The sequence below is a fragment of the Thauera terpenica 58Eu genome, from assembly GCF_000443165.1.
GTDB lineage: Bacteria > Pseudomonadota > Gammaproteobacteria > Burkholderiales > Rhodocyclaceae > Thauera > Thauera terpenica.
Window position 1 is genome coordinate 1 of sequence record NZ_ATJV01000042.1, and the last position, 55906, is coordinate 55906.

55 protein-coding genes and 2 pseudogenes (1 of these 57 cut by a window edge) are annotated in these 55906 nt (G+C 66.4%); 38 read left to right on the forward strand and 19 right to left on the reverse strand.

Translation table 11 applies throughout. From position 1 onward, the window contains the following. Window positions 1-230: 230 nt before the first annotated feature. From dnaB to rpsF, 5 genes are all read right to left on the reverse strand, one after another. A complete protein-coding gene (dnaB, locus tag M622_RS24515) occupies window positions 231-1628 on the reverse strand; it encodes a replicative DNA helicase (RefSeq protein WP_021248210.1) in 1398 nt (465 codons plus the stop codon). Window positions 1629-1763: 135 nt separating this feature from the next. Continuing rightward, window positions 1764-2213 carry a 50S ribosomal protein L9 gene (rplI, locus tag M622_RS24520; protein WP_021248211.1) on the reverse strand — a complete coding sequence of 150 codons (450 nt, stop codon included), beginning with the start codon at window positions 2211-2213 and terminating at the stop codon, window positions 1764-1766. Between the two features lie 15 nt (window positions 2214-2228). Next, window positions 2229-2504, reverse strand: a complete 276-nt coding sequence (rpsR, locus tag M622_RS24525; RefSeq protein WP_021248212.1) for a 30S ribosomal protein S18 — start codon at window positions 2502-2504, stop codon at window positions 2229-2231. A 1-nt stretch (window position 2505) separates the two neighbouring features. Continuing rightward, the gene (gene priB, locus M622_RS24530) at window positions 2506-2820 is read right to left on the reverse strand and encodes a primosomal replication protein N (protein WP_021248213.1); all 315 of its coding nucleotides are present in this window, start codon (window positions 2818-2820) and stop codon (window positions 2506-2508) included. Window position 2821: 1 nt separating this feature from the next. Next, entirely contained in the window at window positions 2822-3217 is a 396-nt protein-coding gene (gene rpsF / locus M622_RS24535) for a 30S ribosomal protein S6 (RefSeq protein ID WP_021248214.1), read from the reverse strand. A gap of 241 nt (window positions 3218-3458) precedes the next feature. Between rpsF and M622_RS24540 the strand changes: the two genes are divergently transcribed. Then, a complete protein-coding gene (locus M622_RS24540; protein ID WP_021248215.1) occupies window positions 3459-3794 on the forward strand; it encodes a hypothetical protein in 336 nt (111 codons plus the stop codon). Between the two features lie 22 nt (window positions 3795-3816). Here the strand turns inward: M622_RS24540 and hrpA are convergent, their stop codons facing one another. Continuing rightward, window positions 3817-8085, reverse strand: coding sequence for an ATP-dependent RNA helicase HrpA (gene hrpA / locus M622_RS24545; RefSeq protein ID WP_031346333.1), 4269 nt, complete (start codon window positions 8083-8085; stop codon window positions 3817-3819). 148 nt (window positions 8086-8233) lie between these two features. On the opposite strand from hrpA, the gene M622_RS24550 reads away from it, so the two are divergent. From M622_RS24550 to mgtE, 8 genes are all read left to right on the forward strand, one after another. Then, a complete protein-coding gene (locus tag M622_RS24550) occupies window positions 8234-9058 on the forward strand; it encodes an undecaprenyl-diphosphate phosphatase (RefSeq protein WP_021248217.1) in 825 nt (274 codons plus the stop codon). A 14-nt stretch (window positions 9059-9072) separates the two neighbouring features. After that, a complete protein-coding gene (locus M622_RS24555) occupies window positions 9073-9663 on the forward strand; it encodes a YqiA/YcfP family alpha/beta fold hydrolase (RefSeq protein WP_021248218.1) in 591 nt (196 codons plus the stop codon). Beyond that, window positions 9660-10565, forward strand: coding sequence for a class I SAM-dependent methyltransferase (locus tag M622_RS24560; protein WP_021248219.1), 906 nt, complete (start codon window positions 9660-9662; stop codon window positions 10563-10565). Before M622_RS24555 ends, M622_RS24560 begins: the two co-directional genes overlap by 4 nt. 133 nt (window positions 10566-10698) lie before the next feature. Further along, window positions 10699-12615, forward strand: coding sequence for a ribonuclease catalytic domain-containing protein (locus M622_RS24565; RefSeq protein ID WP_031346334.1), 1917 nt, complete (start codon window positions 10699-10701; stop codon window positions 12613-12615). A 9-nt stretch (window positions 12616-12624) separates the two neighbouring features. Continuing rightward, window positions 12625-13560, forward strand: a complete 936-nt coding sequence (locus M622_RS24570) for an energy transducer TonB (RefSeq protein ID WP_031346335.1) — start codon at window positions 12625-12627, stop codon at window positions 13558-13560. Window positions 13561-13569: 9 nt separating this feature from the next. After that, window positions 13570-14403 carry a shikimate dehydrogenase gene (aroE, locus tag M622_RS24575; RefSeq protein WP_021248222.1) on the forward strand — a complete coding sequence of 278 codons (834 nt, stop codon included), beginning with the start codon at window positions 13570-13572 and terminating at the stop codon, window positions 14401-14403. A gap of 6 nt (window positions 14404-14409) precedes the next feature. After that, complete coding sequence (gene mtgA / locus M622_RS24580) at window positions 14410-15111, forward strand: monofunctional biosynthetic peptidoglycan transglycosylase (RefSeq protein WP_021248223.1); 702 nt, start codon at window positions 14410-14412, stop codon at window positions 15109-15111. Between the two features lie 158 nt (window positions 15112-15269). After that, window positions 15270-16712 carry a magnesium transporter gene (gene mgtE / locus M622_RS24585; RefSeq protein ID WP_021248224.1) on the forward strand — a complete coding sequence of 481 codons (1443 nt, stop codon included), beginning with the start codon at window positions 15270-15272 and terminating at the stop codon, window positions 16710-16712. 360 nt (window positions 16713-17072) lie between these two features. Here mgtE and hemL read toward each other — a convergent pair whose 3' ends face one another. The 3 genes from hemL to thiD all read right to left on the reverse strand — a co-directional run bounded on the left by hemL (window position 17073) and on the right by thiD (window position 19937). Then, the gene (gene hemL, locus M622_RS24590; RefSeq protein WP_021248225.1) at window positions 17073-18356 is read right to left on the reverse strand and encodes a glutamate-1-semialdehyde 2,1-aminomutase; all 1284 of its coding nucleotides are present in this window, start codon (window positions 18354-18356) and stop codon (window positions 17073-17075) included. Between the two features lie 104 nt (window positions 18357-18460). Then, a complete protein-coding gene (gene thiE / locus M622_RS24595) occupies window positions 18461-19093 on the reverse strand; it encodes a thiamine phosphate synthase (RefSeq protein WP_021248226.1) in 633 nt (210 codons plus the stop codon). Then, on the reverse strand, window positions 19086-19937 hold the full coding sequence (gene thiD, locus M622_RS24600) for a bifunctional hydroxymethylpyrimidine kinase/phosphomethylpyrimidine kinase (RefSeq protein ID WP_031346336.1): 852 nt from the start codon (window positions 19935-19937) through the stop codon (window positions 19086-19088). Before thiD ends, thiE begins: the two co-directional genes overlap by 8 nt. Window positions 19938-20049: 112 nt before the next feature. Between thiD and M622_RS24605 the strand changes: the two genes are divergently transcribed. The 6 genes from M622_RS24605 to M622_RS24630 are packed head-to-tail and all read left to right on the forward strand — an operon-like array spanning window position 20050 to window position 29534. Then, entirely contained in the window at window positions 20050-20202 is a 153-nt protein-coding gene (locus M622_RS24605) for a rubredoxin (protein ID WP_306415631.1), read from the forward strand. A 46-nt stretch (window positions 20203-20248) separates the two neighbouring features. Further along, complete coding sequence (locus M622_RS24610) at window positions 20249-20638, forward strand: response regulator (RefSeq protein ID WP_021248229.1); 390 nt, start codon at window positions 20249-20251, stop codon at window positions 20636-20638. 25 nt (window positions 20639-20663) lie between these two features. Beyond that, complete coding sequence (locus M622_RS24615; RefSeq protein ID WP_021248230.1) at window positions 20664-21029, forward strand: response regulator; 366 nt, start codon at window positions 20664-20666, stop codon at window positions 21027-21029. Window positions 21030-21036: 7 nt separating this feature from the next. Beyond that, window positions 21037-21546 (forward strand): chemotaxis protein CheW, encoded by a 510-nt coding sequence (locus M622_RS24620; RefSeq protein WP_021248231.1) that lies wholly within the window; start codon window positions 21037-21039, stop codon window positions 21544-21546. A 52-nt stretch (window positions 21547-21598) separates the two neighbouring features. Further along, the gene (locus M622_RS24625) at window positions 21599-23731 is read left to right on the forward strand and encodes a methyl-accepting chemotaxis protein (RefSeq protein ID WP_021248232.1); all 2133 of its coding nucleotides are present in this window, start codon (window positions 21599-21601) and stop codon (window positions 23729-23731) included. 25 nt (window positions 23732-23756) lie between these two features. After that, window positions 23757-29534 carry a hybrid sensor histidine kinase/response regulator gene (locus M622_RS24630; RefSeq protein WP_021248233.1) on the forward strand — a complete coding sequence of 1926 codons (5778 nt, stop codon included), beginning with the start codon at window positions 23757-23759 and terminating at the stop codon, window positions 29532-29534. Window positions 29535-29568: 34 nt separating this feature from the next. Here M622_RS24630 and M622_RS24635 read toward each other — a convergent pair whose 3' ends face one another. Together M622_RS24635 and M622_RS24640 are read right to left on the reverse strand one after the other, a co-directional pair. Continuing rightward, window positions 29569-30732, reverse strand: a complete 1164-nt coding sequence (locus tag M622_RS24635; protein ID WP_031346342.1) for a MalY/PatB family protein — start codon at window positions 30730-30732, stop codon at window positions 29569-29571. Between the two features lie 66 nt (window positions 30733-30798). Continuing rightward, window positions 30799-32238: a cryptochrome/photolyase family protein gene (locus M622_RS24640; protein WP_021248235.1), complete on the reverse strand. Its 1440-nt coding sequence runs from the start codon at window positions 32236-32238 to the stop codon at window positions 30799-30801. Window positions 32239-32395: 157 nt separating this feature from the next. On the opposite strand from M622_RS24640, the gene M622_RS24645 reads away from it, so the two are divergent. The 6 genes from M622_RS24645 to M622_RS24670 all read left to right on the forward strand — a co-directional run bounded on the left by M622_RS24645 (window position 32396) and on the right by M622_RS24670 (window position 36913). Next, on the forward strand, window positions 32396-32962 hold the full coding sequence (locus M622_RS24645) for a YqgE/AlgH family protein (protein WP_021248236.1): 567 nt from the start codon (window positions 32396-32398) through the stop codon (window positions 32960-32962). Further along, window positions 32955-33455 (forward strand): Holliday junction resolvase RuvX, encoded by a 501-nt coding sequence (ruvX, locus tag M622_RS24650; RefSeq protein WP_031346347.1) that lies wholly within the window; start codon window positions 32955-32957, stop codon window positions 33453-33455. The genes M622_RS24645 and ruvX overlap by 8 nt, the downstream gene beginning before the upstream one ends. Beyond that, window positions 33442-33957: a bifunctional pyr operon transcriptional regulator/uracil phosphoribosyltransferase PyrR gene (pyrR, locus tag M622_RS24655; protein WP_021248238.1), complete on the forward strand. Its 516-nt coding sequence runs from the start codon at window positions 33442-33444 to the stop codon at window positions 33955-33957. The genes ruvX and pyrR overlap by 14 nt, the downstream gene beginning before the upstream one ends. 16 nt (window positions 33958-33973) lie before the next feature. Continuing rightward, window positions 33974-34933 (forward strand): aspartate carbamoyltransferase catalytic subunit, encoded by a 960-nt coding sequence (locus tag M622_RS24660; protein WP_021248239.1) that lies wholly within the window; start codon window positions 33974-33976, stop codon window positions 34931-34933. A 32-nt stretch (window positions 34934-34965) separates the two neighbouring features. Further along, window positions 34966-36243: a dihydroorotase gene (locus M622_RS24665; RefSeq protein ID WP_021248240.1), complete on the forward strand. Its 1278-nt coding sequence runs from the start codon at window positions 34966-34968 to the stop codon at window positions 36241-36243. A gap of 73 nt (window positions 36244-36316) precedes the next feature. Further along, on the forward strand, window positions 36317-36913 hold the full coding sequence (locus tag M622_RS24670) for a Uma2 family endonuclease (RefSeq protein WP_021248241.1): 597 nt from the start codon (window positions 36317-36319) through the stop codon (window positions 36911-36913). 13 nt (window positions 36914-36926) lie between these two features. Here the strand turns inward: M622_RS24670 and M622_RS24675 are convergent, their stop codons facing one another. The 3 genes from M622_RS24675 to M622_RS24685 all read right to left on the reverse strand — a co-directional run bounded on the left by M622_RS24675 (window position 36927) and on the right by M622_RS24685 (window position 39167). Beyond that, a complete protein-coding gene (locus M622_RS24675) occupies window positions 36927-37508 on the reverse strand; it encodes a YggT family protein (RefSeq protein WP_021248242.1) in 582 nt (193 codons plus the stop codon). A gap of 5 nt (window positions 37509-37513) precedes the next feature. Continuing rightward, on the reverse strand, window positions 37514-38338 hold the full coding sequence (proC, locus tag M622_RS24680) for a pyrroline-5-carboxylate reductase (RefSeq protein ID WP_031346348.1): 825 nt from the start codon (window positions 38336-38338) through the stop codon (window positions 37514-37516). Between the two features lie 79 nt (window positions 38339-38417). Beyond that, on the reverse strand, window positions 38418-39167 hold the full coding sequence (locus M622_RS24685; protein ID WP_021248244.1) for a YggS family pyridoxal phosphate-dependent enzyme: 750 nt from the start codon (window positions 39165-39167) through the stop codon (window positions 38418-38420). 91 nt (window positions 39168-39258) lie between these two features. Between M622_RS24685 and M622_RS24690 the strand changes: the two genes are divergently transcribed. After that, window positions 39259-40302 carry a type IV pilus twitching motility protein PilT gene (locus M622_RS24690; protein WP_021248245.1) on the forward strand — a complete coding sequence of 348 codons (1044 nt, stop codon included), beginning with the start codon at window positions 39259-39261 and terminating at the stop codon, window positions 40300-40302. A gap of 119 nt (window positions 40303-40421) precedes the next feature. After that, a complete protein-coding gene (locus tag M622_RS24695) occupies window positions 40422-41555 on the forward strand; it encodes a PilT/PilU family type 4a pilus ATPase (RefSeq protein WP_021248246.1) in 1134 nt (377 codons plus the stop codon). Window positions 41556-41568: 13 nt separating this feature from the next. On the opposite strand, the gene M622_RS24700 is transcribed toward M622_RS24695, so the two are convergent. Continuing rightward, window positions 41569-42744 carry a THUMP domain-containing class I SAM-dependent RNA methyltransferase gene (locus M622_RS24700; RefSeq protein ID WP_021248247.1) on the reverse strand — a complete coding sequence of 392 codons (1176 nt, stop codon included), beginning with the start codon at window positions 42742-42744 and terminating at the stop codon, window positions 41569-41571. 127 nt (window positions 42745-42871) lie between these two features. Here M622_RS24700 and mobA point away from each other — a divergent pair, with 127 nt between their 5' ends. The 3 genes from mobA (at window position 42872) to M622_RS24715 (ending at window position 45287) form a co-directional block, all read left to right on the forward strand. Next, window positions 42872-43570, forward strand: coding sequence for a molybdenum cofactor guanylyltransferase MobA (gene mobA, locus M622_RS24705; protein ID WP_021248248.1), 699 nt, complete (start codon window positions 42872-42874; stop codon window positions 43568-43570). 73 nt (window positions 43571-43643) lie between these two features. After that, window positions 43644-44984 (forward strand): glutathione-disulfide reductase, encoded by a 1341-nt coding sequence (gene gorA, locus M622_RS24710; protein ID WP_021248249.1) that lies wholly within the window; start codon window positions 43644-43646, stop codon window positions 44982-44984. Between the two features lie 54 nt (window positions 44985-45038). Continuing rightward, window positions 45039-45287 carry a hypothetical protein gene (locus tag M622_RS24715; RefSeq protein WP_021248250.1) on the forward strand — a complete coding sequence of 83 codons (249 nt, stop codon included), beginning with the start codon at window positions 45039-45041 and terminating at the stop codon, window positions 45285-45287. 3 nt (window positions 45288-45290) lie between these two features. On the opposite strand, the gene M622_RS0119900 is transcribed toward M622_RS24715, so the two are convergent. Beyond that, window positions 45291-45584, reverse strand: a complete 294-nt coding sequence (locus M622_RS0119900; RefSeq protein WP_084520666.1) for a recombinase family protein — start codon at window positions 45582-45584, stop codon at window positions 45291-45293. Window positions 45585-45730: 146 nt separating this feature from the next. On the opposite strand from M622_RS0119900, the gene M622_RS24720 reads away from it, so the two are divergent. The 9 genes and pseudogenes from M622_RS24720 to M622_RS24760 all read left to right on the forward strand — a co-directional run bounded on the left by M622_RS24720 (window position 45731) and on the right by M622_RS24760 (window position 50953). Continuing rightward, the gene (locus M622_RS24720) at window positions 45731-45985 is read left to right on the forward strand and encodes a type II toxin-antitoxin system Phd/YefM family antitoxin (RefSeq protein ID WP_021248252.1); all 255 of its coding nucleotides are present in this window, start codon (window positions 45731-45733) and stop codon (window positions 45983-45985) included. After that, window positions 45982-46410, forward strand: coding sequence for a type II toxin-antitoxin system VapC family toxin (locus M622_RS24725; protein WP_021248253.1), 429 nt, complete (start codon window positions 45982-45984; stop codon window positions 46408-46410). Before M622_RS24720 ends, M622_RS24725 begins: the two co-directional genes overlap by 4 nt. A 344-nt stretch (window positions 46411-46754) precedes the next feature. Beyond that, window positions 46755-46851, forward strand: a pseudogene (locus M622_RS40475) (prepilin-type N-terminal cleavage/methylation domain-containing protein); the annotation flags it as partial. Between the two features lie 104 nt (window positions 46852-46955). Continuing rightward, entirely contained in the window at window positions 46956-47375 is a 420-nt protein-coding gene (locus M622_RS24735) for a hypothetical protein (RefSeq protein ID WP_021248255.1), read from the forward strand. Between the two features lie 200 nt (window positions 47376-47575). Continuing rightward, window positions 47576-48385, forward strand: coding sequence for a hypothetical protein (locus M622_RS24740; RefSeq protein WP_021248256.1), 810 nt, complete (start codon window positions 47576-47578; stop codon window positions 48383-48385). 34 nt (window positions 48386-48419) lie between these two features. Continuing rightward, on the forward strand, window positions 48420-49253 hold the full coding sequence (locus M622_RS24745) for a hypothetical protein (protein ID WP_021248257.1): 834 nt from the start codon (window positions 48420-48422) through the stop codon (window positions 49251-49253). Between the two features lie 80 nt (window positions 49254-49333). Further along, the gene (locus M622_RS24750; protein WP_021248258.1) at window positions 49334-49627 is read left to right on the forward strand and encodes a type II toxin-antitoxin system Phd/YefM family antitoxin; all 294 of its coding nucleotides are present in this window, start codon (window positions 49334-49336) and stop codon (window positions 49625-49627) included. After that, entirely contained in the window at window positions 49624-50010 is a 387-nt protein-coding gene (locus M622_RS24755; RefSeq protein ID WP_021248259.1) for a type II toxin-antitoxin system RelE/ParE family toxin, read from the forward strand. Before M622_RS24750 ends, M622_RS24755 begins: the two co-directional genes overlap by 4 nt. Before the next feature lie 22 nt (window positions 50011-50032). Next, entirely contained in the window at window positions 50033-50953 is a 921-nt protein-coding gene (locus M622_RS24760; protein WP_021248260.1) for an ABC transporter ATP-binding protein, read from the forward strand. Between the two features lie 43 nt (window positions 50954-50996). Here the strand turns inward: M622_RS24760 and M622_RS24765 are convergent. The 3 genes and pseudogenes from M622_RS24765 to M622_RS24775 form a co-directional block, all read right to left on the reverse strand. Then, window positions 50997-51965, reverse strand: a pseudogene (locus M622_RS24765) (sigma-54 interaction domain-containing protein); the annotation flags it as partial. A 96-nt stretch (window positions 51966-52061) separates the two neighbouring features. Then, entirely contained in the window at window positions 52062-52472 is a 411-nt protein-coding gene (locus M622_RS24770) for a CopD family protein (RefSeq protein WP_021248262.1), read from the reverse strand. Between the two features lie 82 nt (window positions 52473-52554). Continuing rightward, entirely contained in the window at window positions 52555-53433 is an 879-nt protein-coding gene (locus M622_RS24775; protein WP_031346356.1) for an NAD-dependent epimerase/dehydratase family protein, read from the reverse strand. Between the two features lie 21 nt (window positions 53434-53454). On the opposite strand from M622_RS24775, the gene M622_RS24780 reads away from it, so the two are divergent. The 3 genes from M622_RS24780 to M622_RS24790 all read left to right on the forward strand — a co-directional run. Next, window positions 53455-54477, forward strand: coding sequence for a CDP-6-deoxy-delta-3,4-glucoseen reductase (locus tag M622_RS24780; RefSeq protein ID WP_021248264.1), 1023 nt, complete (start codon window positions 53455-53457; stop codon window positions 54475-54477). Between the two features lie 107 nt (window positions 54478-54584). Beyond that, window positions 54585-55721: an EAL and HDOD domain-containing protein gene (locus tag M622_RS24785; RefSeq protein WP_021248265.1), complete on the forward strand. Its 1137-nt coding sequence runs from the start codon at window positions 54585-54587 to the stop codon at window positions 55719-55721. A 95-nt stretch (window positions 55722-55816) separates the two neighbouring features. After that, on the forward strand, window positions 55817-55906 hold the 5' portion of the coding sequence (locus M622_RS24790; RefSeq protein WP_021248266.1) for an ATP-binding protein. It continues 1947 nt past the right edge of the window; 90 of the gene's 2037 nt are visible here — the first part of the coding sequence; the start codon lies at window positions 55817-55819; its stop codon lies beyond the right edge, outside the window.

Below are 55906 nucleotides of genomic sequence, written 5' to 3' on the forward strand. Positions count from 1 at the left end.
CCTGTCAAGCACCCCGGGAACTCTTTTTAACGAACCGTGCCTCCAACCGCACGACCCGAAACCCCCGAAACACCCAACCCGCCTCATCCCCAGCACCACCGCAAAGACCGGAATCAAACCGCGTCAGCGCCAGGAGAGGCCGAATTATAGACACCAAAAAGCAAAGGTCAAGGTCCGCGCACGCTTAAAGATTTCTATGCGCGCATGCGTACCGAGCTCGAGCGCCGGACTCAGAATCCCGGCGATCCGGCGTAATTCTCGAATCGCGTATTTTCACCGATGAAAGTGAGGCGAACCGTACCGGTGGGTCCGTTACGGTGCTTGCCGATGATCAGCTCCGCCGTGCCCTTGTCAGGCGAGTCCGGGTTGTAGACCTCGTCCCGGTAGATGAACATGATGATGTCGGCGTCCTGTTCGAGCGCGCCTGATTCGCGCAGGTCGGACATCACCGGGCGCTTGTTCGGGCGCTGCTCCAGGCTGCGGTTGAGCTGAGACAGCGCCAGTATGGGCACATGCAGCTCCTTCGCCAGCGACTTCACCGAGCGCGAGATCTCGGACAGCTCGGCCGCCCGGTTCTCGCCTTCGCGCGTGCCGCTCATGAGTTGCAGGTAGTCGATGACAACCAGGCCGAGCCGACCGCATTGACGTGCGAGCCTGCGCACGCGCGCGCGCAGATCGATGGGGTTGAGCCCCGGCGTGTCGTCGATATAGATCGGTGCGTCATAGAGCTTGCCCATCGCCATCGTCAGCCGCTGCCAGTCGTCATCGGTGAGCCGTCCACTGCGTATCTTCTGCATGTCGATCCGCCCCACCGAGGAGATGAAGCGCGTCGCCAGCTGCGTGCCCGGCATTTCCATGGAAAAAATGGCCACCGGCAGGCGCTGCTCGATGGCGATGTGCTCAGCCAGGTTCAGCGCGAAGGTGGTCTTGCCCATTGCCGGGCGTCCGGCAATGATGATCATGTCGGAGGGCTGCAGGCCGGAGGTCTTCTCATCGAGGTCCACCAGTCCGGTTGGCACGCCGGTCACTTCGGACGGATTGTCGCGGTCGTAGAGCTCCTGCACACGATCGACCACCTGCTTCAGGATGGGCTGGATGGACACAAAGCCGCTGCTGTTACGCGCCCCCGCCTCCGCAATCTCGAATACCTTGGCCTCTGCCTCGTCGAGCAATGCCTTCGCATCCTTGCCCGATGGGCTCAACGCACTCGCCGCAATCTCATCACCGACCGCGACCAGCTTGCGCAGGATTGCACGCTCACGAACGATCTCGGCATAGCGACGGATATTGGCCGCCGAGGGCGTATTGTTCGCAATCTCGGCCAGGTAGGCGAGCCCCCCGGCCTGCTCGGCCTCGCCGTTCTTTTCCAGCGACTCGAACACGGTGACCACGTCCGCCGGTCGCCCCTGGTCGATGAGCCTGGTGATCTGGCGATAGATGCGACGGTGATCGTCGCGATAGAAGTCGCCCTCGCTGACGATGTCGGCGATACGCTCCCAGGCCTGATTGTCGAGCAGCACCCCGCCGATCAGCGACTGCTCGGCCTCGAGCGAGTGCGGCGGCAGCTTGATCTGCGCGATCTGCGGATCGGACGGATAGGAGGAAAAACGGGAAGACGGAGAACTCATCGCAAACACCTCTCGAAACCACCACCTCGAATTTCAGCGACGCGCGTCACAGCAGATGCCCGGATGACCCACGCATCAAGCAAAAAGGGCTGCCCACGGCAGCCCTTTTCATCAGCCCGCAAAACGCCGCCGATATTACTGTTCGCCAACCACCGCAACGGTGATGGTAGCGAGAACGTCAGAGTGCAGCGCAACTTCGAGTTGCACCTCACCCACCTGCTTGAGCGGACCGTCAGGCATGCGGACCGCAGCGCGGTCGATGTCGAAGCCCTGGGCGACCAGGCCTTCGGCCACATCGGCATTGCCAACCGACCCGAACAGACGGCCATCCATGCCGGCCTTGCGTGCGACCTTGACGGTGACGCCTTCGAGCTTGGTGGCGAGTTCCTGCGCGGCAGCCAGCTTCTCGGCATGAGCGCGCTCGAGCTCGGCACGACGCGATTCGAACTCGGCCAGATTGGACTGCGTGGCGCGCTTGGCCTTGCCTTGCGGGATCAGGAAGTTACGCGCGTAACCGTCCTTGACCTTGACCACGTCACCCAGACCACCGAGGTTCTGGACCTTTTCGAGGAGAATGATTTGCATGATGTCTATTCCCTCTTACAGGTGCAGGTCGGTATAGGGCATCAGAGCCAGGAAGCGGGCGCGCTTGACCGCGACCGACAGCTGACGCTGGTAACCAGCCTTGGTGCCGGTGATGCGTGCCGGCATGATCTTGGAGTTTTCGGTGATGAAGTCCTTCAGGATGTCCACATCCTTGTAGTCGACTTCTTCGATCTTCTCCGCGGTGAAGCGGCAGAACTTGCGCCGCTTGAACAGACCACGACCGCCACGATCGTCTTTCTTCTTGAACTTGGACTTGGGCTTGAAAGCCATTTCAGTTTCCTTCGAGAAATTCTATTGTATTCAGGTGCAGCACCGGGCTTCGACTGCGCAGGCTTCGCGCCGCGAGGAAGCCACTGAGCCGCAGGACCGCCCCGGGCTTCACGCCTGCCAGCACGCCAGCGAGATCACCGACAGCCACCGCCTGCACCTCCACCGAAACATCGCGGCTCAAACCCGCCTCCATCTGTTTCGATTCGTGCGCCAGCACGCAGCTTGCCACCGGCACTCCGGCAGGCGTTCGACGCAGCGGCAGCAACTCGGCCACGCGCGCATCGAAGCGCAGTTCATTCAGCCCCGGACCAGGCAACTCAGGCAGCAGTCGCTTCGCCCTCGTTGGCCGCGGCCGGCTTGGCCTCTTCAGTCGAGGTGCTCAGCGAGCGCGACTTCTCTTCCTTCATCATCGGCGAGGCCGTGGCGACCGCCTTCTTCATCTTGATGATGAGGTGGCGCAGCACGGCATCGTTGAACTTGAAGGCATGCTCGAGCTCGGTCAGCGTCTCGCCATCGCACTCGATGTTCATCAGCACATAGTGAGCCTTGTGCACCTTCTGGATCGGGTAAGCCATCTGGCGACGACCCCAGTCTTCCAGACGGTGAATCTGGCCGCTGCGCGCGGTCACGAGCGCCTTGTAACGCTCGACCATCGCCGGCACCTGCTCGGATTGATCAGGGTGGACGATGAAGACAATTTCATAATGTCGCATGCAAACTCCTTGCGGTTGGTTGTTACAGCCCCCCGGCATGCGGTCCGGTGGAGCAAGGGAAGCCGAGCAGTCTAGCAAGAATGGCGACAAAATCAAAACAAACCGGAACACGGACGACAGGCGTCGACGGACCTTGTTACACAAGCCCGCTTACACTCTGCTGCCGCGCACCAAAGGCCAACTCGCCTAGCATCCACAGCATCAGGGCCACGCCCTGCATCAACTTCCGATGAGGCCGGCCATGAATTCGCCCCTGACACGCAAACTCCTTACCGCGCTGATCTGCGGCGGCATCCTCATTGCCGCAGCCCCCGCCGCCCACGCTGATCGCGATGACCGCGACCATCGTCGCTGGCAGCATGAGAAGCGTCACTACAAGAAACACCGTGACTGGGACGAACGCACCGTATACCGGGAGCGGGTGATCATCCGCGAGCGGCCGCGCCACTACCGCGAACGCGAAGTGCACCATCACTATTACCAGCAGCCCATGCCGTCATACGGCTACGGCTACAGCCGCTCGCCAGCGCTGGTGATCGGCGTCAACATCCCACCCCTCATCATCCCGCTCAACTGAGGCGGAGAGGAGTCGGTCACATTCAACGCGCCCGGCTATCCCAGATTTTCTGCAAACGCTTGACCGACACCGGCATCGGCGTCTTCAGCTCCTGCGCGTACAGCCCGACACGCAACTCCTCCAGCATCCAGCGGAAATCCTCCAGCGCCGCATCGGCCACACCGGCCCGGCGCTTGGCGGCGAGTTCGCGCTCCCAGGCCTGCGCCAGCGCTTTCCACTCCGCCATCGACTGCGCATCACGCGCCGGGTTGTTACGCAGTTTGTCGACGCGAATCGAAACCGCCTTCAGGTAGCGCGGGAAATGTGCCAGCCGCTCCCACGCAAAGGCGACGAGGAAATCCTTTGGCAACAGCGCCGCGATCTGCGCCTGCATGTCGGCAACCGCATCCGGGAAGGTTTTCAGCCCCACCAGACGCTTCGCCAGCGCCGCATGCTCGATCAACAGCTGTCCGGCAAGGCGCACGAACTCCTGCGCCACCAAAGTGACGCGCGCCTTCGCCTCGCTGCAGCGCTGCGCAAACACCGCCGCATCCAGCGGCAAGGGTTCAAGCAGGCAGCATCGCGTCAGCGTGGCCTCCACCAGGCGCGCCTTGAGCTCGGCCTCGGTGCCAAAGCTCATGTACTGCAGCGCCAGCTCGCGCAAGCCCGGCAAGCGCTCGATGGCACGCACCTGATCCTTCAGGTTGAGCGCGAACAGACGCGCGAGCCCACGCCGATGCACGCGCGCCGCCTCCTCGGGCGTGTCGTAGGGCCGTAGCGAGACACTGTCGCCATCGTCGTGCAGCGCCGGAAAGCCGATCACCTCACGCCCGCCAACGCGGATCTCGAGCAACTCGGGCAAGGCGCCGAAGCTCCACTGCGTCAGGCCAGCCAGCGCCGCAGCGCCGCTCCCGGCACTGTCCGCCTCGCGCGCGCTGCCGGCGGCTGCAGGTACGACCTTCCCCTTGCCAGCCTCCGCTTTAGGTACGCCCTTGCCCTCAGTGGCAGAGCGCGTAGGCCTATGGCGGCTTGCACCTTCATCCCCGGCTGTCACATCCCGACGCAGCCCGTCCCCGTCAACCACCCCGACCGCGGACAAGGCGCCGGCCAGCGCACCACCGACGCTTGCCGCCGAGAAGCGCGCCGCCACCTGGTCACGGAAGCGCGCGCGCAACTCCATCAGATCCCGCGACTGCCCCATCACCCGCCCATGCTCGTCGATGACGCGAAAGTTCATGAAGGCGTGGGCCTTGAGGTTCTCCGCACGAAAGCTCTCAAGCGGCAGCTTCAGCTGCACACGCTCCTCAACGAAGCGCTGCAGCATCTTCAACAAGGATTCATCGGTGTCGAATTCGCCGGCTTCAAAGCTGGTCATGAACGCCGCCGCGCTCTCGCCCACCGGCTGCAGGCGGTGGCGATGCTTCTGCGGCACGGTCTTCAACAAGGCCGCAACCTTTTCCTCCAGCAGCCCGGGCACCAGCCACTCGCAGCGCCTGGCGGGGATCTGGTTGAGCATCGCCAGCGGCACGATCAGGGTCACGCCATCGTCGGCCTCCCCCGGCTGGTGCAGGTACACGAGCTTCAACTTCTGCCCCAGCACCGCCATCGTCGGCGGGAAGCGGTCGGTGGTCACGCCCTCGGCCTCGTGCCGCATGAGCTGCTCACGCAGCAGATAAAGCCGCTTTGGCTCGCTCTTCTCAGCCGTCTTGCGCCACGCTTCCAGGCCGGCGAGGTCGCACACCTCCGCGGGGATCTTGCTGTCGTAAAAGGCCTCGATCAGCGCCTCATCGACCAGCACGTCGGGGCGGCGCGACTTGTGCTCCAGGCGCTCGATCTCGGCCACCAGGCGCTGGTTGTGCGCAAGAAAGCCCATCGCCCGCGCCGGCCCCTCGGCGATCTCGCCCTGCACCAGACCTTCGCGCAGGAAGAGCTCACGGCACAGCGCCGGGTCGATGTCGCGATAAGCCACGCCGCGCCGCGGATAGATCACCAGACCGTAGAGCGTGCCGCGCTCCCAGGCGCGCACCGCGCCCGCAGACTTCGACCAGTGCGGCTCGAACACCTGGCGCTTGATCAGATGCGCACCCACCTCTTCCACCCATTCCGGCTCGATGCGTGCGATGCAGCGCCCGAACAGACGCGAAGTCTCCACCTGCTCGGCGGCCATGATCCACTTGCCGGCCTTTTTCGCCAGCGTCGAGCCCGGATGCGGCCAGAACTTGATGCCGCGCGCGCCCAGATAGGCGCCGGCCTGCGCCCCCACCGCGTCCTCGAGCTTGAAGCCGATATTGCCGAGCAGCCCCGCGAGCAGCGCCTTGTGGATGGACTCGTAGTTGGCGGGCTGGGTGTTCTCCTTCCAGCCGTGCTCGGCGCACAGCGCGTGCAGCTGGGCAAACACATCCCGCCATTCGCGCATGCGCATGTAATTGAGGAAATGGCGCTTGCACCAGGCCTTCTGCTTGGAGGACGACTCGTGGCGCTGCACCTCGTCCCAGGCCTTCCACAGGTGCCAGTACCACAGGAACTCGGAGCGCTCATCCTGCTCGCCACCACGAAACTTCGCATGTGCCTGATCCGCCGCACCGGGGCTGTCCGGCGGGCGCTCGCGCGGATCCTGCACCGACAGCGCGGCGGCAATCACCAGCAACTCGGCGAGCGCACCGCGTTCGCGCGCGGCCAGGATCATGCGCCCGATGCGCGGGTCGAGCGGCAGGCGGGCGAGCTCGACCCCGCTCGGTGTCAGCCTGCGCTCATCGTCGTCGGTGATCGCGCCCAGTTCGGCGAGCAAGGCGTAGCCATCGCCGATCAGGCGCGAGCCCGGCGCATCGATGAAGGGAAAATCCTCCACCCCGCCGAGCTTGAGCGACTTCATGCGCAGGATCACGCCGGCGAGCGAAGAGCGCAGGATCTCGGGGTCGGTGTGCAGCGGGCGACGCGTGAAGTCGTCTTCGTCGTAGAGGCGAAAGCAGATGCCGTCCATGACCCGACCGCAGCGCCCGGCGCGCTGCTGCGCGGCCGACTGCGCGATCTTCTCGACCTGCAGCTGCTCGACCTTGGTGCGCGGCGAATAGCGTTTGATGCGCGCCAACCCGGTGTCCACCACATAGCGCACGCCAGGCACGGTGAGCGAGGTTTCGGCCACATTGGTCGCCAGCACCACGCGCCGCCCGCTCGAGGACGAGAACACGCGCGCCTGCTCCTGCGCCGACTGGCGCGCAAACAAGGACAGGATCTCGGTGCCGGGCAGGTGCTGCGCCTTGCGCAGCGCTTCGGCGGCCTCGCGGATCTCGCGCTCGCCGGGCAAAAAGACCAGCACATCGCCCGGGCCGCAGCGCTGGGCCTCGTCGACCGCATCGACGAGCGCGTCCATCAGATCACGGCTGCGCTCCTTCGCCCGCCCATCCCTTCCCCACTCAGCCTTGGCCGGCACCGCAGCGACCGGCGCGGACTCCTCACCTTCCACCGGCCGGTAGCGCATCTCGATCGGATACAGGCGACCCGAGACCTCGATCACCGGCGCCGGCTTGCCGGCGGCGTCGGCAAAGTGCCTGGCGAAGCGCTCGGCATCGAGCGTGGCCGAAGTCACGATCACCTTCAGGTCAGGCCGGCGCGGCAGCAGGGTGCGCAGGTAGCCGAGCAGGAAGTCGATGTTCAGGCTGCGCTCGTGCGCCTCGTCGATGATGATCGTGTCGTAGGCCGCGAGCAGCGGATCGGTCTGGGTCTCGGCCAGCAAGATGCCATCGGTCATGAGCTTGACGTGGCTGTTGGCGCTGAGCTTGTCGGTGAAGCGGATCTTGTAGCCCACCACCTGGCCAAGTGGGCTGTTGAGCTCCTGCGCGATCCGGCTCGCGGTGGCGCGCGCCGCCAGCCGGCGCGGCTGGGTGTGGCCGATCAGGCCGGCCGCGCCGCGCCCCAGCGCCATGCAGATCTTGGGCAACTGGGTGGTCTTGCCCGAGCCGGTCTCGCCACAGACGACGATCACCTGATGCGCGGCCAGCGCCGCGGCGATCTCCTCACGGCGCGCGGACACCGGCAGCTCGGGCGGGAACTCCGGCACCGGCAGGGCCGCAAGACGGGCGCCAAGCGCGGTGCGCGAACGCTGCAGCAAGGCATCGAAATCGGCCTGCAGGCGAGCGCGCTGCGCCAGCGCACGCTCGGCAGCCTCCGCGCCCGCCGCTGGCTCACGCCGCGGCGCGGCCGGCCGCGCCAGATCGCGCGCCATGCGGCGCAAGCGTGGACGGTCGACACTCAGGCAGTCGTCAAAGGTCGGCAGCGCTAAGGGGCGACGTTCGCCCCGGGGTTCAGCCCTCATGGCTCAGCTTCGGTTTGGTCAGGCCGCGCATTATCCTCCGCATCGTCGTCTACAGGCGCAGCACGGGCCACGACATTCGCCCGCCACCGCGACGCAAGGTCCGAGCCGCTATAATCGCCGGCTCCTCCGCACCAGAAAGACTCGCCGCATGGACTTCCCCCTCCTCCTCGTCGCACTCGTCCTCGGCATCATCGAAGGCCTGACCGAATTCCTGCCGGTATCCTCCACCGGCCACCTCATCATTTTCGGCGACCTGCTCGGCTACAACGACGACACCAGCAAGGTGTTCAAGATCGTCATCCAGCTCGCCGCCATCCTCGCCGTGTGCTGGGACTACCGCGAGCGCCTGATCAAGGTCGCCAGCGGACTGCGCACCGAACCCAGTGCACAGCGTTTCGTCGGCATGCTCTTCGTCGCCTTCCTGCCCGCCGCCGTGCTCGGTCTCATGTTCCACTCGAAGATCAAGGCCTTGCTGTTCAACCCGATCACCGTCGCCACCGCGCTCGTCGTCGGCGGCCTGATCATCCTCTACGTGGAAAAACGCGCCTACAAGCCCCGCATCATGGAGGTCGAGCAGATGCGCTGGAGCGACGCCGTCAAGGTCGGCTTCGCCCAGGCGCTGGCGATGATCCCCGGCACCTCGCGTTCGGGCTCGACCATCATGGGCGGTCTGATCTTCGGCCTGTCACGCAAGGCGGCGACGGAGTTCTCCTTCTTCCTCGCCATCCCCACCATGTTCGCCGCCACCGCCTACGACCTCTACAAGAACTGGGCCTTGCTGCGCGCGGAAGACCTGCCGGTGTTTGCGGTCGGCTTCGTCGCCAGCTTCGTGGCCGCGATATGGGCGGTGAAGAGCTTCATCAGGTTCATCTCCAACCACACCTTCATCATCTTCGCCTGGTACCGCATCGCCTTCGGCCTGTTCGTGCTCGCAACCTGGTACTTCGGCTGGGTCGAGTGGTCGGAAGCCTGAAGGAGGCGCGCCCGATGATCGTCTATCTGCACGGCTTTCGCTCCGCACCGGCCTCGATCAAGGCGCGCGCACTCAAGGGCCGCATGGTCGAGCGCGGGCTCGGCGAGCGCTTCTGGTGCGAGCAGCTCCCGGTCTCACCACGTGCCGCCATCGCCCTGGCCGAGGCCGAAATTGCCCGCGCCCGGCGCGCCGGACTGCAGCCGACCGTGGTCGGCAGCTCGCTCGGCGGCTACTACGCCACCTGGCTGGCCGAGCGCCATGGCTTGCGCGCGGTGCTGATCAATCCGGCGGTGGTCGCACCGCTGGCGCTGGAGAGCTTCGTCGGCATGCAGGACAACCTCTACACCGGCGAGCGCTTTGAATTCACCCATCAGCACCTCGACGAATTACGCACCCTCGAGGTCGCGGCCATCACCCGCCCCGAGCGCTACTGGCTGCTCGCCGAAACCGGCGACGAAGTGCTCGACTACAGTCACGCGGTGATCAAGTACGCCGGCGCGCGCCAGACCATCCTCGAAGGCGGCAACCACGGCTTTTCACGCTGGAAAGACTATCTCGACGCGGTGATCGATTTCGCCGTGCCGGCAGGGGATGACACCCGATGAACCCGCCCACGAACAAGCCCAGCGCAGCCGACCCGGCACCCGCAGCCACCTCCTCACCCGCCGCCTTCGACGCGCGCCGCTTCAAGGCGATGGAACGCGCCGGCTTCAACCGCATCGCGGCACGCTACGCCGAAGGTGCGCACTTGCGCGCCGAGCTCGCCACCGCCCTGCTCGATGCCGCCGCCCTCGCCCCCGGCCAGCGCGTCCTCGACCTTGCCAGCGGACCTGGTCTGCTGGCGCGCGACGCCGCGCTGCGCATCGCCCCCGGCGGCACCGTGCTCGCCACCGATATTGCCGAGGGCATGCTGGCCGAAGGCGCCCGGCGCTGCGGCGAACACGCCAGCACCCCGTGCTTTGCCGCCGCTGACGCCGAACAGCTGTGCCTGGCCGACGCCAGCGTGGACCGCGTGCTAGCAGGGCTGGCGCTGTTCGTCTTTCCCCACCCCGAACGCGCGCTCGCCGAAATGCACCGCGTGCTCGTCCCCGGCGGCCTCGTTGCACTGTCGGTATGGGGCACACGCGAGACCGTGCCCCTCATCCACCGCGCCCAGGACTGCATCGCCCGCCTGCTGCCGGCGCCCAAGGTCGCACGCCCCTCGGTGTTCCGCTTCGGCGAGGCCGAGGTGTTGCAAGCCAGCCTCGCCGCCGCCGGTTTCGTGGACATCGACATCCGTCCGTGCGCGTTCAGCTGCCACTTTGCCGACGCCGACGACTACTGGCAGGCCTTCCTCGACCTCGCCGGCGGCGCTGCGGAGGCCCTCGGCCGCCTGCCCGAGGCCAGCCAGCAGGCCCTGCGCAGCGCGGTCGTCGATGAGCTTGCCGGCCATGTCTGTGGCGATGCACGCGGCGGCTTCATCCTGCCTGCACACACGCTGGTCGCCACCGCTCGACGCCCGGGCTGAAGCACAGCGCGCAGGCGCGCCCGAAAACCTCAACCCATCGGCAACGAATGTCCGCGTCGTGCGCGCGATGGCTTTGGGGCAAGCCGGCCGAATCCAGTAAACTAGGCAGCTTGATTTTTCCAGGCCAATGCCGATGTTCGTGCTGTATGAAGAGGACGGAGCTTTCAAAGCTGGCACGATCCTCGCCGATAACGAAGCCACCCTGCAGGTCGAGAACACCCACGGCAAGCGCGTGAAGCTCAAGCGCGCCAACGTGCTGCTCGAGTTCCTCGAGCCCGCGCCCGCGGAACTCCTGCGCCGGGCCGAAGCGGAAGCTGAAGAGCTGGACATCGAGTTCCTCTGGGAAGTGTGCGGTGACGAGGAGTTCGCCTTTGCCGACTTCGCCGCCGAATACCAGGGCCACAAACCCACCGCGGTCGAATCAGCCGCCGTCCTGCTGCGCCTGCATTCGGCGCCGATCTGGTTCCACCGCAAGGGCAAGGGACGTTTTCGCAAGGCCCCTGCGGAAATCCTGCAGGCCGCGCTCGCCGGACTGGAAAAGAAGCGCCAGCAGGCCGCGCTCATCGAGCACATGCGTGCCGAACTGGTCGAAGGCCGTCTGCCGACCGAACTCGGCGCACTGCTGCCGCAGGCCTTGTACCGCCCCGACCGCAACCGCAACGAGATCAAGGCGCTGGAAGCCGCCTGTGTCGATACCGGCCTGTCAGCCCCGCGCCTGCTGCTCAAGTGCGGCGCGCTCAGTTCGAGCTACGACTTCCACTACAACCGCTTCCTGTTCGAAAACTTCCCCGAAGGCGCCGGCTTTCCCGCCTTTGCGCCGGCAAGCTGGCCGAGCCAGCTGCCGCGCGCCGAGGTCGTCGCGTTCTCGATCGACGATGCCTCCACCACCGAGATCGACGACGCCTTCTCGGTCACCCCGCGCGCGGGCGGTGGCTGGCGCATCGGCATCCACATTGCCGCTCCGGCGCTGGGCTTCGTGCGCGGCACCGAGCTCGACGCCATCGCACGCCGTCGCCTGTCCACGATCTACATGCCGGGCGACAAGCTCACCATGCTGCCCGACGAAGTGGTGCAGACCTTCACCCTCATTGCCGGACGCGAGTGCCCGGCGGTATCGCTCTACCTGGACATCACCCCGGGGCTGGCGATCGTCGGCCAGGAAAGCCGGGTCGAGCTCGTACCCATTGTCGCCAACCTGCGCCATCACGACATCGAACCGCTGTTCAACGACGCCTCTGTGCACGGCGAGGGCGGCCCGGACTTCACCTGGAAGCGCGAACTCACCTTGCTGTGGGACCTCGCCACCGTGCTCGAGGCCGGACGTGGCAAGGCCGGTGGCAACGAAGACCGTGTGGACTTCGGCTTCAGCGTGGACTGGACTCAAGGCAGCGCAGACGGCCCCGGCCTGGTCAGCATCAGCCGCCGTCTGCGCGGCTCACCGCTGGACAAGCTGGTCGCCGAGCTCATGATCCACGCCAATGTCACCTGGGGCCGCCTGCTCGACGAGGCCGGCGTGCCCGGCCTGTACCGCGCCCAGGGCGGAGGCAAGGTGCGCATGACGACCGTCGCCGCACCCCATGAGGGCCTGGGCGTGGAGTGCTACGCCTGGTCGAGCTCCCCGCTGCGACGCTACGTGGATCTGGTCAACCAGTGGCAGATCGTGGCGGTACTGCAAGGCGGCACCCCCGCCTTCGCGCCGCGCTCGGCCGACCTCATGGCGGCCCTGCGTGACTTCGAGCTGACCTATGCCGACTACGCCGAATTCCAGCGCCGCATGGAACGCTACTGGTGTCTGCGCTGGCTACGTCAACATCAGCGCGGAGAGGTCGACGCAACCGTGGTACGCGAGAACATCGTGCGCCTGGGCGAAATTCCGCTCATGTTCAGGGTGCCGTCAATGCCGCTGCAGCTGCCTGGCAGCCAGGTGAGACTGGTGGTCGAACATACCGACCTGCTTGACGTCGAGGTCGACGCGCGCTTCCAACGCGTGCTGGCAGAGCCGGAAACCCAGGATGACAGCCTGGCCGCGGACGCCTTCGGCCCGCTCTGAGCCGTGACCATGGCCGCCCCGCCTTCCGCCACCGCCTCCGCTGCAGCGCCGGTGGGCGGCCCCAGCGCCACGCCGCGGGCGCCTGCATCACAGCGCAGCCGGCACGGGACACGCTTGATGCTGCTGGCCTTTGCGGTCTCGCTTGCTGTGCACGCGCTGCTGCTCAGCCTGCAGTTCCGCATGCCCGAGGCCAAGCCGGCCAAGGACAGGGGCCTGGAAGTCGTGCTGGTCAACACTCGCCACGCCAAGGCGCCACCGCAGGCGGAGCTGCGCGCCCAGGCCAACGTCGATGGCGGCGGCAGCAGTGAACAGCCGGCACGCCCCAAATCCCCGCTGCCACCGCAAGCCACGCAGCGCGACGGCGACGCGCTGGTCGAAGCCAGGCGTCGCACGCAAGAACCGGTGCGCGAGCAAAAACAGGTGATCACGCGCGAGAAGAAGTCGCCGGCCAGGATTGCATCGGCACCAAAAAAGATCGAACAAGCCCAGCCCGAACAACAGATCAGCGGTCTCGACCTGCTCGACAGCGCGGCAGCGGTCGCCCGCATCGAAGCCGAGATCGACCGCAATCTGGACGAAATCGCCAAGCGCCCGCGCAAGAAATTCATCGGCGCAAGAACCAAGGAATACCGTTTTGCCCAGTACGTCGAGGACTGGCGTCTGAAGGTGGAGCGGGTGGGCACCCTGAACTACCCCGAGGCTGCGCGCGGCCGGGTGTACGGCAGCCTGCTGCTGTCGGTGACCATCCGCGCCGACGGTACGGTGGAAAAAGTCAGCGTGCACCGCAGTTCGGGGCACGCCCTGCTTGATGAAGCCGCGGTGCGCATCGTCAAGCTGGCCGCGCCTTATGCGCCCTTCCCGCCCGCCATCCGCAAGGACACCGACATCATCGAGATCACCCGCACCTGGGCTTTCACCAACGCCGACCAGGTGCGCACCAACTGAGAGCTCTCCATGGACCGTTACGCCGTCATCGGCCACCCGATCGCGCATAGCAAGTCGCCCCGCATCCACGCCGCCTTCGCGCGCCAGACCGGGCAAGCCCTGTGTTACGAAGCCATCCTCGCGCCGCTCGACGGCTTCAGCGCCAGCGTGCACGCCTTCCGCGCCGCCGGCGGGCGCGGCATGAATGTCACCGTACCGTTCAAGCTCGAAGCCTTCGCCCTTGCAGACCAGCACACGCCGCGTGCGCGCGCCGCGGGCGCGGTCAATACCCTGAGCTTCAATAGCGAAGGCATCCTTGGCGACAATACCGACGGCGCCGGTCTGGTCCGTGACCTCAGCGTCCATCTCGGCTGCACCCTCAAAGGGCGGCGGATTCTGCTGCTGGGTGCAGGCGGCGCTGCCCGCGGCGCGCTGCTGCCCCTGCTGGACGAACAGCCCGCCGTGTTGACGATTGCAAATCGTACGCCGCGCAAGGCGCAGGAGCTGGCCTCCCGCTTTGCCGGCTCTGCCGCCAGCACACAGCTGCACGCCTGCGGTTTCGAAGCGCTCGCCGGCCAACAGTTCGACCTCGTCATCAACGCCACCGCCGCCAGCCTGGCCGACGCCGCGCCCGCGCTGCCAGGCGGGCTCTACGCCCCCGGCGCACTCGCCTACGACATGATGTACGGCCGCGACGACACTCCGTTCATCGCCGCGGCCCGCGCCGAGGGCGCGGCGCGCACCGCCGACGGCCTGGGCATGCTGGTCGAGCAGGCCGCGGAGAGCTTTGCGCTCTGGCGCGGCCTGCGCCCCGACAGCAGCGCCGTGCTCGCCGAGCTCCGGCGCGAGCTCGGCGGCCCCTGAGCCGCCATGCCGACGCCCCGCAACTGGCTGATCTGGCTGGGCCACAGCCTGCTTGCACTGTTCCTGCTGGTGCTGTTCTGGCAAGCGGTGCTGTTCACCCAGGTGATCTGGTGGAGCCGCTTCGACCCGGACAGCACGAGCTTCATGCGCATGCGGCTTGCTGAGCTGCGCGCGTCCGACCCCAAGGCCGAGCTGCGTCACCACTGGGTGCCCTACGAGCGCATCTCCATCCACCTCAAGCGCGCGGTGGTCGCCGCCGAGGACGACCGCTTCCTCGATCACGAAGGCTTCGACTGGGAGGGCATACAGCGCGCGCTGGAGAAGAATGAGCGCCGCGGTCGCCTCAGCGCCGGGGGCTCGACCATCTCCCAGCAACTCGCCAAGAACCTCTTCCTCTCGCCCTCGCGGAGCTGGCTGCGCAAGGGCCAGGAAGCGGTGCTGACGGTGATGATCGAACAGACCTGGGACAAGCGCCGCATTCTCGAGGTGTACCTGAACGTGGTCGAATGGGGCAAGGGCGTGTTCGGCGCCGAAGCCGCCGCGCAGCGCTACTACCGCAGCTCCGCCGCGCAGCTGGGGCCGTCACAGGCCGCCCGGCTGGCGGTGATGCTGCCCAACCCCAGGCACTACGAGCGCAATTACGGCCCGCGCCTGGCCGCCCACGCCGACCGTATCCAGCGCCGGATGCAGGCCTCGCAGGTGCCCTGAACTCAAGCTGCCGCGCTTTTGCGCGCTTTGTCGAGACCTTCTGTGTTGCAGCGCAACAAACTCCGCGTAGATCTGAGCGCGGAAGGCCTGCAACAGTCGCAAGGCGCGCACCAAGCCCGTAGAATCCCGCTTTTGCTCCGCCACGCTGCTGGAATCCCATGACGCAGGAAGAGGAACTCCATCCCGACGATGTCCAGCAACACCTGCGCGAAGTGCAGGACTTGCTCGCACGCCAGAAAGCCGTCGAAAACCTGGTCAGCCAGCAGGACGTGCCTCGCCACGAGATGGTCGAGAGCCTGGTGCACAAGCAACAGCAAGCGGAACTGGCGGCCAAGCTCGAAGAGCTGCACTCGGCCGACATCGGCTACATCCTCGAAGCGCTGCCACTCGAAGAGCGCCTCTACGTCTGGAACCTGATCAAGGCCGAACGCGACGGCGAGGTCCTGCTCGAGGTCTCGGATGCCGTGCGTGAATCGCTCATCGAGAGCATGGCGCCCGCGGAGCTCAAGGCTGCGGCCGAATCGCTCGACGCCGACGAGCTCGCCGATCTCGCACCCGACCTGCCGCCCGAGGTCATCCAGGACGTCTTCCAGTCCCTCGACCCCGAAGGCCGCGAACAACTGCGCGCGGCCATGTCCTACCCGGAAGACTCGGTGGGCGCGCTCATGGTCTTCGACATGGTGACGGTGCGCGAAGACGTCAGCCTTGAAGTCGTGCTGCGCTATCTGCGCCGTTTCGAGGAACTGCCCGACCACACCGACAAGCTCTTCGTCGTCGACCGCGAAGATCACCTCAAGGGCATCCTGACCCTGGAGTGCCTGCTCATCAACGACCCCGAGAAGGAAGTGGCCGAGGTCATGCGCTCGGAAACGGTGATCAGCTTCACCCCCGAGGACGAAGCCGATGAAGCCGCACAGGCCTTCGAGCGCTACGACCTCGTCTCAGCGCCTGTCATCGACAGCGAGAAGCGCGTCATCGGCCGCCTCACCGTGGCCGACGTGGTCGACTACATCCGCGAGGAATCCGAAGCCGAGATCCTGAGCAACGCCGGCCTGCGCGAAGGCGAAGACATCTTCGCCTCGGTGTGGGACTCGGTGAAGAACCGCTGGGCCTGGCTGGCGGTGAATCTGGTCACCGCCTTCGTCGCCTCACGCGTGATCGGCCTGTTCGAGGGCTCGATCGAAAAACTGGTCGCGCTGGCAGCGCTGATGCCCATCGTGGCCGGCATCGGCGGCAATTCGGGCAACCAGACCACCACGATGATCGTGCGTGCGATCGCCATGGGCCAGGTGGAGCCCTCAGCCATGAAGCGCTTGCTGAAGAAGGAACTCGGCGTCGCCCTGTTCAACGGCATCGCCTGGGGCGGGCTGCTGGGCGTGCTGGCATGGTGGCTGTACGGCAGCGTCTCGCTGGGCCTGGTGATGACCGGGGCGATGGCCCTCAACCTGCTGCTGGCCGCCTGCGCCGGCGTCATCATCCCCATGCTGCGCGAGCGCCTGGGTGCCGATCCCGCCATCGGCGGCTCGGTGATGATCACCGCCCTCACCGACTCCGGCGGCTTCTTCATCTTCCTCGGCCTGGCAACGCTGTTCCTGTTGTAATCGGGCAGCGCCCCACCCGGAACACGAACACCGTCAGCCGGGGCTGGACCGGGTATTCCTGAAGAAGGCGAGGACTGTCCGAGCGCAGCGCTGAGCCCGAAGGGCGTTCATTTGCGTACCCTCCGCCAGCATCGCGTAGTGGTGCAGCCCTCGAACGAGCACCTCACTCACCCACCCAGCCCCAGATCACGGACACTGCGAGCCGGGGATGGGCTGGGTATTCCTGAAGAAGGCGAGGACTGTCTGAGCGCAGCGCTGAGCCCGAAGGGCGCTCATTTACGTACCCTCCGCCAGCATCGCGTAGCGATGCAGCCTTCGGAAGGAATACCCGGCCCAGCCCCGGCGGATTACAAGCCGCGATCAGCCCAGTGCCGCGAACACCTCACGCGCCACCGCGATCGTCGCATCGATATCGGCGTCACTGTGCGCCGCCGACACGAAACCCGCCTCGAACGCCGAGGGCGCGAAATAGTGACCGGCGTCGAGCATGGCGTGGAAGAAGCGGTTGAAACGCTCCTTGTCCGCGCCCATCACCTCGGCAAAGCTCGTCGGCACGGTGGCGGTGAAATACGCGCCGAACATGCCGCCCACCGAATCCGCGCTGAAACACACGCCCGACTCGGCCGCCGCCGCCGCCAGCCCGCTGACCAGGCGCTGCGTACTAGCCGTCAAGCCTTCATAAAAACCCGGTGCGCGCGTCAGCTGCAGCGACACGATCCCCGCGGCCACCGCCACCGGACTGCCCGACAGCGTGCCCGCCTGATACACCGCACCCAGCGGCGCGATGTGCTGCATGATGTCGCGCCGCCCGCCAAAAGCGCCCACCGGCATGCCACCACCGATCACCTTGCCCAGCGTGGTCAGATCCGGCGTGACGCCATACAGCCCCTGCACGCCCTGCGGGCCGACGCGAAAGCCCGTCATCACCTCATCAAAGATCAGCACCGCGCCATACTGCGTGCACACCCGCCGCAGGCCCTCGAGGAAGCCCGGCTGCGGCTTGATCAGGTTCATGTTGCCCGCCACCGGCTCGACGATGATGGCGGCAATCTCGTCGCCGCGCGCCTTGAACACCTCTTCGACCTGCTGCAAGTCATTGAAATCGACCACGATCGTGTGCTTGGCAAAATCGGCCGGCACACCGCCCGAGGACGGATTGCCGAAAGTCAGCAAACCCGAGCCCGCCTTCACCAGCAGACTGTCGGCGTGACCGTGATAGCAACCCTCGAACTTCAGGATCGCATCGCGCCCGGTGAAACCACGCGCCAGCCGGATCGCGCTCATCGTCGCCTCGGTGCCCGAGCTGACCAGGCGCACCATCTCCACTGAGGGCAGCAGCTCGCAGATCAGCTCCGCCATCACCACTTCGCCCTCGTTGGGCGCGCCAAACGACAAGCCCTTCAGGGCCGCCTCACGCACCGCCTCGACAATCGCCGGGTGAGCATGACCGGCGATCGCCGGCCCCCATGAGCCCACATAGTCGATGTAGTCCTTGCCATCGGCATCCCACACCCGCGCGCCCTCGGCACGCTCAAGAAAGCGCGGCGTCCCGCCCACCGAACGGAAGGCGCGCACCGGTGAATTGACTCCGCCCGGAATGGTTTTCTGGGCACGCTGAAAAAGGGTTTCGCTACGACTGGTCATGGGGCGCTCATCCTGGACTGCATTCGAAAGGCGCCATTGTCGCGCCCACAACCGGTCCGGGTCCAGCACAGGGATCAAGAACGCCGATCGATCGCGCACCGCGCTCAGAACAGGGCGCGATAGGCGAGCGCGCGCGCCGCAGGGTCGGGCGCGGAAAAGACATCGCTCACCACCGCGATGAGCTCAGCACCGGCCGCAATCACCTGCGCAGCGTTATCCAGCGTGATGCCGCCGATCGCCGCCACCGGCAGCTTCAGCTCACGCCGTGCGCGGCTGATCAGCGCCAGCGGCGCAGACGGCGCATGGGGCTTGGTGGCAGACGGAAAGATCGCGCCGAAGGCGAGGTAATTCACACCGGCCTCGGCTGCGGCGCTGGCGCGCGCCCAATCGGCATAGCAGGTCACGCCCAGGATGCGGCTGGCGCCCAGCGCACGCCGTGCAGCTGCCGGCTCGCCATCGTCGCGCCCGAGGTGAGCGCCGTCGGCGCCGATCTCAAGCGCGAGGGCGAGGTCATCATTGACCAGCAGCGGCACGCCAGCCGCGCGACAAAGCTCAAGCAGCGCAAGGGCTTGTTCGCGGCGCAGGGCCGGCCCGGCCAGCTTGTTGCGGTACTGCAGCAAGGCGGGCTTCCCCGCCAGCACGCGCTCGGTCAGCGCCAGCAGGCGGGCGGTATCGGTTTCGTCAGGCGTGATCGCATAAAGACCGCGCAGCACTGGCCCGCGCGCCGCCTCACTCATCTGCATCCCCCTTGCCGCGCGCCCAGAAGAAGCGGTCGGGCAAGGCCAGCCCCATGCCCGGTCGGTAGGCGTGGCGCAAGGCCTGCTGGGTGAACTCCTGCGCCTCGCGCACCGCCTCGGGCAAGTCCATGCCATGCGCAAGCGCCGCGGCGGCCGCAGCAGCAAGCGTTGTGCCCGCACCCAGGAAGCGCCCCCCAAGCCGCGGCCAGGCATCGGTGCGCACGCTGCCCGCCTGCCCGATCAGGCTGTTGACGACCTGTGGACCGTGCTCGCTCCCGCCGGTGAGCAGGATGTATTCGGTGCCGCCAGCGAGCACCTGCGCGAGCGCATCGTCCACTGCAGGCAACTCCGTCTCATCGTGCTCGCCATCGCTGCACGCCACCCCGACCAGACGGCACAACTCATGACGCCCGAGCACGAGCAGTGTGGTCTGAGGCAGGATCAGGTCGGCAAGCGCGGCACTCATCTCCTCACCAGCCTCACCGAGGTCGCCACAGGCATACAGCGCAGGCTCGACGATCAGCGCCAGATCCGGATAGTCGGACAGGATCTCGGCGATGGCGGCCAGGTTTTCCACGCTGCCGCAGAAGCCGAGCTTGAAGGCTGCGACCGGAATGTCCTCGAGTATGGTCCGCGCCTGGGCGACGACAATTTCGGCGTCCTGCGCCCACACTTCATCGACGCTGCGCGTATCACGCAGCAAGACCGCCGTGTGCACGGGCAGCGGATGGCAGCCCATGCTCGCCAGCGTCAGGATGTCAGCCGCAAGCCCGCTGCCGGCGGTCGCATCACCTGCGCCAAAGCACAACACTGCGGGTGGCGTGGCGGGAATATCAATTGCCATGAGCGAGAAGTCCGCCACGGAGGCGTCATTCGGGATGAGTTAAGATGCGCGTTATTTTACCCCCTGCTCTCAAGTTGAGAGAACCATGGCCGACACCCCGTACAAGACTTGGATGTGCCTCATCTGCGGCTTCATTTACGACGAGGCCGCTGGAGCGCCCGAGGAAGGCATTGCTCCAGGAACACGCTGGAAAGACCTCCCTCACGACTGGTCCTGCCCGGAATGTCATGCGCGCAAGGAAGATTTTGAGCTCGTCGAAATCTGAGCCCAGGCCAGCCGACAGCAAGCCCGAACAATCAAGGACAGATCCAATGGACATTGCCGGATTGAAGGTGATGGTCATCGACGACAGCAACACCATCCGCCGCAGCGCCGAGATTTTTCTCGGCCAGGCCGGCTGCCAGGTCTTGCTTGCCGAAGACGGCTTCGACGCCCTGGCAAAGATTGCCGACCACAATCCTGACGTCATTTTTGTGGATATCATGATGCCCCGCCTCGACGGTTATCAGACCTGCGCCCTGATCAAGAAGAACGCAGAACTGGCATCGACGCCGGTGATCATGCTGTCCTCACGCGATGGTCTGTTCGACCGCGCCCGCGGCCGCATGGCGGGCTCGGACGAATACCTCACCAAACCCTTCACCAAGGACAGCCTGCTCAAGGCCGTCGCCACACATTCACACCGCAACACGCCGCGTTGAATCCGCCCCGTACAGGACTTCGAAGATGCCGATAAGCAAGATTCTTGTCGTTGACGACTCTCCCACCGAACGCCTGGCCCTGCAGGAACTGCTCGCTCGCGAGGGCTATCAGGTCGTGAGCGCTGAATCCGGCGAACAAGCCATCGCCGCCAGCAAGAGCGAAAAACCCGACCTCATCCTGATGGACGTGGTGATGCCGGGCATGAACGGCTACCAGGCCACACGCACGATCTCGCGCGACGACAGCACGCGCAACATCCCCATCATCATGTGCACCAGCAAGGGGCTGGAAACCGACAAGATCTGGGGCATGCGCCAGGGCGCTCACGCCTATCTGGTCAAGCCGCTCAATCACGACGACCTGCTCGCCCACATCCGGGCCATCGGCTGACTCGATCATGGCCAAACGCAGCAGTCTGCGGGAGTTCCAGCAAAACCTCGCGCGCCGACTGGCCGAAGCCAGCACCGCCGACCGCCGTGGCCTGCTTGGCTTTCAAGCGGGCAGCGAGAGCTGGCTGATCGACCTCACCGAGGCAGGCGAGATCATGCCGCCGCCGCCCCTGTCCATCGTGCCGCTGACGCGATCATGGTTTCGCGGCCTGGCAAATGTGCGCGGCGCGCTCTACGGTGTCGTCGATCTGGCCCAGTTTCACGGCGAAGCGGCCATCACCCCCAGCGGCCGTGCACGCCTGCTGCTGATCGGCGCCAGACTGGGCATTCACTGCGCGCTGCTGGTGTCCCATTCACTCGGTCTGCGCAGCGCGGATGACTTTGAAGTGGACGTGGGCGAGGAAGATCGGCCATGGGTCGCGCAGCGCCTGCGCGACGCACAAGGTCAGCTGTGGCTGCAGGTCGACGTCACAAAACTGCTGGCCAGCCCGCAATTCCTCGACGCGGGTCTCGAATGACGATCCGGGCCTCGCGTCTGGCCTACCCCAAGAACACGGTGGAGCACGCAACATGGCATTGAAGCTTTTCGGCAAGAACACAGCGCCGTCGAATGTCGCCGACAGCGACGGCATCACGATCCTCGAGACCACACCCAAGCCCGGCAGCGGCGCCCCCAGGACGGCCAGATCAGACTCGGCCTCCGGCTCTGGCGCAGACACTGGAGGGCTGCGCAACTACGGCATCCTGTTCGCCATGCTGGCCCTGGCGACCGCTGTACTCGTTGTTTTTCAGCAGCGTGAATCGGCCAACGCCACCCTGCACGTCACCGCATCGAGCGAAATGCAGATGCTGTCACAGCAGATCGCCAAGTCGGCACAGCTCGCGCTGCGCGGCAATGGCCCGGCCTTTGTTGAACTCAAGAGCGGCCGCGACCAGTTCGCCAGCCTCTTGCTGGCACTCGATGAGGGCGGCGACATCGACGGCTCCCGTGTGCCGCCGGTGCCCGCAGCGCTGCGTCCGCAGCTCGAGGCCTTGTCTGCCGCGTGGCAGAAGACCGAGCGCAACACCGCCCAGCTGCTGGGGCAGCGCCAGGATCTGGTGGCGCTCAACAGCGCGGTCGCCACCATCGGCAAGGACAGCGCGGAGCTGCTCGAGCTCAGCGAACAGATCGCCAGCGAGCTGCAGGCTGCGGCCACCGACCCCGTCAGCCTGGGCGCCGCCAGTCGCAACATGATGCTGACTCAACGCATCGCCAAGAACGCCAGCGCACTGCTGGTCGATGACGCCATCGACCCCGAAGTCGCGTTCATCCTTGGACGCGACATTGACGCCCTGCGCAAGCAGATCGACACGCTGGCAGCCAGCGCACCGAACAGCGATGTACGCAGCCAGCTTGGCGCGCTCGCAAGCGCAGCCGCGCCCACCTTCGACGCCGCCAGCGCAATTCTCGGCAACATCCAGAAGACGGTGCAGGCCAAGCAAGCCGGCAGCCGCATCTTTGGCGACTCCGTGCCCTTGCTTGAACGCAGCACCGAGCTGACCGCCGGCCTCAAGCAGCTCTATGCCGGCTTCACCCGCATGCACGCGCTCATCGCCGCCGGCGCACTCGCCAGCATCCTGGCGCTGGCCGCCATGGCGCGCGCCTATCGCAGCGGTGTCGCGGCGCGGCGCGCAGAATCCGAACGGCAGCGCCAGGAAGCCGAGAGCGAGCGCAACCTCACACAGCAGGCCATCCTGCGCCTGATGAACGAAATGGGCGACCTCGCCGATGGCGACCTCACCGTGCGCGCCACCGTGACCGAAGACATCACCGGCGCCATCGCCGACTCGGTCAACTACACGGTGGAAGAACTGTCGGTGCTGGTGCGCCGCATCAACGACGCCGCCACGCGCGTCACCACCGCGACCGAGTCCGCCCAGCGCACCTCGCGCGAGCTGCTCGACGCCACCGAACGCCAGTCGCGCGAAATCGAAGAGGCCGGCACCACCGTGCAGCGCATGGCGCAGTCGATGACCGACTCCTCCGAGCGCGCCTTGCAGTCGGCCCAGGTCGCGCGGCGTTCGCTGGAAGCGGCGCGCAAGGGCGCGGGCGCGGTGGAGAACACCATCCGCGGCATGAACGGCATCCGCAGCCAGATCCAGGAGACCTCCAAGCGCATCAAGCGCCTGGGTGAGTCCTCACAGGAGATCGGCGAGATCGTCGAACTGATCTCGGACATCACCGAGCAGACCAACGTCCTCGCGCTCAACGCCGCCATCCAGGCCGCCACCGCCGGTGAGGCGGGCCGCGGCTTCACCGTCGTCGCCGAAGAAGTGCAGCGCCTCGCCGAGCGCTCGGCCGAGGCCACCAAACAGATCGCCGCGATCGTCAAGACCATCCAGACCGACACTCAGGACGCCGTCGGCGCGATGGAAAACGCCACCCGCGACGTGGTCGAAGGTGCGCAGCTGTCCGACGCCGCAGGCCAGGCCTTGTCAGAGATCGACGAGGTCTCGCTCGAAGCCGCACACCTGATCGAAAGGATCTCGACCGACACCCAGGAGCAGGCTGCCACTGCAGGACGCGTGGCGGCGACGATGAAGGACATTCTCACCGTCACCGAACAGACCACCTTCGGCACCCAGCAGACCGCGGTATCGATTGGTCAGCTCACCGATCTCGCCGTCGAACTGAAGGGCTCGGTTTCGGGCTTCAAGGTCTGAACGCCGTCACTCCGGGAAGCACGCCATGACACAAGCCAAGGAGACGGATCTCGGCCCGCTCACATGGGTTAAAGGCGAGATCGACGCCGCCCTGCAGCGCACCGCCGCCGCGCTGGCCGAGGCTGCGCACGCCGCGGACCCGGCCGCCCGCGTGCAGTTCGCGCAAACACACCTCCACCAGGTGCGTGGTGCCTTGTCCATCATCAGCCTCGATGGCCTCACCCAGTTTGCCGACGCGGCCGAAGTGCTGCTCGGCCTGATGTCGCGCGGCGAACTCGCGATCGATCGTGACAGCCTGGCACTGGTCACGCGCGCGGTCGCCAGCATCGGCAACTACCTCGAGGAAATCGCGCACGGCGCGCCCGACCAGCCGCTGCGCCTGGCCCCCTTGTACGAGGAGATCGCCCTCGCGCGCGGGCTTCCGCTGCCGTGCGCGGCCGACCTCTTCCACCCCGACCTGTCTCGCCGCCCGCCACGGCGTGACACGCCCGCAGGCGCAGCAGCAAAGGACCAGGGGGCTGCAAGCCAGGCCGCCTTGCGCCGCATCCGGCCACAATTCGAACGCGGCCTGCTCGAGCTCCTGCGCGGCAACCCGCACAGCGGCGCACAGGCAATGCGCGACGCCATCGCCGAAGTCGAAGCCCTGCAGGCCACGCCTGCACAGCGCAGCTTGTGGTGGGCAGCGCTGGCCTTGTTTGACGGCCTGATTGACGGCAGCCTGCCGGTCGACGTCGCGGTGAGACAGCTGTGCGCCCAGATCGACGCTCAATTTCGCCGTCTGCTCGCCGGCACGCAATCCTCCTCCGACCGGCTCCTGCGCGACATCCTGTACCGCGTTGCCATGCTGCCGGCACGCAGCGCACAGCAACAGGCGGTGCGCAATTGCTGGCAGCTCGACGCCCTGCTGCCCGCGGCCAACGCGCCCGTCAGCGACATCCCGCTCGGCCCCTTGTTGCAGGACTTGCAGCAAGCGCTCGCCGGCGTACGCGAGCAATGGGACGCCTTCAGCTCCGGCACGGCAATCGCGCTCACCCACTTCGACGAGCGCCTCAGCGCCCTCGTGCCGATGGCGCCCGCTCTCGGCCGCCCCGCCACCCTGCACCTGCTCAAGGGTCTGCAAGCGCTTGCCCAATGGCTGCGTCGTGACCCGCTGCAGCACTCGGACGCACTCGCGCTCGAGGTCGCCACCGCCTTGCTGTTGCTGGAGGCCGACTTCAAGCAGCGCGTACTCGACCACGCACTCGCGCAGCAGATCGACCAGCGCCTGAGCCGCATTCAGGCCCTGATGCGCGGTGAAACGCCAGCGCCTGACACTTCCGGCACCGACGCTGAGGGTGCGCGCGCCAGCCAGGAACACGAAGCCCTTGTACAGCTCTGTAGCGAAATGCGCGTCAGCCTGGGGCAGGTCGAGCAAACCCTGGACGACTACTTCCGCAACCAGGCCAAGCACGAACCGCTCACCCAGCTCCACCGCCCGCTGCAGCAGATCGTCGGCGCACTCAGCCTGCTCGGCGAAACCGGCGCGCTGACGCTGGTGCGCGATGCGGGCGCACGTATCGCCAGCCTGGCCAACGCGCCGGCCGACGCCGACGCTGCGGCTTTCGAGGCCCTGGCCCACCAACTCTCCGCGCTCGGCTTTTATCTCGAGGCCCTCCCCCACGGCGCGGCCGAACTTGACGACTTCCTGCACCCCGAGCGCCGGCGCGAGCGCGAAGCACAGGTCGCAGAGCACGATGCCGCAGCCGCGCAAACCGCGCCCCGGGAACCTGCGCCCAGTCTCGCTGGCGAAGCGGCGACCGTGCCCGACTCCAGCCCCGCAGAGCGGCCCCTCGCGACGCCTGCCACAGCAGCGGGCAGGCTGGATTTCAGCACCCTCGACCTGCCGGACCTGGATTTCCCCGACCTGGATCTGTCCGACCTCAAGCCGCATGCGCTCCCGTCGGCCACCACGCCCGCAAGCGACGAGGCGCCTGCGCACCCAGGCGCACTCGCACCCGACCTCGACCTCGATGCCCTGCCCGAACTGGAGGACATCGGCGCGCCTGCCCTGGAACAGCCTGCGCTGGCCAGCGCCCCCCTCATTGCGCAGCCCTCCCTGCCCGCCAGCGAAGCGGACATGGACACCGAGCTGCTTGGCATCTTCATCGAAGAGGCCGACGAGGTCCTCGCCCGCATCCGCGCCGAGCTCGACAGCGCGCGCGAGGCGGTGCAACCCCTCGACGCCCTGATCACCATCCGCCGCGGCTTTCACACCCTCAAGGGCAGCGGCCGCATGGTCGGGCTGAGTGCGCTGGGCGAAGCGGCCTGGGGCGTGGAGCAAACCCTCAACCGCTGGCTGCAGCTCGACTGGGCGCCGACACCCGCCCTCCTGCACCTGATCGACAGCGGACAACAGTTGTTCTCGACCTGGGTCGAGGCGCTGCGGGCCGGCAGCGCCGCCACGCCCGACGCGAGCGCGCTCCTCGCCGAGGCCGAACACCTGCGCAGCGCTGACGCGGCCATCGAAGACAGCAGCCTTGTCGACGCAGGCACGACGGCGAGTACGGAGACCCCAAGCCCCGCTGCCGCTGCCGCTGCCGCTGCCGAAATTGAAACGGCGCCGGTCCCGGCCGAGGCGATCACGCCTGCGGCTGAGGCCACACCGGCCGCAGGCGCTGCCGAGTTCGACGCCTGGATCGAATTTCCAACGCTGGACCTGGCCGACGACGGCGAGCTCCTGCCGCTGCTCGAGGACGACGAAGAAACACGCGCAAGCCGTGACACGACCGTACCCGACTTCCTCATCGAGACCACGAGCCTCGATCTGGACCAAGAGCCCGAGCTCGCCTCCGACACCAGCGCCGACACCAGCGCCGAACCCAGTACCGAACCCGGCGCTGCACCCGAAGGGCAGGACACTGACTCAGCCGAAGTCGAAGACAATTTGCCGCAAGCGCCCGAGCACCCGCTCCAGGCGCCCGAGGTCGCGCCTGTCACAAGCACTGCAGCAGCCGCAGCGACGGTGCAGGTCGGCGACACCGAGCTCTCTGCCGCGCTGTTTGCCCTCTTCCAGGTCGAGGCGCTGCAGCACGTCAGCACGCTGACACGAGAAGTGGACCGCCTCGCCCAGCACGCAGACGCCACCCCGACCGAGCTCGCCCACCGCGCCGCGCACACCCTTGCCGGCATCTCCGGCACCGCACACCTGTTCCCGCCACATGATCTGGCGCGTGCGTTCGAACATGCGCTTGGCCGCTTGCGTGATCAGAACCAGGCCCCGACCACCGCCGAGCTCATGGTGCTGCGCGAAGCCACCAACACGCTGCAGACCATGCTGGCCCAGATTTCCGCGCAGATCCTGCCGGACGCCGCCGACGCCCTGGTCGCCGCGGTGGAACACTGCGGCCTTGGCCGCAGTCAGGCGCCCACCCCACCGGCCGCAGCCCCCGCAGCCCCCGCGATGCTGCGCGCGACCCCGGTGCGAGCTGCACCCAGCCCAGCCTCCGAGCCCGTCGGTGGCGATCTCCTGCCGCCGCCGCAAGATGAGCTCGATGCCCAACTGCTGCCGATCTTCCTCGAAGAAGCCGGCGAGCTGTTCACCACCCTGCATGCGACCCTGCGCGCCTGGCGCGTCGCCCCCGAAGCCACGCCCCACCCCATCACCATCGCGCGCCTGTTGCACTCGCTGAAGGGCAGCGCGCGCATGGCCGGGGCGATGACCCTGGGCAGTCACCTGCACCAGCTCGAATCGCGCCTCGAGGACGGCCTCGCCGACAAGCTCGACACTCTCACGCTCATCGACGACCTGGCCTTTGGCCTGGACGTCAGCGAGCAGATGATAGACAGCATCGCCGGCCTGCCTGCGCGTGCCCTCGAGCCCCTGAGCCCTGACGCAAGCACGCCGCCGCCTGTGGCCAGTGGGGCCACTGCAGCCAGCCCGGCTGCGCCGCGCACGACCACGACCATTACCGCCGAGGCGGGCGACACCGATGCCATCAGCACCGCCACCCTGCGGGTGCGGGCAGAACAGGTCGATCAGTTCGTCAACCAGGCCGGCGAGATCGGCGTTTCGCGCACCCGCATCGAAGGCGAGCTGCGCACCCTGCGGCGCTCGCTGCTCGATCTCACCGAAAACGTCATCCGCCTGCGCAACCAGCTGCGCGAAGTCGAAATTCAGGCTGAAGTGCAGATGCAGTCACGCATCGCCCAGGCCGAGTCGCATCACGGTGAATTCGACCCTCTGGAGATGGACCGCTACACCCGCCTGCAGGAACTGACGCGGATGATGGCGGAGAGCGTCAACGACGTCACCACCGTGCAACAAACCCTGTTGCACAACCTCGACGGTGCCGACAGCGCCCTCAACGGCCAGGCACGCACCAGTCGCGAGCTGCAGCAAGGCCTGATGCGGGTGCGCATGCTGCCCTTCGACAGCCTCGCCGACCGCCTCTACCGCGTCGTGCGCCAGAGCGCGAAGGAAATCGGCAAGCGGGCCACGCTCGACCTGCGCGGCGGTCGCATCGAAATGGACCGCAGCGTGCTGGAACAGATGGTCGCGCCGCTCGAGCATCTGTTGCGCAACGCGGTCGCACACGGCATCGAATCCCCCGCCGAACGCAGCGCCGCAAACAAGCCCGAAACGGGCCAACTGGTGCTGAGCCTGAGCCAGGAAGGCAACGAGATCGCCATCGACCTCAGCGACGACGGCCGGGGCCTGGACTTCGAGCGCATCGCCGAACGCGCACGCGCCAACGGCCTGCTCGGCGCCGATGAGCGCCCCGACGACAAGCGCCTGACCAACCTCATCTTCCTCTCCGGCTTCAGCACCGCCAGCCAGCTGTCGGCGGTGTCCGGCCGCGGCGTGGGCATGGATGTGGTCAAAGCACAGACCGCGGCCGTGGGCGGCCGCATCGACGTCTCCAGTCGGGCTGGCGAGGGTACGCGGTTTCGCATCTACCTGCCGCTGACGCTGGCGGTGACGCAGGCCCTGCTGGTCAAGGCCGGTGGGCGCAGCTGGGCGATCCCGTCCAACATGGTGGCGCAGGCGATGGAGCTGAAGCCCGACGCGCTGCGGCGCGTACAGGCCGATCGCGGCATCGACTGGCAAGGCGAACACTATGCTTATCGCTACCTGCCGCGCCTGCTCGGTGATCGCGAGGCCCAGCCTGCCGAACAGCGCTACAACTGGCTGCTGCTGCTGCGCGCCGGTGCGCAAACACTGGCACTGCACATCGACGGGCTGCGCGGCAACCACGAAATCGTGGTCAAGAACGCCGGCCCACAGCTCACCCGCATCATCGGCATGGCAGGCGCAACAGTGCTGGCCGACGGTGAAGTGGCGCTCATCCTCAACCCGGTGGCCCTGGCCAGCCGCAGCCTGGGCAGCGGCGGCGACGCTTACGAAGACGATACCGCATTCGAAGTGCCCGAGCCCGTGGTGCAGGCGCCGCTGATCATGGTGGTGGACGATTCACTCACCGTGCGCCGCATCACCGGCCGCCTGCTCGAGCGCGAGGGCTACCGCGTGATCACCGCCAAGGATGGCGTCGACGCCCTGGAGCAGCTCATCGACAGCACCCCCGCGGTGGTGCTGTCCGACATCGAGATGCCGCGCATGGATGGCTTCGACCTGGTGCGCAACATCCGCGCCGATGCGCGCCTGCGCGCGGTGCCGGTGATCATGATCACCTCACGCCTGGCCGACAAGCACCGCCGCTACGCCGAAGAAGTTGGCGCCAACCATTACCTCGGCAAGCCCTACCAGGAAGAGGAGCTGCTGGCCTTGCTGGCAGGCTACACCCAGGCCCAGGCCTGGCCGGCCTGAGTGCGCACAGGCGCAGACCGAAGACTGAGCCCGTTCAGTGTGCCAGGGCTTGCGCCATGCGCCGCAGCGCCTCGTCCAGGGTCGCGCGCGGACAACCAAAATTGAGCCGCAACCAGCCCGGCGCGCCGAAGAAGCGCCCATCCGACAGCCCGACGCCGGCAGCCTCGAAGAAGGCAGCCGGGTCTTCGACCTGGCGCTGCGCCATCATCTCGCGGCAATCGATCCAGCTCAGATAGGTGGCCTCTGGCCGCGTCGTCGCCAGCCCGGGCATGGCGCCCACCGCCGCCATCACGCGCTCGCGGTTGCCACGCAGGTAATCGAGCAAGGCGGCGCGCCACGGCCCGCCATCGCGATAGGCGGCCTCGGTCGCCACCATGCCCAGCACATTCACCTGCGGAATCAGGCCGCGCATCGCACCCCGGTAGCGGCGGCGCAGCGCCGCATCCGGGATCACCGCGAACGCGCAGTAGAGCGCCGGGATGTTCCAGGTCTTGGACGGCGCCATCAAGGTGATCGTGCGCCGCGCCACGGCTTCGTCAAGCGCCGCAATCGGTCGGTGCGCGCGCTCGGCATCCAGCACCAGACCGCAGTGAATCTCGTCGGCGCAGATGAGCAAATCGTGGCGTGCGGCAAAATCCGCCAGCTCACGCAACTCATCGGCGTCGAACACACGTCCCACCGGGTTGTGTGGCGAGCACAGCAGCAACAGGCGGCTGCGCGCGTCCACCGCGCGCTCGAGCGCCTCCCAGTCCCACTGCCAGCGCCCGGCGCGCAACACCAGCTCACAGCGCTGCAGCACGCGCCCGGTGTTGGCCGGGGCGGACAGGAAGGGCGGATACACCGGCGTCGCAGTGACCACCCCATCGCCCACCTCGCCGGCGATCGCACAGGCGAGGTTGAAGCCGCTCACCACGCCCGGCAACCACACCAGCCAGTCGGGCTCGATGGTCCACGCATGCTCACGCTGCAGGCCCTCGACCACCGCCTCGACCAGGCTCGGCCAGGCCTCGGTGTAGCCGAACACGCCATGTGCGATGCGGCGCTGCAATGCGTCGATGACGACAGGCGGCGCGGCGAAGTCCATGTCCGCCACCCACAGCGGCAGCACGTCGCGGCCGGCGTAGCGCCCCCACTTTTCGCTCGGCTGCACGCTGCGGTCGATGATGTGATCGAAGTCGAAACTATCAGAAACGCTCATGGTCGGCGGCTCACGGAAGCGGGCCTGCATTGTCGCGCAAACTGGCCCTGCATTCGATGTCCGGCCTCAGCCCTTCAACACCCCGAAGCGCGCCAGCGTACGCTCACGCGCCGCCGCATGGTCGACGACTGGCGCAGGGTAATCGACGCCGATTCTGGTGCGGCACGCGCTCTGATCGATGCCGCCCATGGTCCACGGCGCATGGATGAACTTGTCCGGCACCCGCGCCAGCTCCGGCACATAGCGCCGGATGAAGCGGCCTTCGGGGTCGAAGCGGGTGGACTGCGTGACCGGGTTGAAGATGCGAAACCAGGGCTGCGCGTCACACCCGGTGGAGGCCGCCCACTGCCAGCCGCCGTTGTTCGCTGCGAGATCAAAATCGTTCAGGTGCACGGCAAAATGGCGCTCGCCCAGGCGCCAGTCAATACCCAGGTCCTTGGTGAGGAAGGACGCGACCACCATGCGCAGGCGGTTGTGCATGTAGCCGGTCTGGTTCAACTGGCGCATGGCGGCATCCACCAGCGGGTAGCCGGTGCGCGCCTCGCACCAGGCCGCAAACAGTGCGGGCGCCTCGTCCCACTGCAGCGTGTCGTATTCGGGGCGGAAGGCCTGCGTCACCACGCGCGGGTGATGCCACAGGATCTGGTGGTAGAAATCACGCCAGATCAGTTCGCTGAGCCAGGTGTCGGCACCTTCGCCGCCCTGCTGCTGGGCGTGCGCGGCGAGCTGGCGGATGGACACCGTGCCGAAGCGCAGGTGGGTGGACAGATAGCTCACCCCTTTCACCGCCGGGAAATCACGCGCGCGCTTGTAGCGCTCGATGCGATTGGTGAAGTCCTCGAACAGTCGGCGCCCGCCACTCATCCCCAAGGGCATGTGCAATTCGATCAGGTTCGTGGATTCGAAGCCGATGTCGGCAAGCGCAGGCAGGCTTTCGCCTGCAGGTTTGGGCGCCAGGCGCTGGGCGTATGCGGCCACCGGATAGGACTTGAGCTGAAAAGCGTCAACCGCCTTCAACCAGGCATTCCTGTAGGGCGTGAACACGCTGAAGGGCTTGCCGGCCTGGGTCAGCACCTCGTCGCGCTCGAAGATCACCTGATCCTTGAAGTCCTCGTAGCCGACGCCCTGCGCCGCGAGCTGCTGCGCGACCTGGCTGTCGCGCACGATCGCGTCCGGCTCATAGTCACGATTGGCGAACACCTTGTCCACGCCCAGCTCAAAGGCCAAACGCGGCACTTCGTCCTGCGCGCGACCATGGCGCACGATGAGGCCTGCGCCGGCGCCACCGGCCTGCTGCGCCAGGGTGTTGAGCGCAGCATCGAGTTCGGCCAGACTGCCATGAATGAATTCGACCCGACGATCGCGGCGCGCAGGCAGCGCATCTAGAATGGCGGTATCGAAGACGAACACGCAATGCACGCGCTGGGCAAAACGCAGCGCATGGTAAAGGGCGGCGTGATCGAAGCTGCGCAAATCACGGCGAAACCAGACCAGAGCGGAAGTCATTGTGTCGTCCACGGCAAACGGCGCGTGATTATGACTCAAGCCTCGTCACACGCTAAGGCGGCGCGCGCACAAGGAGCGCCGCAGCGGCGGCGACACAGGCCTCACCCAGCCCCCTCAGCGCCCACAAGAGCCTGACAAACCGCGTAAAATGAGCGCCATGGAAACCTCTACTTCCAACTTCACGCATCACTTCCTGATCGCCATGCCCAGCATGGCCGATCCTCATTTCGCCCGCACACTGACCTACATCGCCGAGCACAACGATCAGGGTGCGCTTGGCATCATCGTGAACCGGCCGATCGACATGACCCTTGCGGCGCTGTTCGAACGCATCGATGTGGCGCTCGAAGCCGAAGGCTTCGAGTCCCAGCCGGTCTATTTCGGCGGCCCGGTGCAGACCGATCGCGGCTTCGTGCTGCACCGTCCGCTGGGTGAGTGGCACTCGACGCTCAAGGTCAATGACGAGGTCGGCCTCACCAGCAGCCGCGACGTGCTGCAGGCGATCGCAGCCAGCGGCGAGCCACGCGAGGTGCTGGTCACGCTCGGCTACGCAGGCTGGACCGCCGGTCAGCTCGAACAGGAGCTGATGGACAACGCCTGGCTGACGGTGCCGGCCGACATGTCCATCGTGTTCGAGCTGCCGCCCGAAGAGCGCCTGGCGGCCGCACTGCAGACCCTGGGAGTCGACTTCGCCAATCTCAGCGAGGTCGCGGGGCATGCCTGACGCGGCAGTTGCCGCCTGTCCTGCCCAGCCTTCCCCGCCTGTGCGCAGCACGCCTCTACCACTGCGCGGCACCCTGCTCGGCTTCGACTTCGGTCTGGCGCGCATCGGCGTCGCCACCGGCGAGCTCGAAACCGGCCAGGCCAGTGCGCTCACCACGGTGCACGCTGAATCGGACAGCGCGCGCTTCCAGGCCATCGCCGCGCTCATCGCCGAATGGCGGCCGGTGGCACTGGTGGTGGGCATCCCGACCCATCTCGACGGCAGCGCGCACGCACTCACCGCACGCTGCCGTCGTTTTGCCAATCAGTTGCACGGCCGCTTCGGCCTGCCCGTGCTGCCGTGCGACGAGCGCCTGAGCTCGGTCGCCGCCGAAGCCGAACTGAGCAGCGCGGGCGTGAAGCACTGGCGCGCACGCAAGCCAGTGCTCGACGCGGTCGCAGCCCGCCTCATCCTGCAAACCTTTCTGGACGACCTCCGTCATGACCGAACTTGATGCCGAAGCGCTGTGCCAACAGCTCGCCGCACAGATGCGCCCGCATGTCACGCCCGCCACCGCGCTGGTCGGCATCTACACCGGCGGCCTGTGGCTGGCCGAGCGCCTGCATACCGAGCTCGGCATCACCCAGCCGCTGGGCGCAATCGACGTCTCCTTCTACCGCGACGACTACGCCAGCAAGGGCCTGCATGCAAAACCGCAGCGCACCGAGATCACCTTCAACGTCGATGGCGCGCACGTGATCCTGGTCGACGACGTGTTGTTCACCGGTCGTACCACGCGCGCCGCCCTCAACGAGTTGTTCGACTTCGGCCGCCCCGGCGTGGTCGAACTGGCGGTGCTGCTTGACCGCGGCGGCCGCGAGCTCCCGGTCGCCGCGCGCTACTGCGCCCACACCCTGGCCGAGCCGCTGCCGCGCTCGCAGAACCTTGAACTGCAGCGCGACGAAGACGGCCAGCTGACCTTCCAGCTCACCCAGACCCCCGCGGTCGAGCGCTGATTCCGAGGCAAGCCCGATGCGCAACCCCCAGCTCAACAAACACGGCGAACTGCAGCACCTGCTCACGCTCGACGGTCTGCCACGCGAAATCGTCACCACCATCCTCGACACCGCCACGCCCTTCGCTGCAGTCGCAGAGCGCGAAGTCAAGAAGCTGCCCTTGATGCGCGGCAAGAGCGTGTTCAACCTGTTCTTCGAGAACTCCACGCGCACCCGCACCACCTTCGAGATCGCTGCCAAGCGCCTGTCGGCCGACGTGGTGAACCTGAACATCAACACCAGCTCGGCGGCCAAGGGCGAGAGCCTGCTCGACACCGTCGACAACCTGTGCGCGATGCACGCCGACATGTTCGTCGTGCGCCACGCGGCAAGCGGCGCCCCGATGCTGATCGCGCAACACCTGCAGCACACCGGGCGCGACGACGTGCGCGTCATCAACGCCGGCGACGGGCGCCATGCCCACCCCACGCAGGGGCTGCTGGACATGTACACCATCCGCCACTTCAAGCACGACTTCACCAACCTGACCGTGGCCATCGTCGGCGACGTGCTGCACTCGCGCGTGGCGCGCAGCCAGATCGCCGCGCTGACCACGCTGGGTGTGCCCGAAGTGCGCGTCATCGGCCCGCGCACCCTGCTGCCGACCGAAGTGGAAAAGCTCGGCGTGCGCGTCTTTCACGACATGAGCGAAGGACTGAAGGGCGTGGATGTGGTGATGATGCTGCGCCTGCAGAATGAACGCATGAACGGCGCCCTGCTGCCCACGCCGCAGGAGTATTACAAGATCTGGGGGCTCACCGCCGACAAGCTCACGCTCGCCAAGCCCGACGCCATCGTCATGCACCCGGGGCCGATGAATCGCGGCGTCGAGATCGATTCGGCGGTGGCCGACGGCACCCAGGCGGTGATCCTGCCCCAGGTCACCTTCGGCATCGCCGTGCGCATGGCGGTGATGAGCATGCTGGGCAGCCACTGAGCCGCGCCCAGCACAGGCACAAGGATTCACCCATGAACATCCTCATTTCCAACGGCCGCGTCATCGATCCGGCCAGGCGCAGCGACAGCGTACAGAACGTCTATGTGGCCCACGGCAAGATCGTCGCGCTGGGCAGCGCCCCCGACGGCTTTCACGCTGAGCGCACGATCGACGCCAGTGGGCTGGTGGTCGCCCCCGGTTTCATCGACCTCGCCGCGCGCCTGCGCGAACCCGGCTTCGAATACCGCGCCACACTCGAGTCCGAGATGGAAGCGGCGATGGCCGGCGGCGTCACCAGCCTGGCCATTCCGCCCGACACCGACCCGACGCTGGACGAGCCCGGCCTGGTCGAGATGCTCACCTACCGCGCCAAGAAGCTCAATCGCGCCCACATCTACCCGGTGGGCGCGCTCACCCTGGGCCTCAAGGGCGAGCGCCTGTCGGAGATGGCCGAACTGGTCGAAGCGGGCTGCGTGGCCTTCTCCCAGGCCAACGTGCCCATCATCGACAACACCGTGCTGATGCGCGCGCTGCAGTACGCCGCCACCTTCAACTTCCGCGTCTGGCTGCAGCCCATCGCCCCCTTTCTCGGCCGTGGCGGCAACGCCCACGACGGCGAGATGGCGACGCGCATGGGTCTGGCCGGCATTCCGGTCGCCGCCGAGACGATCGCGCTGTACACCTACCTCGAGCTTGCCAAGATCACCGACGCAAGGCTGCACATCACCCGCCTGTCGTCCGCCGCCGGCCTCGCCCTCATCGAGCAGGCGCGTGCCGATGGCATGGACGTGAGCTGCGACGTGTCGATCAACCATGTACACCTGTCCGACATGGACATCGGCTATTTCAACCCCAACTGCCACCTCATCCCGCCCCTGCGCAGCCAGCGCGACCGCGAGGCCCTGAGCCAGGGCCTCGCCGAGGGCCGCATCAACGCCTTGTGTTCGGACCACACGCCGGTGGACGACGACGGCAAGCAGGTGCCCTTCTCCGAGGCCGAGCCCGGCGCCACCGGGCTGGAACTGCTGCTGCCACTGACGTTGAAGTGGGCAGAACGCGCCGGCGTGCCGCTGATGGACGCGCTCGCCCGCATCACCTCGGATCCCGCAAAGATCATCGGCATCACCAAGGCCGGCCACCTGTCGCCGGGCGCGCGCGCCGACATCTGCGTGTTCGATCCGCATGCGCACGCCATCATCAGCCGCGAAAACCTCAGGAGCCAGGGCAAGAACACACCCTTCCTCGGCCTGGAGCTGCCGGGCAAGGTGCGCTACACCCTGGTCGAAGGCGAGCTCATGTTCGACCACTGAGCGCGCGGCGCAAGCCAGGTCCGCGGGCGCTATACTCGGTGCAGATTGATCCGCCGCACACGAGGACAAAGCCATGGGCCTGGCACTACGCGACACCCACTTCCACACCTACGCCGACTACCTGAGCTGGCCGGACGACGTGCGCTACGAGCTCATCGACGGCATCGCCTTTGCGATGGCGCCGGCGCCGCTGCGCGTTCATCAGGAAATACTTGGCGCAATCTACCGTGAAGTCGCCAACGCGCTCGATGGCAAGCCCTGCCGCCCCTTCATCGCGCCCTTCGATGTCCGTCTGCCGCACGGCGACGAGGCCGACAGCGCCATCGACACCGTCGTGCAGCCCGATCTGGTGGTGGTCTGCGATCGCAGCAAACTCGACGAGCGTGGCTGCCGCGGCGCGCCGGACTGGGTGGTCGAGATCCTGTCGCCGTCGACCGCCGGCCACGACCTGATCATCAAGCGCCGGCTCTACGAGCGCGTGGGCGTGCGCGAGTACTGGCTGGTGCACCCGGTCGACCGCGTGGTCACGGTGTACCGCCTGCACCACGACCGTTCGCAGCCGAGCGGATTCGGCGCCCCCGACATCTACGAGCTCAAGGAAACCCTCGCCGTCGGCATCCTGCCCGAAGTCGTCATCGACTGGGAGCGCGCGCTGCAAAACGTCGGCTGAGACGCGGCCGGACTCAGGCCCCGAACAGCAGCGGCGCGAAGTTGTTGCGCACCCCACCCAGCACCATCAGCACGATCTGCAGCACCAGCAACAACACCAGCGGCGACAGGTCCACATTGGCGATGCTGGGCACGATGCGACGGAAAGGCCGCAGGAAGGGCGCGGCCAGCGCATGCAACAAGGGCGCCAGCGGCGCCTGCGGGCCGAACCACGACAGCACCGCCGAGCCCAGCACCACCGCGATCACCAGATACACGATCATCCGCATCAGCTCGATCAGGCCCACGCCCCACAGGCCGACCAGCACCGCACCGACATTACCGCTGAACACCGCGCCGTGCAGGCTGAGCTCGATTGCCACCATCAGCACCTGCACCACCCAGGCTGGCAGCAAGCTGGCCATGTCGAGGCCGAACACACCCGGCACAAAACGACGCAGCGGGCGCACCAACCAGTCGGTGGTGGTGACGACGAACTGGCCGATCTGGTTGCGAAAAGAAATGCGCTGCCACTGCATGTAGAAACGCGCCAGCAGCATCAGGGTGAGGAAGCCGCCCGCGGCATTGACGAGCAGCAGCAAGATATTGGTCAGCATCGCATTCAGTCCTTGCCCAGTTCAGCGCCGAGTTCACGCCCGCGCGCGGCCGCGGCCATCACCGCCGTGACCAGGGTGTCGTGCCAGCCTGCAGTCGCCAGGCTGGCGAGCGCGGCTTCGGTGGTGCCACCGGGCGAGGTGACCTTCTGGCGCAGCAGCGCGGGTGAGTCCTCCGCGCCGGCCGCCAGTCTGGCCGCACCCAACACGGTGTCGAGCGCGAGCTTGCGCGCATCGGCCGCCTCAAAGCCGAGCTTGCGCCCGGCCGCCTCCAGCGCCTCGATGAAGTGGAACACATAGGCCGGGCCGCTACCCGAAATCGCCGTCACCGCATCCATCTGCTCTTCGCTGCTCGCCCACACCGTGCTGCCGACCGCCGCCATGACGCGCGCCGCGAGCGCCCGCCCGGCCTCATCCACGCTCGGGTCGGCATACAGACCACTCACCCCGGCGCCGATCAGTGCCGGGGTGTTGGGCATGCAGCGCACCAGCCGGGCGTAGGGCTGCGCAGGCGTGCCCAGCCAGCGCGCGAGATCGCACAGACGCAGACCGGCGGCGATGCTGATGACAAGCTGTGCATCCAGCCTGCCGGCGAGCGGGGCCAGCGCCGCACGCATCTGTTGCGGCTTCACCGCCAGCACCAGCACATCGCACGCCAGCGCCGCGGCATCCGCCGCCTCCACCGCGCGCACGCCGAAACGTTCACCCAGTTGCGTGCGCAGCGCCGCACCCAGCTCGATGACCTGCACCGCCGCGGGCGCAAAGCCGCGCTCGATCAGGCCACCGATAAGGGCCGCCGCCATGTTGCCGCCGCCCAGGAAAGTGATCTTCATGCCAGTATTCTCGTGTGTGAATGTTGAGGAGCCGCGACGCTGCTGGGCCATCGCGACAGCGCAGCGTCCCTGGCGTACTTCATTTTTCGGTTGCAGCCTGGCGGTTGCGATCACCAAAGATGGCGCTGCCCACGCGCACGATGGTCGCCCCTTCCGCCACCGCCAGCTCGATGTCCTGCGACATCCCCATCGACAAGGTGTCGAGCGCCAGCCCGTCCGCCACCAGCCCCGCCTGCAGCTCACGCAGCAAGGCAAAGCGCGCGCGCAGCACGGCGGCATCAGCGCTCGGCTCGGGGATGCACATCAGCCCGCGCAGCTGCAGCCGCGGCAGGGCCGCCACCGCGTGCGCCAGCGCGCCCAGCTGCTCCGGCGCCACCCCGCTCTTGCTGTCTTCCGCGCTGACATTGACCTGAATGCACAGCTTGAGCGGCGCCAGGTGCGCCGCGCGCTGCTCGGCCAGGCGCTCGGCGATCTTCAGGCGGTCGATGCTGTGCACCCAGTCGAAGGTATTGGCCACGCGCCGTGTCTTGTTGCTCTGCAAGGGGCCGATGAAGTGCCACTCCAGCCCCGGCGCGGCCGGCTCTCGTTCGTCCGCCCCCAGCTCTGCCAGCCTCATTGCGCGCAAGGCCTCGACCTTGTCCGCCCCTTCCTGCACGTAGTTCTCGCCAAAGGCGCGCTGCCCGGCAGCCACGGCCTCACGCACCGCATCCGGCCCCCAGGTCTTGCTCACCGCGAGCAGGCTCACTGCGGCCGGATCCCGTCCTGCAGCCCTTGCCGCAGCGGCAATTCGCTGCTCTACCACGCGCAGCCGATCCGCGATTGTCGTCATGTATGTGGTCTATTCCTTCAGGCTAAAGCCACGAAAAGTATAACATTCAGCATTGATCGGTCCTTCTGGACCCTGCCGCTGGAGGAATACGATGGACATCACCGAACTGCTCGCCTTCGCTGTCAAGAACAAGGCCTCAGACCTTCATCTCTCGGCCGGCCTGCCGCCGATGATTCGCGTGCACGGCGACGTGCGCCGCATCAACCTGCCGCCGATGGAGCACAAGGATGTGCACGCCATGGCCTATGACATCATGAACGACGGTCAGCGCAAGCAGTACGAGGAAACCCTGGAGTGCGACTTCTCCTTCGCCGTGCCCAATCTTGCCCGCTTCCGCGTCAACGCCTTCAACCAGAACCGCGGCGCCGCCGCCGTGTTCCGCACAATTCCGACCAAGGTGCTGAGCCTCGAAGAGCTCAACTGCCCGAAGATCTTCAAGGACATCTCGGACGCTCCGCGCGGCATCGTGCTGGTGACCGGCCCCACCGGCTCGGGCAAGTCGACCACGCTGGCGGCGATGGTCGATTACGTCAACGAAAACAAGTACGGCCACATCCTCACCGTCGAGGACCCGATCGAATTCGTGCACGAGTCCAAGCGCTGCCTGATCAACCAGCGCGAGGTGCACCGCGACACCATGTCCTTCACCAACGCACTGCGCGCCGCCTTGCGCGAAGACCCGGACGTGGTGCTGGTGGGCGAAATGCGCGACCTGGAGACCATCCGTCTGGCGCTGACCGCGGCCGAAACTGGCCACCTCGTGTTCGGCACCTTGCACACCTCATCCGCGCCCAAGACCATAGACCGCATCGTCGACGTGTTTCCCGCCGCCGAGAAGGACATGGTACGTTCGATGCTGTCGGAATCCTTGCGTGCAGTCATCTCGCAGACCCTGCTCAAGACCAAGGACGGCCAGGGCCGCATCGCCGCGCACGAGATCATGCTCGGCACTCCGGCCATCCGTAACCTGATCCGCGAGAACAAGATCGCGCAGATGTACTCCTCGATCCAGACCAGCCAGACCCTGGGCATGCAGACCCTGGACCAGTGCCTGGCCGACCTGGTGCGACGCAACGTGGTCTCGGCCGCCGAAGCACGCATACGCGCGCAGAACAAGGACAGCATCCCTGGCTGAAGACGAAGACCCGCGCCGGCTCGCCGCCTGCGCCAGCCCAGCCCGACACGCGCCGAGCGCATTCACCAGCCCGTACCCACGCGCTCATCACGCGCCCGAACATGCAGGAGCTCACCCCGATGGAACGCGATCAGGCACTCAAGTTCATGAACGACCTGCTGCGGCTGATGCTGCAGAAGAACGGCTCCGACCTCTTCATCACGGTCGGCTTTCCGCCGGCGATCAAGATCGACGGCCGCATCACGCCGCAGTCGAATCAGGCCTTGCAGCCGCAGCACACCGCCGAGCTCGCACGCGCCATCATGAACGACCGTCAGGCGGCCGAGTTCGAGTCACGCAAGGAATGCAACTTCGGCATCTCGCCGGCAGGCGTGGGCCGCTTCCGCGCCAACGCCTTCGTGCAGCAGGGCAAGGTGGGGCTGGTGTTGCGCACCATCCCGCAGCGCATCCCCAAATTCGACGAACTCGGCCTGCCCGCGGTGCTCACCGACATCGCCATGTCCAAGCGCGGCCTGGTGATCTTCGTCGGCGGCACCGGCACCGGCAAGACCACCTCACTGGCGTCGATGGTCGATTACCGCAACGAGCACAGCTACGGCCACATCATCACGGTCGAAGACCCGATCGAGTTCGTGCACAACCACAAGCACTGCATCGTCACCCAGCGCGAAATCGGCATCGACACCGACTCCTGGGAGTCCGCCCTGAAGAACACGCTGCGCCAGGCGCCCGACGTGATCCTGATGGGCGAGATCCGCGACCGCGAGACCATGAACTATGCGATCGCCTTTGCCGAGACCGGCCACCTGTGCCTGGCCACGCTGCACGCCAACAGCGCCAACCAGGCCATCGACCGCATCATCAACTTCTTCCCCGAAGACCGTCGCCACCAATTGCTGATGGATTTGTCGCTCAACCTGCGCGCCCTGATCTCGCAGCGCCTGTTGCCGCTCAAGGAGCGCAAGGGCAGAGTGCCGGCGGTGGAGGTGATGCTGAACTCGCCGCTGGTCTCCGACCTGATCTTCAAGGGCAACGTGCCCGAGATCAAGGAGGTCATGAAGCGCTCACGCGAGCTCGGCATGCAGACCTTCGATCAGTCCCTGTTCGACCTCTACGAGAGCGGCCACATCACCTACGAGGACGCCCTGCGCAACGCCGACTCGCTCAATGACCTGCGCCTGCAGATCAAGCTCAACAGCAAGCACGACGAGCACACCAACATCAGCGGCATCCAGCACCTCGGCATCGTCTGATGCCGGCGGCGGCTCAGTCCGGTGCGCGCTCGGCGCCCTCACGCTCCTTGGGGCGGTTGCTGCCGGCCACCATGCGGTATTCGTAGAGCCGGCACTCCAGCGCACCGTTGAACAAGGGCGTGCGCCTGGTGGCCTTCAGCTTGATCAGCTTTGCCAGCGCCGGATCGGCGCTGAAGATGTAGCAGCGCCAACCGCCCCAGCGCTGCTTGAGCGCATCACCCAGGCGCGGGTAGAACTCGGCCAGCTCCTCGCTCTCGCCCAGGCGCACCCCATAGGGCGGGTTGGTCACCATCACGCCTGCGGCCGCGGGCGGCATGCGCTCGAGCAGATCGGCGCGCTCCAGCGTCACGCATTTCGCCAGCCCGCCCGCATCCAGGTTCACCCGCGTGCGCCGCACCCACTCGCCGACGATATCCGAGCCATGGATCGCCAGCGCACGCGGCACCTGGCGGCGTGCCTCAGCCGCACGGCGCACCGCCGCCCAGCCACTGCGGTCGTGATGACGAAACCTCTCGAAGCCGAAGCCGCGCCCCAGCCCGGGGGCAATGTCGAGGGCCATCATCGCCGCCTCGATGAGGAAGGTGCCGCTGCCGCACATCGGGTCGAGCAACACCTCGCCCGGCGTCCACCCCGCCAGGCGCAGGATGCCGGCGGCCAGGTTTTCCTTCAGCGGCGCCTCCACCGCCGCCGGCTTGAAGCCGCGTTTGAACAACGGCTCGCCCGAGGTATCGACATACAGGGTGACGGTGTCTGCGCTGAGAAAAGCGTGAATGCGCACCGCCGGGTTCGCCGTATCCACGTCCGGGCGCCGCCCGGCGACGGTGCGAAAGTGATCGCACACCGCATCCTTCACGCGCAAGGTGATGAACTCCAGGCTCTTCAGCGGCGACTTGCGCGCGGTGACGTAGATGCGGATGCTGTCGTCGGCGGTGAACCACTTCGCCCAGGTCACGCTGTAGGCCAGCTTGTAGATGTCCACCTCGGCGCGGTAGCGACCCTGCGCCACCTGCCACATCACGCGCGTGGCGAGACGGCTCTCGAGGTTGGCACGATGGCACACCGCCCAATCACCCTGCCACGCCACGCCGCCGTGCACCGCCTGCGCGCCCCTGGCGCCAAAGGATCGCAGCTCGTCCACCAGCAAGGCTTCGAGACCACGTGGACAGGGAGAAAAGAACGCTTCGGCCATTGCAGGCTCCGGACAGGGAACGGTCCGCATTGTACCGGGCACCCGCAAGCGGCGCCCGGCTGATGAAAGGCCTCGCCGCGCATTCAAACGCTTTCCGGGTGCGCCCCGGCACGGCCACAATGGAGGCATGAACACCTCCCGCCTCCCCAAGCGCGCAGCCGACAACCCCACCGCCGGACCGCAGCCTGCCCTCCCGCAGCCCAACGACCACATCAGCGCCGTCCTCCTCGCCGGCGGCCAGGGCAGCCGCATGGGTGGCGTCGACAAGGGTCTGGTCGAGCTCGCCGGCCAGCCCATGGCCGCGCACGTGCTCGCCCGCCTGGCGCCCCAGGTCGACGAGCTGCTCATCAACGCCAACCAGAACCTCGAGCGCTGGCAGAGCTTCGGCTACCCGGTATTCAGCGACGACTTCGGCGGTGCGGACGGCTTTTGCGGCCCGCTCGCCGGCCTGCATGCCGCGCTCGTGCGCGCACAGCACCCCCTGGTGCTCAGCGTGCCCTGCGACTCGCCTTTTTTGCCCACGGACCTGGTCGCGCGTCTCGCTCACGCCCTGCATGCCAGTGCCGGCACGCACGCCAGTGCTACACAACTCGCGGTGGCGACCACCGCGGGCCGGGCGCATCCGGTGTTCTGCCTGTGCCGGCGCGAGCTCGCGCCCCAGCTCGCCGACTTCCTCGCCGCCGGCGGGCGCAAGGTCGGCGCCTGGCACAGCACACTACGGGTGGTGGCCGTGCCCTTCGACGATGATCCGGCTGCGTTTCGCAACATCAACACCGCGGCCGAGCTCGGCGCGGCGGAGCAGGATCTGAAGCACAGCACAGCCTGAGCTTGCCTGCGGGCTGGACGGATCGCCAGGTCGATGCAAGACTGCGCCCGGTCAATCGCCTACGGAGCAAACAATGCAGACCTACGACTACATCGCCATCGGCGGCGGCAGCGGCGGCGTGGCCAGCGCACGGCGCGCCGCAGAATACGGCGCACGCGTGCTGGTGGTGGAGGCCGCGCGCCTGGGCGGCACCTGCGTGAACGTGGGCTGCGTGCCCAAGAAGGTGATGTGGTACGCCTCCGACATCGCACAAACCTTGCGCGACGCCGCCGGCTACGGCTTCAGCGTGGGCGAGAGCGCATTCGACTGGTCAGCGCTCAAGCTGCGCCGCGACGCCTATATCGCTCGCCTCAACGAGGTCTATGCCAATCTGCTCGACAAGGCGGGCGTCGATGTCGTCAGGGGCTTTGCGCAGTTCATTGACGCACAGACCATCGAGGTCGACGGCCAGCGCTTCAGCGCGCCGCACATCGTCATCGCCACCGGCGGGCTGCCAGTCGTGCCCGCCATCGAAGGCGCCGAACTGGGCATGGACTCCGACGGCTTCTTCGCCCTCGAACAACAGCCCCGGCGAGTGGCGATCGTCGGTGCGGGTTATATCGCAGTGGAGCTGGCCGGCGTGTTCAAGGGCCTGGGCAGCGAAGTCGACATGCTGGTGCGCGGCCCCCATCTGCTGCGCCACTTCGACGCCATGGTGCGCGACGAACTCGCCACCCACATGCAGGACAGCGGCCTGCGCCTGCATTTTGGCAGCGAGATCGAATCCATCGTCCGCCAGGCCGACGGCGCCCTGCAGATCAGCTGCAAGGACGGCCACACCCTGCAGGTCGACGCCTTGCTGTGGGCCACCGGCCGCCGCGCCAACACCGACCGCCTGCAACTGGACGCCGCCGGGCTCAGCGCCGACGACCACGGCATGATCAGGACCGATGCCTTTCAGAACACCACCGTGCCCGGCATCTACGCCATCGGCGACATCACCGGTGAGGCCGAGCTGACGCCGGTGGCGATTGCCGCCGGACGCAAGCTGGCCGCGCGTCTGTTCCTGAACCAGGCCGACAGCCGGCTTGACTACGAGGGCATCCCCAGCGTGGTCTTCAGCCACCCGCCGATCGGCACCGTCGGCCTCACCGAAGACGAAGCCCGCAAGCGCTTCGACGACGTCAAGGTGTACGCGACGCGCTTCACCGACATGTACCACGCCCTCACCGAGCACCGCCCCAAGACCGCGATGAAACTGGTGTGCGCGGGCGCCAACGAACGCATCGTCGGCCTGCACATCATTGGCAAGGGCGCCGACGAGATGCTGCAAGGCTTTGCCGTCGCGCTCAAGATGGGCGCCTGCAAGGCCGACTTCGACCGCACGGTCGCCATCCACCCCACCAGCGCCGAAGAACTCGTCACCCTGCGCTAGGACACCAGGACAGCCCACAGCATGCCGCCCACCACTCCGCCCAATGCCCCACCCATGACTTACGAACAACATCTCGACGAAGTCGCCACCCTGCTCTTCGAGCTTTATGAGCAAACCGAGGACGCGGCCATCAAGCTCGTGATGGCCGCGCAGGCGGACGATTTCTTCAGCCCGCATGACGATGATCCGTCCATGTGCACCCTGGAACGCGCGCAGGCCGATGCGCGCAGCGTGATGCGCAAATACGGCGCAGGGCAGCGACCGACCACCACGAAGGTGCCACCAAGGCCCCCGCGCCCTTGACTGTCACGCCGTCGAGACTGTTGAAGAGCAACTCGGCAGATGGTTGATGCCGCGAAGCACAAAGAGTGAGCGCCCGGCTGGCGTTGTCGTGTCGACCCACGGTTCCGCAAGGGAACGCAGCCCGGCCCCTATCGTGCGCAGCTTGTCGGCAATTTCCAGAAGGTCACGGGTAGAACGGGCGAGGCAGTCAAGCCGTGTCACCTTCACCACATCACCAGCCCGCAGGTGATCGAGCATCCGGCCCAGCTCGGGCCTGTCACGCTGCGCCCCGCTGGCTTTTTCCTCAAACAGACGCATGCAATCTTCTATCACCCATGAAACCGCCTATCGCCGGGGTGTGGCGTTCATGCTGCAAAACTTAGGATTTTTGCGAAGACAGAGCTTACTCCCATCTTTTTGTTGTAGTAACATGGCTACATCATTCACGTATACGAGGTACCGCCATGACCATCACCACCTTGACAAGCCGCGAGTTCAACCAAGGGGCGAGCGAGGCAAAACGGGCCGCAAACAAGGGGCCGGTGTTCATCACAGATCGAGGCCGACCGGCCCATGTGCTTATGAGTTTTGAAGACTATCAACGGCTCACAAAGCAGCGGCGCAACATTGCCGATGCGCTGGCAATGCCGGGTATCGCCGACATCGAGTTTGATCCACCGCGTGTGACCATCAAACCCCGGCCGGTTGATTTCTCATGATGTTTGTTCTCGATACCAACGTGGTGTCCGAGCTGCGCAAGGTGCGGGCTGGCAAGGCCGATGCGAACGTGACGGCATGGACGGAAAGCGTTGATGCCGCCGACCTCTTTGTGTCAGCCATCACCATCATGGAACTGGAGCTTGGCGTTCTGTCGATTGAGCGAACGGACGCCACCCAGGGGGCCATGCTGCGCTCGTGGCTGGAGCAACACGTATTGCCCGAGTTCACCGGCCGCACGCTGCCTGTCGATACTGCCGTGGCGCTGCGCTGCGCCCGCTTGCATGTACCCGACAAGCGCGGTGAGCGCGATGCACTCATTGCGGCAACAGCCCTTGTGCATGGCATGACGGTAGTTACTCGCAACGTCGCTGATTTCAAGCTCACAGGCGTGGCCATCCTCAATCCGTGGGAGGCGATGCAATGACGCTGCGCATCACTCGTGCAAGATGGGTTCGGGTATCGCTGGAGGTCAAGGCTTTCATTTCATGCTCCGGCTGAACCATGGACAAAATTCAGCACAATGTGCTGGTGTCAAAATCATGCCCCTGGTCCTGAACCTTTGGTCCTGAGTCTCCAGCCCCGCCCCTTCTTCCGCCTTTCCGCTTGTCAAAACTTGACACAATGCTCGCCGCATTGTCAGGTCTGGCCGCGCAAGCCTGTCAAACCAGCGGAACTACATCACGCAAACCACTCCCAAACAAGCTGGCACGCTGATTGCTTTAGTCAATCCAAGCGGAAACACCGCCAGACCTCCAAGGAGCAACGCAAATGAAAAAGATGCAAAAGGGCTTCACCCTGATCGAGTTGATGATCGTCGTGGCGATCATCGGCATTCTGGCCGCGATCGCGATTCCGCAGTTCAGCGAGTACACCAGGAAGAGCGAAAACAAGGTCGCCCAGACCGACGCACGCAACTTCCTCACTGCTGCCATCGCCAACTCAAACTAAGCAGCCCTCGGAGATACAGACATGAAAAAGATTATTGCGGCGCTTATCCTGGGCAGCCTTTCTTCACTTTCGTTTGCCGTCACCCCCTGCGATGGCACGGCAGCAAAGAAAGCTTCCGTAAAGAAAGCAGACACTCCTACATTCATCAAAACCGACTTCACGTTCAACTGCTCGAACAACTCGTTTGTCGTCTACACCGAGCAAAGCGCCACCGTTCTGACTGTAGGGGCGACCTCGGCAAAGGGGAGTGAATACTTCGGCGGACATACGGATGGTGGCGCTGTAAAATCATACGGACCCTGCGAAGCCAAGGATTGCGTTGCCGATGACGCCACAGCCGGCGACACCAAAGCGAAGGAAGATGCGGAGAAAGATGCGGAAGCTGATGGCGGTGGCGGCGCGGGCGGCGGCGCGGGCGGCGGCGCGGGCGACGGCAGCTAACGGACGGGCTGCACGTATCAAGCCTACAAAATCAAGGCTGGCCTACAGTCCAAAGATATCGAAGCTTCGCTGAGCCCCAAAAAAACACACCGCTGTGGCGTCCGCCGCGGCGGTGTGTTTTTTTCAGAACAGAGCCTGCAAAATTGACACCACACAGACAACACACCACGATGCCTTGCCAGACCCTCGAGTGATGCACGATGTTGTTCACCCCCAACCTGCGCCCTTCGCTGCGCCTCGCCTTCCGTGCCCGCTTTCTGTCGTTCTCGCTCTGGCTCGCCATCGCCTTGGCGATCGCGGTGCCGCTGGCGGCCAACTTCAGCGGTCGTCAGCCCGCCACCGTCGGGCTTGACGTCGGCCTGTCGCTGATTCGCCTCGCCCTTCCCGTGCTCACGGTTCTGCTTTTGCAGGAGTTGGTCTGCCGCGAGTTCGACCGCAAGCTGTTTCTGGTGTCACTGACCTACCCGCGCCCGCGCCACCACTTCCTGCTCGGCCGCGTGGCCGCGATCGGTGTGCTGCTGGCCGGCCTGCTCCTGATACTGGCCGTGTTGCTCGCCGGTCTCGTCACCTGGATCAGCTCGGACTACGCCCAGACAACCCCCCCTGCGCTCGGCCTTCCCTATGCGCTCACCATTGCCTTCATCGCGCTGGACCTGCTGGCGGGACTGGCGCTGGGCACCTTGCTTGCCGTTGTCGCCAGCACGCCGGCTTTCGTGCTCATCGGCACGCTGGGCTTCATGCTCATGGCACGCTCCTTCTCCGCGATTGTCGCCTTGCTGGAGCGCGACAGCACGCTGGTCAGCCATGCCGAGACCTATCAATCGTCGCTCGGCATGCTGGGGCTGTTGCTGCCGGATCTGGGCGCCCTCGATGTGCGCATGGTGGCGCTCTACGGGCACTGGTCCTTGCTGCCTGCCAACTGGGCACAAAGCGCATTGGCCACCCTGGCTTACGCCGCTGCCCTGCTCGGGCTGGCGGTATGGGCGCTGAACCGCAAGCGCCTGGCATGATCAGAAAGGCGGGCTCCTCACCATGAGACAAGGCATGCACCCGCTTGTAGTGGCGCTCTTGAGCTACTGCGTCTTTGCTGCGGCCTGGGCAAGCCGGGCACACATTGATACTGCGCCGCCAGCAGAAGTGTTCGATCGTGTCGTGCTTTCGCCCGCCCTGCAGATACTGATGACGGGCGGCGACCGCTTCCTGGCGGCCAATCTTGAATCGATCCGTTCAGCCGCCACCACCAGCGACGCGCCCAAGGCTGCGGAATATAACGCGTCATTCACCACTCGCAGCCGCAGCGCGGTCGCGCAACTGAACCCCTGCCACGAAGACAACTACTACCTCGGCAGCGCTTTGCTGAGCTGGGGCGGGGCGGTGTCAGAGGGTATCGACTTGCTGCACCGCGCTACCGAGTGCCGCACCTGGGATGAGCTCCCGCCCTTTTTCTACGGCTTCAACCTGTTCTTTTTTCAGCGCGACGTTGAGGGCGCACGTGCGGCATTCGAAACTGCGGCCTCACGCGCCACCGACAACGCCGCGGCCTTGCGCAAGATGGCCATCATGCTGGCGGCAGGTGAATTGAAGGACGACAGCGCCGCGCTCGACTTCCTGCAGCGCGAACGCGCGGCCACCGCCGACCCCAAGCTGCAAGCCATGCTCGACCAACGCATCACCCGCATCGAAGGCTTGATCACCCTGCGCAACGCCCAGCAGCGCTACGAGGCGCGCTTCGGCCAGCCCTTGAGCGACCCTGCGGCGCTGATCGCAAGCGGCGAACTCGACGCCTTCCCCAACGATCCGCTAGGCCTTGGCTACGAGTTTGCCGATGGCCGCTTTCGCCTCAAGGAGCTGAAGATTGCCGGGCTGGAGCGGCGCTAGAGCTGCAACACTGAGTCAAAACAAGCTTGCAGAAAAGCGTCTAGAATAAGGGCACATATTCTGCACAGACGAGGCTCAGCATGAGCATCACCACCCGCGACATCATCTCCCTCAGCGCCGCCCGCGCCCAGCTCTCCGAACTGGCAGAGCAGGTCAAGGCGGGGGCGGAAAAGATCATCACCAAGAATGGTGAAAGCTACGTGGCGCTGATCGATGCGCAACGACTGGACCACTACCACCGGCTCGAGCGCGCGCACATCCATCTGTTGCTGATCGACGACGTTACGAGCGGTTTGCAGGACGTCGCCGAGGGGCGAACGCGTGATGCACGTGCCGCGCTCGCCGAGCGCAAGACGCGCCGCGCCAAAGCATGAGCGGGACGGCTACCGTCTTCGTCACACCCGGCTTCGAGCGCCACCTGGGTGAGATCGAACCCTTCCTGGCGGACGCCGGTGTGCCCGAGCACTTCGATACGCTGCTCGACGCCTTGCAGAACGTGGTGATTCCGAACCTCGAACGCCACCCGGACATGGGTCGCGATTTTCTCGCCCGCGGGGCGCAGTCGGTCGAAGCCGCATCGCGACTCGAGCACCTCGTACACCGACTCGGCGAGCTCGATCACTCCGGCAGCATCCGTGCATACGTCATGACACAGCATCTGCTGCTGTATGCCCATCTTGGCGACGGCGTTCACCTGTTAGCCATCCGCCATCAGCGCGAGCTGTGTTTCGATTTCGGCACAGCGGATAACACCTGAAGCGCATAGGAAGACGTCATCAATGACCCCCGCCCTCGAATTCCACGCCGTCAGCAAGATCTTTCGCGCGCGCGGCAAGACCGTGCACGCGCTGCGCAATGTCAGCTTCGAAGTCAGCGAAGGCGAAGTGTTCGGCTTTGTCGGCCCCAATGGCGCGGGCAAGTCCACCACCATCAAGGTGATGCTCGACGCCATCAACGACTACGAAGGCGAGGTCAAGCTGTATGGCGTGTCGGCGCGCACGGCCAGCGCGCGCAAGGGCGTTGCCTACGTGCCGGAGTCACCCGCGCTCTACGAGCAATTCACGGCGCTGGAAATCCTGCACATGGCGCTGGACATGTACGACATCCGCCGCCCGGATCGGGACGCCTGGTGCATGCAGTGGCTGGAGCGCTTCTCGGTGGCGCACAACGCCAGACGCCGGGTGCGCGAGTTGTCCAAGGGCAACGTGCAGCGCGTGGCGCTCGCCCATGCGCTGGTGGTCAGCCCGCGCCTGCTGGTGCTGGACGAGCCGCTGTCCGGCCTGGACCCGGTGGGGCGCAAGGACGTGGTGGACATCCTCTCCGAATACAAACGCGAGGGTGGCGCGATCTTCTTCACCTCGCACGTGCTGCACGATGTCGAGCGCATCGCCGACCGCTTCGGCTTCATCCACCAGGGCGAACTGCTGACCACGCGCTCGCCGCGCGATCTGGTGAGCGAGCGCGCCGACCGCTTCATCGTGCGCTACCAGGCCAGCGCCGCCCTGGACGGCGCCCACGCCGCGATCCGCGACGGCGAGTACGAGCAAGAGCTCGACGAGCACGCCCTGCCCGCCTTCCTCACCCGCCTGCAGGCGGCAGGCGGGCGGCTGATGACGGTGAAGCCCGCGGTGTCGCTGGAGACGGTGTTCTTCAAGATCCTCGAGGGCGAGCAGACCGCGCCGGCTTCAGGACCCCGCTGAGCACCCAAGCGAGCGCGCAACACCCTTGAGGCTGACCCCCGCTTCAGGCGCGACGCACCAGCGTGTCGGCATCGGCGTCCGCATCCGCCTCACCCCATTCGGCGAACTTGCGCTCCAGCGTCTTGCGCGACACGCCGAGACGGCGTGCGGCTTCGGTCTTGTTGCCGCCACAGGCCACGGTGACACGTTCGATGTGGCGGCGCTCCACCTCGGCCAGGCTCAGTTCGAGTTCGTCTGCGGGCAGCGCCGCCGGCGTCCGGGACAAGCCCTCCTGTGTGGCCATGGGCTCGGCCAGGAAGCTGCCGAGGATGAGCGCGCGTTCGACGCGGTTGCGCAGTTCGCGCACATTGCCGGGCCAGGAGTGCGCGCTGAGCTGCCTGAGCACATCGTGCGACAGCGCCAGGGGCGCCACCCCCAGCGGCGTGGCGAGCTGCTGCATGAAGTGGTGCACGAGCCGGGGAATGTCCTCAGGATATTCGCGCAGGCTGGGCAGGCGGATGTCGACGACCGCGAGCCGGTAGTAGAGATCCTCGCGAAAGCGGCCGGCCCTGACCTCGGCGGCGAGGTCGCGGTTGGAGGCCGCAATGATGCGCACATCGACCGCCACCTCGCGTTCAGCACCCACCGGACGCAGCGTGCGCTCTTCGAGCACGCGCAGCAGCCGGGCCTGCAAAGTCAGCGGCAGCTCACCGATTTCGTCCAGGAACAGGCTGCCGCCGCGGGCGTGGTGAAACAAACCGTGACGGTTCTCGCTGGCGCCGGTGAAAGCGCCCTTCACATGGCCGAAGAGCTCGCTTTCGACCAGCTCCACGGCGATCGCCGCGCAGTTAAGCGGCACGAAGGGGCCATGCGCGCGCGCGCTGCTGTGGTGCAGCGCGCGCGCCACCACCTCCTTGCCAGTGCCCGATTCGCCCTGCAGGAGCACGGTGCTGGGCATGGGCCCGACGCGGCGGATGAGGGCGCGCAGCTGCTCGATGGCGCTCGAGCGTCCGATCAGACCCATCGACTCCGCCGCCGCGCGCACCGACGCTGGCCGGGCGTTCGACAGCGGCTGCACGGCGTCGCCGCTGATCGATGAAGAGATTTCGTCTGCGCTGCCCGTCATCGCTCAGAAGGGCTTGAGCACGACGAGAAAGACCACGACCACCAGAACCAGCACCGGGATCTCGTTGAACACGCGAAACCACACATGGCTGCGCTTGTTGCGCCCGGCCGCGAAGTCGCGCATCAGGCGTCCGCAATAGAAGTGGTAGCCGATGAGGAACACCACCAGCAGCGTTTTGACGTGCAGCCAGCCGCCGCCAAAGCCGTAACCAAACCACAGCCAGAGGCCGAACACCACCGCAAGAATGGCGAGCGGCAGCATGAAGCGGTAGAGCTTGCCCTCCATCAGGCTCAGGCGCTCGCGGGTGGCGGCGTCCTCCACCATGGCGTGATTGACGAACAGGCGGGGCAGGTAGAACAGGCCGGCGAACCAGCTCACGACGAAGATGATGTGTAAGGCCTTGACGGTCAGCATTGCGATGGCAGCTCAGTGAAGAAAAAAGGGTGAAGCACAGGCGAGGCGGCTCGAACCGGGTGCGGCTCGCGCACCAAGGCGCTCAGGCACGGCGCGCGAGCGCGTCTTCCAGGCCGTGCGCGATCGTCGGATAGCTTAGCGTGGCGCACAGTTCCTGCTTCAGGCGACGATTGTCGAGTCGACGCGATTCGCTCATGAAGGACAGCGTCAGCGGCGACAGGCGCTGGACAATGTCCGCCCGCGCCAGGCGCGGTGGGCGCGGCAGCGCGAAAGCGTCGGCGACCGCGTCGAAATAATCGCCCATTTTCAGGTCGGAGTCGTCGCTGGCGTTGTACACCCGCCCCGCCGGCGCGCGGAACATCGCCAGGCAAGCCAGCCGCGCCAGGTCCTCGGCGTGGATGTGGTTGGTGTACACATCGTCCTGCGCGCTGAGCACCGGGTCACCGCGGCGCAAGCGCTCGAGCGGCAGGCGGTCGGCGGCGTAGATGCCCGGTGCGCGCAGCACGCTCACGCGCACGCCGCTGCGCCGGCCGAAGGCGCGCACACGGCGCTCGGCATCGACGCGACGCAACGCACGCGCGCTGCGTGCGTTGCAGGGCCGCGTCTCGCTCACCTGCGCGCCCTCGCAGTCGCCGTAAACCCCTGTCGTGCTTATGTATACAAGGCCCTGTGGTAGACTTCCGCCCGCGCCCAGCGCCGCCAGCAGACGCTTCATGCGGGGGTCGCCGCTGCCCTGCGCCGGGGGCGGCGCAAAATGCAGCACGATGTCGGCAAGCCCGGCCAGCCGCCTCAGGCTGCGGCGGTCATCGAGATCAGCATGCAACGCAAGCGCCCCTGCCGCACGCAAGGCGGGCGCGGCCTCGGGGCTGCGCACGAGGGCAAGGACACGAAAACGACGGGTCAGCCACGGCAGGCAGCGCGCAGCCACGTCGCCGCTGCCCACAATCAGAATTCTTTTCATCAGACGATTATCACACGCACCATGACCTACCGGATTTCCCTCCAGCCCGGCGGCCACGAATTCGACGCCGCCGCCGACCAGACCGTGCTCGAAGCCGCGCTCGCCGCCGAGCTGCTCTTGCCCCACGGTTGCCGCGACGGCGCCTGCGGGGCGTGCAAGGGCCAGGTCATTGAAGGCCGGGTGGATCACGGCAGCCACTCCGCCAGCGCGCTGAGCGCCGCCGAGCAGGCCGAGGGCTACGCCCTGTTCTGCTGCGCGAAGCCGCTCTCGGATCTCGTGGTGCAGGCGCGCAACGTCGTGCGCGCGGGCGACATCCCGATCCGCAAGCTGCCGTGCCGCGTACACCGGCTGCAGCGCCTGGCCGACGACGTCATGCTGCTCGACCTCAAGCTGCCGGCGAGCGAGGCCTTCCGTTTTCGTGCCGGTCAGTACATCGACATCCTGCTCGCCGATGGCCGGCGCCGCAGCTTCTCGATCGCCAACGCGCCGCACGACGGCAGCCATATCGAACTGCACGTGCGCCGCATCGATGGCGGCAGCTTCACCGCCCACGTCTTCGAGCGCATGAAGGAGAAGGACATCCTGCGCTTCGAAGGCCCGCTCGGCAGCTTCTGGCTGCGCGAGGACTCACAGCGCCCTATCGTGCTGGTCGCCGGCGGCACCGGTTTCGCACCGATCAAGAGCATCATCGAGCACGCCATCGAGACCGGGCTGCAACGCCCGATCAGCCTGTACTGGGGCGCCCGCGAGCGCGCCGGACTCTACCTCGATGAGCTGGCCCGCAGCTGGGAAGCCGCGCTGCCCTCCCTGCGCTACATCCCGGTGCTGTCCGACGCAGCGCAGGATCTGAGCTGGGAGGGGCGTCGCGGACTGGTGCACCAGGCGGTGATGGACGACTTTGCCGAGCTCTCCGGACACGAGGTCTATGCCTGCGGGGCGCCAGCGATGATAGACGCGGCGCGCACCGGCTTGTGCACGGGCCGCGGCCTGCCCGAGCACGCCTTCTTTGCCGACGCCTTCACCTTTTCCACACCGGCAGGCTGAACGCTCAACAAGCGCTGCCGCATTCGCCAGCGCGCCGAGTTTTCCCCTTCGCCGCTTCGCCCCACCCCGCAGCCCTTTCGCTCGACATCCGCCGCACCGGAGCCGCAATGAGCCAGACCACCCTGCTGACCCGCGAACCCGTGGTGAACAAGAAGCATGCAATCACCGCCAACCGTCTGATTGCCCATGGCCCCAACATGGCGGAGGTGGTGCAGGCCCTGAACGCACAGGCCGAGGTGTGGCCCACACATCACCCGGTGTTCCTCAGCCTGGGGCGGCTGGTGCCCACGCCTGAGCTCATGCAGTGGCAGATTCCCGAGCACACCTCGATCGAAATCCCCGCCCAGACCCTTGCCCACCCCCACACCCAGGCCCTGATGGCGCAGCTGCGCGCAGCCGGCGTGGCGATGAACCTGATCTGGTACACGCCTGAGACCACGCTCCCGGCCGACATCGACTGGCGCTTCGTGCTCATGGACGCGCGCCGCGTGAGCTCGCCCGCGAGCGCGCCCGGCCTCAAACTGGCCTGGGGCCTGCCCCAGCTCGGCGCCTTCCGTGAGGCCGTGGACGCGGGCTTCGATGGCGCCTCGGGCTGGTTCTTCCTGCACGGCAATCCGCCCGCAAAAGAGCTCTCTCCCGGCCACGCCCAGATCATCCGCCTGCTCAATCTGGTGCGCAATAACGCCGAAATCCGCAGCATCGAGGCAGTGCTCAAGCAGGACGTGGCCCTGTCCTACAAGTTGCTGCGCTACATCAACTCGGCCGGGTTCGGCCTGATGTGCGAGATCCAGTCCTTCCGCCACGCGGTCAGCATCCTGGGCTATGACGCGCTCAACAAATGGCTGTCACTGCTGCTGATCACCGCCACGCGTGACCCCAGCGCCCCCGCCATGATGCAGACTGCGATCGCGCGCGGGCGCTTCATGGAGGAAATCGGCGCCAGCTATTTCGACGCCGCCGAAGCCGACAACCTCTTCATCACCGGCGCTTTCTCGCTGCTGCATCTGCTGCTCGGCACCTCGATGCAGGCCGTGCTCGACGAGATGAACCTGCCCACCGCAGTCACCGACGCGCTCGTCCATGACAGCGGCGAGTTCGCACCCTTCCTGCGCCTGGCCAGGCACTGCGAAGGCTTCGACGGCGCCGGGCTGAGGCAGGCCAGCACCGAGCTGCACCTGCCCTTCGATCAGCTCAACCGGGCGCTGCTCACCGGCCTGAGCTTTGCCGACAGTCTGCAGGCCTGAGTCGAATCGGGTGCACAAACGCAACATGCGTCACATTCGCGCGCACGAGCGCAGGCTAGTATCTGCTCTCTGCCCGACCATCCGTGCTTCAAACCATGTTCCCTGCCGCCTTCACTGATCTGGAACTCCAGCCCCAGGCTGCAGGCGCGATGACCATCCTGCGTCTGCTGGCGGCCAGTTCACCG

Coding starts and splice junctions, on each gene's coding strand:
- ruvX (WP_031346347.1), top strand. CDS start 32,955: ATGCCTGACGCGGCAGTTGCCGCCTGTCCTGCCCAGCCTTCCCCGCCT.
- M622_RS24670 (WP_021248241.1), top strand. CDS start 36,317: ATGGGCCTGGCACTACGCGACACCCACTTCCACACCTACGCCGACTAC.
- M622_RS24740 (WP_021248256.1), top strand. CDS start 47,576: ATGTTGTTCACCCCCAACCTGCGCCCTTCGCTGCGCCTCGCCTTCCGT.
- M622_RS24565 (WP_031346334.1), top strand. CDS start 10,699: ATGTTCGTGCTGTATGAAGAGGACGGAGCTTTCAAAGCTGGCACGATC.
- M622_RS24685 (WP_021248244.1), bottom strand. CDS start 39,167: ATGACGACAATCGCGGATCGGCTGCGCGTGGTAGAGCAGCGAATTGCC.
- mtgA (WP_021248223.1), top strand. CDS start 14,410: ATGCCGACGCCCCGCAACTGGCTGATCTGGCTGGGCCACAGCCTGCTT.
- M622_RS24785 (WP_021248265.1), top strand. CDS start 54,585: ATGAGCCAGACCACCCTGCTGACCCGCGAACCCGTGGTGAACAAGAAG.
- M622_RS24615 (WP_021248230.1), top strand. CDS start 20,664: ATGCCGATAAGCAAGATTCTTGTCGTTGACGACTCTCCCACCGAACGC.
- dnaB (WP_021248210.1), bottom strand. CDS start 1,628: ATGAGTTCTCCGTCTTCCCGTTTTTCCTCCTATCCGTCCGATCCGCAG.
- gorA (WP_021248249.1), top strand. CDS start 43,644: ATGCAGACCTACGACTACATCGCCATCGGCGGCGGCAGCGGCGGCGTG.
- M622_RS24770 (WP_021248262.1), bottom strand. CDS start 52,472: ATGCTGACCGTCAAGGCCTTACACATCATCTTCGTCGTGAGCTGGTTC.
- M622_RS24635 (WP_031346342.1), bottom strand. CDS start 30,732: ATGAGCGTTTCTGATAGTTTCGACTTCGATCACATCATCGACCGCAGC.
- rplI (WP_021248211.1), bottom strand. CDS start 2,213: ATGCAAATCATTCTCCTCGAAAAGGTCCAGAACCTCGGTGGTCTGGGT.
- M622_RS24640 (WP_021248235.1), bottom strand. CDS start 32,238: ATGACTTCCGCTCTGGTCTGGTTTCGCCGTGATTTGCGCAGCTTCGAT.
- M622_RS24560 (WP_021248219.1), top strand. CDS start 9,660: ATGAACCCGCCCACGAACAAGCCCAGCGCAGCCGACCCGGCACCCGCA.
- M622_RS24695 (WP_021248246.1), top strand. CDS start 40,422: ATGGAACGCGATCAGGCACTCAAGTTCATGAACGACCTGCTGCGGCTG.
- M622_RS24760 (WP_021248260.1), top strand. CDS start 50,033: ATGACCCCCGCCCTCGAATTCCACGCCGTCAGCAAGATCTTTCGCGCG.
- M622_RS24645 (WP_021248236.1), top strand. CDS start 32,396: ATGGAAACCTCTACTTCCAACTTCACGCATCACTTCCTGATCGCCATG.
- M622_RS24690 (WP_021248245.1), top strand. CDS start 39,259: ATGGACATCACCGAACTGCTCGCCTTCGCTGTCAAGAACAAGGCCTCA.
- proC (WP_031346348.1), bottom strand. CDS start 38,338: ATGAAGATCACTTTCCTGGGCGGCGGCAACATGGCGGCGGCCCTTATC.
- M622_RS24755 (WP_021248259.1), top strand. CDS start 49,624: ATGAGCGGGACGGCTACCGTCTTCGTCACACCCGGCTTCGAGCGCCAC.
- hrpA (WP_031346333.1), bottom strand. CDS start 8,085: ATGAGGGCTGAACCCCGGGGCGAACGTCGCCCCTTAGCGCTGCCGACC.
- M622_RS24610 (WP_021248229.1), top strand. CDS start 20,249: ATGGACATTGCCGGATTGAAGGTGATGGTCATCGACGACAGCAACACC.
- M622_RS24625 (WP_021248232.1), top strand. CDS start 21,599: ATGGCATTGAAGCTTTTCGGCAAGAACACAGCGCCGTCGAATGTCGCC.
- M622_RS24675 (WP_021248242.1), bottom strand. CDS start 37,508: ATGCTGACCAATATCTTGCTGCTGCTCGTCAATGCCGCGGGCGGCTTC.
- M622_RS24700 (WP_021248247.1), bottom strand. CDS start 42,744: ATGGCCGAAGCGTTCTTTTCTCCCTGTCCACGTGGTCTCGAAGCCTTG.
- M622_RS24540 (WP_021248215.1), top strand. CDS start 3,459: ATGAATTCGCCCCTGACACGCAAACTCCTTACCGCGCTGATCTGCGGC.
- mobA (WP_021248248.1), top strand. CDS start 42,872: ATGAACACCTCCCGCCTCCCCAAGCGCGCAGCCGACAACCCCACCGCC.
- mgtE (WP_021248224.1), top strand. CDS start 15,270: ATGACGCAGGAAGAGGAACTCCATCCCGACGATGTCCAGCAACACCTG.
- rpsR (WP_021248212.1), bottom strand. CDS start 2,504: ATGGCTTTCAAGCCCAAGTCCAAGTTCAAGAAGAAAGACGATCGTGGC.
- rpsF (WP_021248214.1), bottom strand. CDS start 3,217: ATGCGACATTATGAAATTGTCTTCATCGTCCACCCTGATCAATCCGAG.
- aroE (WP_021248222.1), top strand. CDS start 13,570: ATGGACCGTTACGCCGTCATCGGCCACCCGATCGCGCATAGCAAGTCG.
- M622_RS24665 (WP_021248240.1), top strand. CDS start 34,966: ATGAACATCCTCATTTCCAACGGCCGCGTCATCGATCCGGCCAGGCGC.
- M622_RS0119900 (WP_084520666.1), bottom strand. CDS start 45,584: ATGCGTCTGTTTGAGGAAAAAGCCAGCGGGGCGCAGCGTGACAGGCCC.
- M622_RS24620 (WP_021248231.1), top strand. CDS start 21,037: ATGGCCAAACGCAGCAGTCTGCGGGAGTTCCAGCAAAACCTCGCGCGC.
- M622_RS24550 (WP_021248217.1), top strand. CDS start 8,234: ATGGACTTCCCCCTCCTCCTCGTCGCACTCGTCCTCGGCATCATCGAA.
- M622_RS24735 (WP_021248255.1), top strand. CDS start 46,956: ATGAAAAAGATTATTGCGGCGCTTATCCTGGGCAGCCTTTCTTCACTT.
- thiE (WP_021248226.1), bottom strand. CDS start 19,093: ATGAGTGAGGCGGCGCGCGGGCCAGTGCTGCGCGGTCTTTATGCGATC.
- M622_RS24720 (WP_021248252.1), top strand. CDS start 45,731: ATGACCATCACCACCTTGACAAGCCGCGAGTTCAACCAAGGGGCGAGC.
- thiD (WP_031346336.1), bottom strand. CDS start 19,937: ATGGCAATTGATATTCCCGCCACGCCACCCGCAGTGTTGTGCTTTGGC.
- pyrR (WP_021248238.1), top strand. CDS start 33,442: ATGACCGAACTTGATGCCGAAGCGCTGTGCCAACAGCTCGCCGCACAG.
- M622_RS24780 (WP_021248264.1), top strand. CDS start 53,455: ATGACCTACCGGATTTCCCTCCAGCCCGGCGGCCACGAATTCGACGCC.
- hemL (WP_021248225.1), bottom strand. CDS start 18,356: ATGACCAGTCGTAGCGAAACCCTTTTTCAGCGTGCCCAGAAAACCATT.
- M622_RS24555 (WP_021248218.1), top strand. CDS start 9,073: ATGATCGTCTATCTGCACGGCTTTCGCTCCGCACCGGCCTCGATCAAG.
- M622_RS24775 (WP_031346356.1), bottom strand. CDS start 53,433: ATGAAAAGAATTCTGATTGTGGGCAGCGGCGACGTGGCTGCGCGCTGC.
- M622_RS24630 (WP_021248233.1), top strand. CDS start 23,757: ATGACACAAGCCAAGGAGACGGATCTCGGCCCGCTCACATGGGTTAAA.
- M622_RS24725 (WP_021248253.1), top strand. CDS start 45,982: ATGATGTTTGTTCTCGATACCAACGTGGTGTCCGAGCTGCGCAAGGTG.
- M622_RS24605 (WP_306415631.1), top strand. CDS start 20,050: ATGTGCCTCATCTGCGGCTTCATTTACGACGAGGCCGCTGGAGCGCCC.
- M622_RS24745 (WP_021248257.1), top strand. CDS start 48,420: ATGCACCCGCTTGTAGTGGCGCTCTTGAGCTACTGCGTCTTTGCTGCG.
- M622_RS24715 (WP_021248250.1), top strand. CDS start 45,039: ATGACTTACGAACAACATCTCGACGAAGTCGCCACCCTGCTCTTCGAG.
- M622_RS24750 (WP_021248258.1), top strand. CDS start 49,334: ATGAGCATCACCACCCGCGACATCATCTCCCTCAGCGCCGCCCGCGCC.
- M622_RS24570 (WP_031346335.1), top strand. CDS start 12,625: ATGGCCGCCCCGCCTTCCGCCACCGCCTCCGCTGCAGCGCCGGTGGGC.
- M622_RS24660 (WP_021248239.1), top strand. CDS start 33,974: ATGCGCAACCCCCAGCTCAACAAACACGGCGAACTGCAGCACCTGCTC.